The following is a 57,671-nucleotide window of genomic DNA, read 5'->3' on the forward strand; positions in this document are numbered from 1 at the left end:
CCCGAGAGGCCGAGAATCACGTGCTCGTTGCCCACCTGCTTGCGGATAGTCTCGACGGCTTCGTCGATGTAGTGGCCCATCTCCCAGTCGGCTTTCGCACCGCAGATGCCGAGCACGAAGCGCTCGAGCATCGCGCGTCCCTGCACCGTGTGCGTGACTTCCGGGTGCCATTGCAGGCCGTAGAAGTGGCGCGCCTCGTCGGCCATCGCCGCGATCGGGCACGACTCCGTCGAGGCCATCAGCTGGAAGCCCTGTGGCATTTCCGTGACCTTGTCGCCGTGGCTCATCCACACCTTGAGCATGCCGTGGCCTTCGCTCGTGCGGAAGTCTTCAATGCCATCGAGGAAGCTCGTGTGGTTGCGCGCGCGCACTTCGGCGTAGCCGAATTCACGCAGGTGGCCGCCGTCCACCTTGCCGCCGAGCTGCTCGGCCATCGTCTGCATACCGTAGCAAATGCCGAGAACCGGCACGCCCAGTTCGAACACAGCCTGCGGCGCACGCGGCGTGTCGGTGTCGGTGACCGAATTCGGGCCGCCAGAGAGGATGATGCCCTTCGGCGCAAATTCGCGCACGAATGCGTCGTCCACATCGTACGGGTGAATTTCCGAGTAGACGTGGGCTTCGCGCACGCGGCGCGCGATGAGCTGGGTGACTTGCGAGCCGAAGTCGAGGATCAGGATTTTGTCGTGCATGGCTGCGGACGAGACCTAAAAAAGAACGGATACGGAAAGCCGCGCGACTATCAAAACGCACGCAGCATGAATTCATCAGGACCGGAGCGCCGGCGCTATGGCGGCACCGGGCGGCGCAAGTTCGGGTGTACTTCGGGCGCACTGCGTCTGCTGTTTCGGAGGCCGGGTTTGTGCGCGGCCTCAGCCACGCAACGGCGGCCTCGGTGTGGCGGCGGCTTCGTCACGAGCCGCCTCGCGAGCCTCCTGAGCCTGCGCCGGACTGGCGGGCGGCGGCGTAACCGGCGGAACCGCCGCGGGCGTCACGGTCGGGACTTCCACAACCGGTTCGACCGGCGCTGCCGGCCGTTTTGCCTCTTGCGCACCACCCCACGCCGTTCGCGGAGCCTCGGGCTTCGCATACGTCACCGGTTCCTCGCGCCGCGCCAGGGCGGCCTTGCGAGCCTCGCGTGCTTCGCGCCGCTGCGCGGCGGCTTCGGCCGGGGTAGTTCTCTCGCGCTTGCGCACCAGACCCGCCAGCCGCGCCCCGCCCAACCCGAGGATGATCAGCCACACGCCCACCGCGCCGGCCACCAACTGGCCGAAGCCTGTGAGCTGAGGACTACGCACGCCAATCAGCCAGACCAGCATCAGCACGCCGGCAATCCAGTTGACATGCCCCACGGTGCGGCCCACTGGCACGGTCATCTCCCCGTGGAAGGCCGCGCGCAGCGCGAGCCACGCGAAACCCAGCAGCACTACGCCGAAAGCCTGCCCGACGAGCGCCGGCTGCGTTTGCACCAGTTGCAGCGCGTCGTAGACCAGGGTCCAGGGCGTGAGAACGAACAGCACGCCGAACCCCAGCAACGTCAACGCATCGACAATCAGCAGCACGCGCAGCAGCGGCTTCATCGGGGTTTAGTCCACGTGATAGTTGGGCGCTTCCTTCGTGATCTGCACGTCGTGCACGTGCGACTCGTGCAGGCCGGCGCCGGTAATCTGCACAAACTCTGCCTTCGCATGCAGGTCTTCGATCGTACGGCAGCCGCAGTAGCCCATCGACGCGCGCACGCCGCCGATCAGCTGGAACAGGATGGCGTTGATGGGGCCCTTGTAGGCGACACGGCCTTCGATGCCTTCCGGCACGAGCTTGTCGATGTTCGCCGAGTTGTCCTGGAAGTAGCGGTCCGCGGCGCCGTCCTTCATCGCGCCGACCGAGCCCATGCCGCGATACGACTTGTACTGGCGGCCCTGATACAGGAACACGTCGCCCGGCGACTCTTCGGTGCCCGCGAACATGCTGCCCATCATCACGGCGTTCGCGCCGGCGGCCAGCGCCTTCGAAACGTCGCCCGAGTAGCGCACGCCGCCGTCGGCGATGCACGGCACGCCGGTGCCCTTGAGCGCTTCCGAGACGTTGGAGATCGCGCTGATCTGCGGCACGCCCACGCCGGCCACGATACGCGTCGTGCAGATCGAGCCCGGCCCGATCCCGACCTTGACGCCGTCCGCGCCGTACTCGACGAGCGCACGCGCCGCATCGGCCGTGGCGATGTTGCCGCCGATCACTTCGACGTGGGGGAAGTTCTTCTTGACCCAGCGAACGCGCTCGAGCACGCCCTTGCTGTGGCCGTGCGCCGTATCCACGACGATCACGTCCACGCCGGCCTGCACCAGCAGCTCGACGCGCTCCTCGTTATCCGGACCGACGCCGACTGCCGCGCCCGCGCGCAGCTTGCCGTGCTCGTCCTTGCAGGCGGCCGGGTGCTCGGTCTGCTTGGTGATGTCCTTGACGGTCATGAGGCCGCGCAGCTCGAACGCGTCGTTCACGACCAGCACGCGCTCGAGGCGGTGGCTGTGCATGAGCGCCTTGGCTTCGACGAGCGGCGTGCCTTCCTTGACGGTCACGAGACGCTCGCGCGGCGTCATGATCGAGCGCACCGGCTCATCCAGGCGCGTTTCGAAACGCAGGTCGCGGTTCGTGACGATGCCGACGAGCTGTGCGCCTTCCACGACCGGAAAGCCCGAAATGCCATGCTGCTGCGAGAGCGCGATGACGTCGGCGACCTTCATTTGCGGCGGAACCGTGATCGGATCGCGCACGACGCCCGACTCGAAGCGCTTCACCTTCGCGACCTCGCGCGCCTGCTCGGCCGGCGTGAGGTTCTTGTGAACGATGCCGACGCCGCCCTGCTGCGCCATGGCGATTGCCAGACGGCCTTCCGTGACGGTATCCATAGCGGCCGACACAAGCGGAATATTCAGGGAGATATTGCGGGTCAGCCGGGTCTTCAGGCTGGTGTCGCGCGGGAGAACGTCGGAAAAGGCGGGGACGAGGAGCACGTCATCGAACGTGAGTGCTTTCTGGATCAGACGCATGGCAAATCCTATAGGCGCAAAAGCAGATTATACGCGATAGCGCCCTGGAAATCATCAGCGCTAACAGTAGGTTAGCGCTGTTTTCGGGATTATTTCCACGCTCCGGCCCCGCCGGTGAGCGCTGTGCGGGCGCGCCCCGCCTCCGCCCCGAATATCGGACGCACGCTGCAGGATTGAACAAGACGGGCACGCACGCTCCCAGTTATGCTTCGGGCCGTCCTGTCAAAGCGGCCCGATTGCACGATTGGGCCACCCGAAGTTTCTGGAGGCAATACAAATGCAGCGTGGTGTGTTGTATGGCGTGCTCGCCGGCGCGTTATGGGGAACGGTGTTCGTCGTGCCCCGGCAACTGGCGGAGTTCTCGCCACTGCTCCTGAGCGCGGGCCGCTACGTGATGTACGGGCTCGTCTCGCTCGCCGCGCTCCTGCCCATGCTGCGCCGCGTCTGGCCGCGCCTGACGCGCGCCGACCTTGTCGCGCTCGTGAAACTCGCGCTGGTGGGCAACGTGCTGTATTACCTGTTTCTCGCTAGCGCCATCCATCTGGTGGGCATCGCGCCGGCCTCGCTGATCGTCGGCGTGCTGCCCGTCACGGTCACGCTGCTCGGCCGCCGCGATCATGGCGCCGTGCCGCTTTCACGCCTCGTCTTGCCGCTCGCCATGATTGCGGCAGGCATTGTCTGCATCAACGTGGACGTGTTCACCGCTAGCGAGGCAGGCGGCGCCAGCGTCCTCACGCGCATTGCCGGCATCGGCTGCGCCGTCGGCGCGCTCGTGTGCTGGACCTGGTTCGCGGTCGCGAACGCCCGTTATCTGCAGCGCAATGCGCACTTCGGCGGCAATGAATGGTCGGTGCTCTGGGGCGTCGTGACGGGCGCGCTCGGCGGGGTGCTGTGGCTCGGCATTCTCGTCGTGCCGTCGCACTGGATGCAGGACACCGTCGCTGCCGGCCGCTGGACCACGTTCTGGCAGCTGAATCTCGTGCTCGCAATCGGCGCCTCGTGGCTCGGCAACGGTCTGTGGAACGCCGCGGCCAAGCGCCTGCCGCTCACGCTCTCGGGGCAGATGATCGCCTTCGAGACGCTGTTCGCCCTGCTCTACGGCTTTATCTACGATCACCGGCTGCCGCGCGGGCTGGAAATCGCGGCGATCGTGCTGCTGGTGGCGGGCGTGAGCTGGTCGGTGCGCCAGCATTCGGGCGGCCCCGCAGACACCGCGCACGGCGACGGCATCGTGCCGGACGGCGATCTGCCACGCATCGGCAACGCAAGCCGGCTAGCGCAACGCGACGTCGAGACGACGCGAAGCAGCCGCACGACCGCCGCCTGAGCGCGCCGGGCCGCAAAAGACCGAATGGGCGAGACGGCGCAAGCTGTCCCGCCCATGACGTTCGGGCGGCAAATCCGTGGCAACCCGGCTCGGCGCTTAGCGCGAATCCTTGGGCAGCCATTTGCGCCCTTCGATCGAGCCTTCCTTGCGCGTCTTGTCGACGCGGCGCTGACGCGCCATCTTCGGGTCGACAATCAGCGGCCGATAGATCTCCACGCGGTCGTGGTCGGCGAGCACCGTGTCGAGCGGCTTGAGCTTGCCGTATACGCCCACCTTGAGCTTCGCCAGATCGATCTCGGGATGGCGTGCGAGGATGCCGCTCGCCTCAATGGCCTGCTGGACGGTCGCGCCCGTCGGCAGCTCGATGCTGATGAGCGTCTGCGCGTCCGGCAGCGCATAGCAGACGTCGATGGAAAGATTCGCGCTCATGGCTTGCCGTAGCGCTGGTCGGCGCGCTTCACGAAGGAGTCGACGAACGTATTCGCGATGTGATGGAACACTGGCCCGATGAGCTTCTCGAGAATGATGTTCGAAAACTCGTAATGCAGCGCAAACTCGATCTTGCAGGCGTCGGCGCGCAGCGGCGTGAACCGCCAGTAGCCCGTGAACTTGCGAAACGGGCCATCGGCGAATTCCATGTCGATGCGCTCGGGCCGCTTTTGCGAGTTGCGCGTGGCGAAGTGTTGCTTGATGCCCTTGAAGTTGATGTCGATCTTCGCCTCCATGCCGCTCTCGTCCTGACGGCGAATCTCGACGCCGCCGCACCAAGGCAGGAAGTTGGGGTAATCGGCGACGTCGGTGACGAGGTCGAACATTTGCTCCGCCGAATGGCGAATCAACACGGTTTTCTGGACATCCGCCATAAATTGCGCAATGCGTGGCTAGGGTGAAAGCGCCACGGGCTTTCGGGAGCCCGCTTTGCTAAAATCGTAATTTTAAACGAGTTGGGCCGAACCCATTTTCCTATGAGCATCATCGACAACAGAAAAGCGTTCTTCGATTACTTCATCGAAGAGCGCCACGAGGCCGGGCTCGTGCTGGAAGGATGGGAAGTCAAGGCCATGCGCGCCGGGCGAGCCAACATCAAAGAAAGCTATGTCGTCATCAAGGACGGCGAACTCTACCTGATCGGCACACACATCAGCCCGCTACCCGAGGCCTCGACGCACATCCAGCCTGACCCCACGCGCATCCGCAAGCTGCTGCTCCATCGCGAGGAAATCGACAAGCTGATCGGCAAGGTCGAGCAGCGCGGCTTCACGCTCGTGCCGCTGAACTTTCACTACAAGGGCGGCCGCGTGAAGTGCGAGATCGGCCTCGCCAAGGGCAAGAAACTGCACGACAAGCGCGAAACCGAGAAGAAGCGCGACTGGGAGCGCGAAAAGGCGCGCCTGATGCGCTCGCCCACCTGATTGTTCCGCGATCGTTCAAATGGACAACGGGCCGCTCACGCGGCCCGTTGTCGTTTCCGGCGGTCCCGGCGCTCATGCGCCCTTCGTCGCCCCCGCCCCGCTGATCTGCCCCTCGCGCAAGCCCGCGCGATTCACGATCGTCAGCGCCGAAGCGATCATCGTGCTCAGGTCGCCCATGTTGCCGGGCACGATCAGCGTATTGCCCTGCTTCGCAAGATTGGCGAAGGCACTCACGTACTGCTCGGCCACCTTGAGGTTGACGGCATCCATACCGCCCTGCGCCTGGATCGAGTTGCCGATCTTCTGGATGGCCTGCGCGTTCGCCTCGGCCACCGCGAGAATGGCGGCCGCCTGACCCTGCGCCTGGTTGATCGCCGCCTGACGCTCGCCTTCGGACTTCTGGATCGCCGCCTCGCGCGCCCCGGCTGCCAGGTTGATCTGTTCCTGCTTGCGGCCTTCCGAGGCCGCGATGAGCGCGCGCTTTTCCCGCTCGGCGGTGATCTGCGCCTGCATGGCGTGGAGGATTTCCTTCGGCGGCGTGAGATCCTTGATTTCGTAGCGCAGCACCTTCACGCCCCAGTTCGATGCGGCCTCGTCCAGCGCCGACACGACACTATGGTTGATGAAGTCGCGTTCCTCGAAGGTCTTGTCGAGTTCGAGCTTGCCGATCACCGAGCGCAGCGTGGTCTGCGAGAGCTGCGTAATCGCGAACACGAAATTGCTCGAGCCGTACGACGCCTTCATCGGATCGGTCACCTGGAAGTACAGCACGCCATCCACCTGTAGCTGCGTGTTGTCGCGCGTGATGCAGACCTGGCTCGGCACGTCGAGCGGAATCTCCTTGAGCACGTGCTTGTAGGCCACGCGATCCACGAACGGCAGCACGATCGTCAACCCCGGCGTGAGCGTGGCGTGGTAGCGCCCAAGCCGTTCGAGCACCCAGGCATGCTGTTGCGGCACGATCTTGATGGTCTGCGCGATCAGCACGACGACGATTACGAGCAGAATCAGGCCGACGACTGGGACTTGCATACGGGACCTCCGTTCGCTTCTGGGTGGTGTGTTGGTGGGGTTTTGAATCCGGACAGTCACGCGTGGCGCGCGCCGTCGCGAGCGGCGCCGGGCGCATTGGCTTCGCGGCGCCCGTGCTTCGCCGCAACGACAAGGCAACTGCCGCGCACCGCCTTGATTTCATAGAGAGGCGCATCCTCGGGCTCGCCAGGCGCGAGTTCGACGTCCCATTCGGCGCCGCGATACATCGTGCGCGCGCGGCCGTCGCGCCAGGCGGCGACGGCAAGTGTCGCGCCAATGTCGAGGTTCACGCCCGGGTCGGTCGAGGCGTCGCGCGAGCGCCGACGGCGGCCAAAGCGCGAGCGCCGCAGCGTGACCACGGCCGCGAGCCCGACCGCCGCCGCGACGATCAGCTGCACGTCGAGCGGCGCGCCAAGCTCGTAGCTGAGCGCGCCGGCGAGAAAACCGAGCGCGATCATCAACAAGTAGAAGGTGCCGGTCATCAGTTCGGCGACGATGAGCACGCCAGCGGCAATCCACCAGAACAAACCATGCGGACCCACGATGACCTCCCAAAGTAAAACACCCCGGATAGACCGGGGTGTTATAGCACGAAGCTGACACTTTTTTCCGCAGCGTGCAACGACGCACGGGAACCAGCATCAAGCTTCGCATGCGCCGAGGATTGGCACCCTCGGCACCGCGCTTACTTCGGCTGCGATTTCGCCAGCTGCTGCCAGGTTTCGACAACCGAATCCGGGTTCAGCGAGATCGAAGCGATCCCTTCGTCCGCGAGCCACTGGGCGAAGTCCGGATGGTCGGACGGGCCCTGACCGCAGATGCCGACGTACTTGTTCAGGCGGCGGCAGGTTTCGATCGCGCGCTTGAGCATAAACTTCACGGCCGGATCGCGTTCGTCGAAGTCGACGGCCAGCAGTTCCATGCCCGAGTCCCGGTCGAGGCCGAGCGTGAGCTGCGTGAGGTCGTTCGAGCCGATCGAGAAGCCGTCGAAGTACTGCAGGAACTCTTCGGCGAGAATCGCGTTCGAGGGCACTTCGCACATCATGATCAGTTTGAGGTCGTTCACGCCGCGCTTGAGGCCAAACTTCTCGAGCAGGCCCACCACGCGCTCGGCCTGCTTGAGCGTGCGCACGAACGGCACCATGATCTCGACGTTCGCGAGACCCATCTCTTCACGCACGCGCTTGAGCGCGAGGCACTCCATTTCGAACGCCTGCGCGAAGTCCTCGGCGATGTAACGCGACGCGCCGCGGAAGCCCAGCATCGGGTTTTCTTCGTCCGGCTCGTAGCGCGAACCGCCGATCAGCTTCTTGTACTCGTTCGACTTGAAGTCGGACAGACGCACGATCACGGGCTTCGGATAGAACGCCGCCGCGATCGTGGCGATGCCTTCCGTGAGCTTGTCGACGTAAAACGCGCGCGGCGATGCGTGGCCGCGTGCAACGCTTTCCACGGCCTTCTTCAGGTCGGCGTCGACATTCGGGTACTCGAGAATCGCCTTCGGGTGCACGCCGATGTTGTTGTTGATGATGAACTCGAGACGCGCGAGGCCAACACCCGCGTTCGGCAGTTGCGAGAAGTCGAACGCGAGCTGCGGATTGCCGACGTTCATCATGATCTTGACCGGAATGGCCGGCAGATCGCCACGCTGCACTTCGCTGACTTCGGTTTCGAGCAGGCCGTCGTAGATGCGGCCCTCGTCGCCTTCCGCGCACGAAACCGTCACGAGCGCGCCGTCCTTCAGCATGTCGGTCGCGTCGCCGCAGCCCACCACGGCCGGCACGCCCAGCTCACGCGCGATGATCGCCGCGTGGCAGGTCCGGCCACCACGGTTCGTGACGATGGCCGAAGCGCGCTTCATCACCGGCTCCCAGTTCGGGTCGGTCATGTCGGCGACCAGCACGTCGCCCGGCTGCACGCGTTCCATTTCGGACGGATCGTGAATCACCTTCACGCGGCCCGCGCCGATCTTCTGGCCGATTGCGCGGCCCGTTGCGAGCACCTGCGACTGGCCCTTGAGCTTGAAGCGCTGCTCGACCTTGCCCGCAGCCTGGCTCTTCACCGTCTCCGGGCGCGCCTGGAGAATGAAGATCTTGCCGTCGAGGCCGTCCTTGCCCCACTCGATGTCCATCGGACGCTGGTAGTGCTTCTCGATGATGACGGCGTACCTGGCCAGCTCGATCACGTCTTCGTCGGTGATCGAGAAGCGGTTGCGCTGTTCGTGCGAGACGTCGACCGTCTTCACGCGGCCAGGTTCCCCCGGCTGCGTGAATTCCATCTTGATGAGCTTCGAGCCGATCGAGCGGCGGATGATCGGGGCCTTGCCCTGGGCGAGCGTGGTCTTGAAAACGTAGAACTCGTCCGGATTCACCGCGCCCTGCACGACCGTTTCACCGAGGCCGTAGCTCGACGTGATGAAGACGGCGTCCTTGAAGCCCGATTCCGTGTCCAGCGTGAACATCACGCCTGCCGCGCCGCGGTCCGAACGGACCATGCGCTGCACGCCAGCCGACAGCGCGACTTCGGCGTGGGTGAAGCCCTTGTGGACGCGATAGGAAATGGCGCGGTCGTTGTAGAGCGACGCGAACACGTGCTTGAGGCGATCGAGCACGTCTTCGATGCCGACCACGTTGAGGTAGCTTTCCTGCTGGCCGGCAAACGATGCGTCGGGCAGGTCTTCCGCCGTTGCCGACGAACGCACGGCGAACGACAGCTCAGACGGCGAACCGTTCTGCAGCGTCTCGAAACCGGCACGGATGTCCGCTTCGAGCTTCGGCTGCAGCGGCGCGTCGACGATCCATTGACGGATCTCCTTGCCGGCTTCGGCCAGCGCCTTCACGTCGTCGACGTCGAGCGTCTCCAGACGAGCGGCGATCCGTTCGGTCAGGTTGTTATGTTTCAGGAAGTCGCGGAAGGCGAGCGCGGTCGTAGCGAAGCCCGTGGGCACACGCACGCCAGCTTCAGCCAATTGGCTGATCATTTCGCCGAGCGAGGCGTTCTTGCCGCCCACGATCTCGACATCGGTCATCCGCAACTGCTCGAAAGGCACTACATAAGCCTGATCCTTGGCAACGGTGTTAGTCATACAAGCCCCTAAGTGTGAAAAAAATTCACGATTGCGCAAGTGGGCTCGAACGCGGTCTGCCCATTGGAAGCGGATTCGCGTCTTGCGCAACCTGTTGGAGAAGCAATCGCTCACGGAGCGCGAAAGAATTCCCATTCAACGGAAAAGCACGAAGATGCGCGCGATTACATGGAGTTAGGCAGAATCGCTGCAAATTGACACCAGAATGCGCCGCGATAGGCGGCGGTTTGGCGCGGTTGCACTGCAATTGCTTATCCAACAGGTTGCCGCTATTCTACCGTGCCGACTCTGGAAATTGTGCCAGTCGGCGAGAATTGCCCCTCGGTCCCGCCGGACGGGGCTTTCCGGGCGCCAGCCTGTCCCGAGCGGCCCTGCAGCTCACGTACCCAGCCTCAACCGATGCCGCCTACCGTATTCATCGTCTCCGACGGTACCGGGATCACTGCCGAAACTTTCGCGCATTCGATCCTGTCGCAGTTCGACCAGAAATTCCGCCTCGTGCGCGTGCCCTTCGTCGATTCGTCCGAAAAGGCCTACTCGACTGCCGAGAAGATCAACGAAGCCGCCGTGCAGGAAGGCCGCCGTCCGATCGTGTTCACGACGCTCGTGGACAGCAACTCGAACGAGATCGTCAAACGCGCGAATGCGCTCGTGATGGACATGTTCCAGACCTTCGTGGAGCCGCTCGAACAGGAACTGGATCTCAAGTCGAGCCACGCCATGGGCCGCGGCCACCAGAACGCCGACACCGACGAATACAAGAACCGCATCGAGGCGATCAACTTCTCGCTCGCGCACGACGACGGCCAGTCCGACCGCAATCTCGCCGACGCCGACGTGATCCTCGTGGGCGTGTCGCGCAGCGGCAAGACGCCTACGAGCCTCTATCTCGCGATGCAGTACGGTGTGAAGGCCGCGAACTACCCGCTCATCCCGGACGATTTCGAGCGCGCCAAGCTGCCGAACGCGTTGCTTTCGCATCGCACGAAGATATTCGGCCTCTCGATCGATCCGCAGCGTCTCACCGAGATCCGCAACGAGCGGCGTCCGGGCAGCAAATACGCCGCCCTGGAAAACTGCCGCTACGAAGTGAACGAAGCCGAGGCGATGATGCGCCGCGAAGGCATCAAGTGGCTCTCGTCGACGCACAAGTCGATCGAGGAAATCGCCACCACGATCCTGCAGGAAATCCGCATCGACAAACCGTCGTATTGAAACGGCCTGCCTGAAACGAAAAAGCCCGCGTCACGATGCGGGCTTTTGATTGCCGGCTGCTGCGAGCATCAACTTGCGTGCCGCTGCTGCCGGCATTGCTCGAACACGCACACCGCCGCCGCCGCCGCCACGTTGAGCGACTCCATGCCGCCCGGCTGCGGAATCGTCACGCGCAGCGCCGCCGCGTCGCGCCAGACCTGCGAGACGCCCGCTCCTTCGTTGCCGAACACCCACGCGACCTGGCCCGTGAGATCGGCCTCGTCGATCGCCTGCGCGCCATGCGAGTCGGTGATGACGACCGGCACGCCGAGCATCCCGACGAGCGCTTGCGCCTCCACGTTCTCGAACACCTGCAAGAGGAAATGCGCGCCCATTGCCGAGCGCAGCACCTTCGACGACCACACATAGGCCGTGCCCGGCGTGCAGAACACCTTGTCGATGCCGGCCGCCGCCGCGCTGCGCAGGATCGAGCCGACATTGCCGGCGTCCTGCAAGCCGTCGAGCACGAGGCAGGTCGAGGCGACGCGCCCGGGCAGCCGCGCTTCGGGCATATCGACGAGCAGCAGCAGCCCCACGCCGTGCACGACGTTCGAGAGCTGCCCGAAGAGCGCATCGGGCAGCGAGATCACGCGGCGCTCGTCCACGCGAGCGACGATCGCCTGCGCTTCTTCATGTGCGAGCGCGCCTTCGGTCACGACGCAGTACTCGGGCTGCGCGCCGCCATCGAGCCACGCGCCCGCGAGATGGAAGCCTTCGAGCAAGGCCTGATGGCTGCGCCGCTGTTGATGCGTCGAGCCGGCGAGCGCCTTCAGGCGCTTGTAGAGGGGATTGTCGCGCGAGGTAATGGCTTTCACGGGCGGCCCTGGCGTGTCAAATGAGAATCGGGAGAGAGAAAAAAACGCCGGCGCCGGCACGACGCAAAACGGCGCCGGCTCGATCGAGGCGCCGTCAGCGGCGGCTCATGGGAGCGGCGCGAAGGCGTCGTCGTCTTCGAGGCCGGCGGCGTCGCTGATTACCGTCGCAACACCGGGCAGGACAATGCCGTGCAGCGCATAGGCGTCGCGCACGGGCGCAAACGAGCGCCGGTGATGCTCGCACGGACCATGCACGCGCAACGCTTCGAGGTGCTGCGGCGTACCGTAGCCCGCATGGGCGTCGAAGCCGTAATGCGGATGGCATTGATGCAGATCGACCAGCATGCGGTCACGCGTGACCTTGGCGATGATCGACGCCGCCGATATGCTCGGCACGAGCGCATCGCCCCCGATCACCGCCTCGCTGCGCACCGGCATCACCGGGCAGCGATTGCCGTCGATCTTCGCGAGGGTCGGCACGATGCTCAAGCCTTCGACCGCACGCCGCATCGCCAGCATCGTCGCGTGCAGGATGTTGAACGTGTCGATTTCCTCGACGCTCGCCGACGCGACGCACCACGCGAGCGAGCGTTCGACGATGCGCTCGTAGAGCGCCTCGCGCACCTGCGCCGTCAGCACCTTCGAATCGTTGAGCCCGCGAATCGGCCGGGCCGGATCGAGAATTACGGCCGCCGCTACCACCGGTCCGGCGAGCGGCCCGCGGCCGGCCTCGTCCACGCCGCAGATCACGTCGTCCGGCGATTCGAACAGCAGTCCGGCCTGCCGCGCCGCCTTGCGACGCGCGGCGAGCTTGAGCGCCGCCTGCGACGGGGGCTTTTTCACCGCAGGCGCTGCCGTGCGCCTCGTCGCGCGCTTGATCGTGCCCTCGCTCATGCCCGCCCCTTTCGGCCTTCGACGATGCGCGCGACCACTTCGGCCGCGCGCTCCGCGGTGTTCTGGCGCAGGGTCAGATGCATCTGCGTGAACACCTCGGTCAGCGTGCGCCGGTTTGCCTCGTCCTGCAACTGCGTGAGCGTCGCGTCGGCAAGCGCCTGCGGCGTCGCGAAATGCTGCAGGATTTCCGGCACGACGAAGCGGCCCGCGAGAATGTTCGGCAGGCCCACGTAAGGCAGATAGCCCTGGCGGCGCATGATCTGCCCCGTGAGCCAGGGCACCTTGTAGGAAATGACCATCGGCTTTTTGAGCAGCGCTGCTTCGAGCGTGACCGTCCCGCTCTTCACGAGGATCGCGTCGGCGGCCGTCATGGCGAGTTGCGACTGGCCGTCGATGATCGTGAGCGCGAGACCCTGATGCGCGCTTGCGAGTTCCTGCAGCTGCGCGTGGATGGCCGGCGTCGCCGCCGGCATCACGAAACGCAGCGCCGGCTCGCGCCGCTGCATGATCTGCATCGCGTCGAAGAAAGTCGGGCCGATCAGGTTGATTTCCGAGCGGCGGCTGCCCGGCAGCACCGCGATCACCGGGCCGCTTTCCGGCATGCCCAGCGTGCGGCGCGCGCCCGGCATGTCCGGTTCGAGCGGAATCTCGTCGGCGAGCGGATGACCCACGTACGACGCCGCCACCCCGGCCTTCTCGAGGAGCGCCGTTTCGAACGGAAACACGCACAGCATGTGATCCACGGCCTTCTGGATCTTCTTGATACGACCGCCGCGCCACGCCCAGATCGACGGGCAGACGAAGTGAATGGTCGGAATGCCCGCGTCGCGCAACGCGTGCTCGAGGCCGAAGTTGAAGTCTGGCGCATCCACGCCGATGAAGGCGTCAGGCGGCTCAGCCAGCAGCTGATGCTTGAGCTCGCTGCGGATGCGCAGAATCTCGGGAATATGCCGCAGCGCCTCGACGTAGCCGCGCACCGAGAGCTTTTCCATCGGCCAGTGCGCGTCGAAGCCGGCGGCCGTCATGCGCGGACCGCCGATTCCGTAGTACTGCGTAGTGTCGGGCAAGCGGGCCTCGAGACCCGCAAGCAACGACGACGCGAGCAGGTCGCCGGACGGCTCGCCGGCAACCATTGCGAGGCGCAGCGGACGCGTTTGCAGCGCCATCGATCAGCGGATGATGCCGCGTTGCGACTGCTCGACAAAGTCGAGCAGCGCCTTCACGTACACGTCGCCGTCGCCGCCCGCCTGCGCGAGGTCGGCGAGCTGCAACTTCGCCTCTTCGAGCGAAAGCCCGTTCTTGTAGAGCGTGCGATACGCCGAGCGCAGCGCGGAAATCGCGTCAGGCGAAAAGCCGCGACGGCGCAGGCCTTCGACGTTGATGCCGTGCGGCACCGCCTTGTTGCCGGCGGCGATCACGAACGGCGGCACGTCCTGCACGAGCGCCGAGGCGCCGCCGACCATCGAATGCGCGCCAATGCGTACGAACTGGTGCACGCCGGTCATGCCGCCGACAATCGCGTGGTCGTCGACGAACACGTGGCCAGCGAGCTGCGCGTTGCTCGACATGATGACATTGCTGCCCAGACGGCAGTCGTGGCCCACGTGCACGTAGGCCATGATCCAGCAGTCGTCGCCGATGACCGTGACGCCGGTGTCCTGCACCGTGCCCGTATGCAGCGTCGTGAACTCGCGAATGGTGTTGCGGCTGCCGATCACGAGCTTCGTGGGCTCGCCCTTGTACTTCATGTCCTGTGGACGGCCGCCGATCGACGCGTAGTGGCCGATCGTGTTGTCTTCGCCAATCGTCGTGTGGCCTTCCAGTACGCTATGCGAACCGACCTTCGTGCGCGCACCGATGACGACGTTCGCGCCGATGACCGCGAACGGCCCGATTTCGACCGATTCGTCGATCTGCGCACCCGACTCGACGACCGCAGTGGGATGGATCCTGCTCATTCGTCCTCGCTCTCCGATTCTGTTTCCGCGCGCCGGCGCCTCGACGTCAAGGCGCGCTGCGGCATGCGGACGGCGCTTCTTATTGCGCCGCGTCCATTTTCTTGACGGTGCACATGAGTTCCGCTTCGCAGGCCACGGAGCCGTCCACTTCGGCCACCGCCTTGAACTTCCAGATGCCGCGCATGTAGCGCTCAAACGTCACGTTGAGGATGAGCTGGTCGCCCGGCTCGACCACGCGCTTGAAGCGCGCACCGTCGATGCCCACGAAGTAGTACAGCGTATTCTCGAAGTCCTGCTCTTCCTCCGAGAACGTGAGCAGCGCGGCGGTTTGCGCCAGCGCTTCGAGAATCATCACGCCGGGCATGACCGGACGCTGCGGAAAGTGACCCGTGAAAAAGGGTTCGTTGACCGTCACGTTCTTCAACGCCTTGATGCTCTTGTGCGGCTCCAGCTCGATGACCCGGTCCACCATCAGGAACGGATAGCGGTGCGGCAGCAGCGTGAGAATCTTGTGGATGTCGAAGTTGAGTTTTTCGATGTTCATGGTGGTTCTGCTCACGCAGGAATTGCGTGTGACTTTCGATTTCGATATTCGAGGCGCCGGACCAAACACGCTCGCGCTGACGCGAAGTATGCGCCACGCCCGGGCTCCCGTGCATGCGTATTGCCCCGGGCGGGCAGCCCCGGGCGGGTAGCCCCGGGCCGGCAGCCCCGGGGCAGAAAGCTCCCGACGCGGCGCTTGCTCGTCCGCGACGCAAAACGGCGCGCCGCTCCCGCGACACGCCGCCCGCCACCTCGATACTGCCTTCTTATTCGCCCTGCGGCTTCTGGGCAACCGCCGCCTCTAGCGCCTTGATACGGTCGCGCAGCTTGTCGATGTTACGCAACAGCGCGGCGCTCTTGTTCCAGTCGGCGTGATCGACCGCCGGGAAAGCGCTCGTGTAGATGCCTGCCTTCGGCAACGACTTCGAGACACCCGACTTCGCCGTGACGATCACGTAGTCGCCCAGTGTGACGTGCCCCGCAATGCCCACTGCGCCGCCGATCATGCAATGGCGCCCGATCGTCGTGCTGCCCGCAATGCCGGCGCAGCCCGCGATGACCGTGTACGCCCCGATCTTGCAGTTGTGGCCGATCTGCACGAGGTTATCGATCTTCACGCATTCTTCGATGATCGTATCGGCCATCGCACCGCGGTCGATTGTGGTGTTCGCGCCGATCTCGACGTCAGGCCCGGTAACCACGCCGCCCACCTGCGGAATCTTGACCCAGCTACCGGTGCGCGCATCGCCCTCGCCCGTGAAATCAGGGGCAAAGCCAAAGCCGTCGGAGCCGATCACGGCGCCCGCGTGCACGATATTGCGCACACCGAGCTTGCAGCCGTGATAGACGCTCACGCCCGGATACAGGTGCGCGCCCTCACCCACCTGGGTGCCGCGGCCAATGAAGACATTCGCGTCGAGCCGTACGTTTTCCCCGATCACCGCGCCCGCTTCGACCGTGACGTTCGGGCCGATCACCGCGCTCGCGGCAACCTGCGCCTTCGCGTCGACGTGGGCGCTGGCGTGGATGCCCGGCTGCGCCTTCGGCGCGGCGAGGTCGATATACGCCTGCGCGACACGCGCGAAGTAAGCATACGGATTCGGTGTGACGATGAAGTTGCGCCCCTCGCGCGATGCGAGCTTCTCGAGGTCGCCGGGGCTGATCAGCACCGCGCCCGCGCGGGTCGTCTCGACCTGCGCGAGATACTTCGGATTGGCGAGGAACGCGAGCTGTTGCGGACCAGCCTGGTCGAGCGGCGCCAGCGAACCGACGCGTTGCGTCGCATCGCCCACCACCTCGCCGCCGAACCGCCCGACGATCTCCTCAAGCGTAAATGCCATGCGCGTGCTGCTCCTGCCTTAGTTGCTTTTCAATGCGTTGCTTTTAGTTGCTGCTACTACTGCTGCCGCCGGCGCTGTTCGCTGCGAGCGCCTTCAGCACCTGGTCGGTGATGTCGATGCGCGGGCTCACGTACACCGCTTCCTGCACGATCAGGTCGTAATGCTGCTGCTCGGCGATCTGCTTGATCACCTTGTTTGCCCGGTCAAGCACCGCCGCCAGTTCCTCATTGCGGCGCTGGTTCAGGTCTTCGCGGAATTCGCGCTGCTTGCGCTGAAAGTCGCTGTCGAGCGCGGAAAGGTCGCGCTGCTTCTGCGCGCGATCGGTCGGCGACATCGACGGGCCGTTCTTGTCGAGCGAATCGGACATCGACTTCAGGCGCTGCGCCATGTCCTGCAGATCCTTGTCGCGCTTGGCGAACTCGGCTTCGAGCTTGGTCTGCGCGGCCTTCGCGGGAGCGGATTCACGCAGGATGCGATCGGAGTTCACCGCCGCGATCCTCGCTTCCTGCGCCTGCGCCGCACCCATGCCAAAACCGAAGAGCGCCAGCGATACGGTAATCGCCCCGATCGTCCGTCTGGAAAACATACCCGTTAGCAAAGTCATCCTCTCGTTTCCTGGATTCCGGCGCCGTGCGCTGCGCGCGCAACCAACGCCGGGCAAAACATACGTCAGAATGCCGTCCCGATCTGGAACTGGAACTTCTGGTACTGGTCGCCCGTGTGCTTGGTAATCGGGAAGCCCATGCTCAGCTTGAGCGGCCCGATCGGCGAAATCCACGCGAGACCGAAGCCATAGCTGTAACGCAGGCCGTTCGCGCCAATGCTGTTGCCTTCCGTGCCCCAGACGTTACCACCATCGACGAACGTGAAGACGCGCAGCGTGCGGTCATAGCCCGTGCCCGGCAGCGGGAAGGTCAGCTCGATGTTGCCGACCAGCATCTTCGAACCGCCGATCGGGTCGTTCGTCGTCTTGTCGCGCGGACCCAGCGAGCTCGGCTCGTAGCCGCGCACAGATCCGATACCGCCGGCGTAGTAGTTCTTGAAGATCGGATACGGCTTGCCGCCGAGGCCGTTACCGTAGCCGCCCTGGAAGTTCATGCCCAGCACGAAGCCGCGCGAGAACGAGTAGTAGTACTGCGCCTGAATATCGGCCTTGTAGTACTGCGTACCGCCGACCGGCGTGCCGTACTCGGCATTCGCCTGCGTGAAGTAGCCCTTGCTCGGCACGAGCGCGCTGTCACGCGCGTCGCGCGACCAGCCCACCGTGAGCGGCACGTTGTTCGACACGCGGCCGAACTCGTTCACGTAGTCGATATAGCTCTGCGGCGTGTTCGAGTCGATGTCGAGCGTGTCCTGCTCGAAGCCCGCGCCGAAGTACACCGTGTCGACTTCCGAGAACGGAATGCCGAACTTCAGGTCGCCGCCCATCGTGATGATGCGGAAGCTCGAATCGGTCGAGTAGTACAGCGGCTGGTACGTGCGGTAGTAGACGTCGGTAATGCGCTTGATGCCGTCCACCGTGAAATACGGATCCACCTGCGTGAGGGCCAGCGTGCGGTACGTTTTCGCGGTGTTCACGTTCAGCGAGAGCGAGGTACCCGAACCAAACACGTTGTCCTGCGACACACCCGCCGACAGCACCACCTTGTCCGTGGACGAGAAGCCCGCACCCAGCGTGATCGCGCCGGTCGGCTTTTCGGCGACCTTCACGTTCACGTCCACCTGGTCGGCAGTGCCTTCCACGGGCACCGTGGTCACGTCGACGTCGGTGAAATAGCCCAGACGGTTGATTCGGTCCTTCGAGAGCGCGAGGCGGTTCGAATCGAACCACGAGCTTTCGAGCTGGCGCATTTCGCGGCGCACGACTTCGTCGCGGGTGCGCGTGTTGCCCACCACGTTGATGCGGCGCACGTACACGCGGCGGCTCGGATCGACCTGCAGCGTGAGGTTCACCGTGTGATTCGCCTGATCGATCTGCGGCAGCGCGTTGACGGTCGCGAACGCGTAACCGTACTCGCCGAGCTTGTCGACGATGGCTTTGGTCGTGGCCTGCAGCTTCTCGGCCGAGAAGGTATCGCCCGGCTTGATCTTGATGAGCTTCTTGAGCTCGGCCTCGCGGTCGAGCAGGTTGCCCGACAGCTGGATGCCCGACACCTTGTACGGCTCACCTTCGTGAATACCGATGGTGAGGTACATGTCCTTCTTGTCGGGCGAGATCGAGACCTGCGTCGAGTCGATGTTGAACTCGAGGTAGCCGTGGTTCAGGTAGTACGAGCGTACGTTCTCGAGGTCGCCCGTGAGCTTTTCCTTCGAGTAGAGGTCGTTCTTCGTGTACCACGAGAACCAGTTCGGCGTGGACAGCTGCATCTCCGAGAGAAGCGTGCCGCTGCTGTACGTCTTGTTGCCGATGAAGTTGATCTGGCGGATCTTCGCGCTCGGCCCTTCGACCACCGAGAACAGCAGGCCGACGCGATTGCGGTCGATCGGTGTGACCGTGGTCGTGACCTCGGCGGCGTAGAAGCCGCGCGTGAGGTACTGGCGCTTGAGCTCCTGCTCGGCCTTGTCGACGAGCGCCTTGTCGTAGTAGCGGCCTTGCGAGAGGCCGACCGCGCGCAGCGCCTTCGTGAGGTTGTCCTTGTCGAATTCCTTGATGCCCGCGAAGTCGATCGTGCCGATGGCCGGGCGCTCCTGCACCTGCACCACCACGACGCCGCCTTCGGTGGCGATCTTCACGTCGTTGAAGAAGCCCGTCGCATACAGTGCGCGGATGGCCTCGGACGCCTTGTCGTCGGTGAACGTGTCGCCCTGCTTGATCGGCAGGTAGGCGAACACCGTGCCCGGCTCGACGCGCTGCAGCCCTTCGATGCGGATGTCCTGAACCACGAAAGGCGTCGTTGCTGCGTGGGCAACGAGTCCATGTGCGGCGATCGCCGCGGCCGCAACCGTTTTTGGAACCAAGCGATGAGGTCTAAACAACGTGCTTCCCCAATTATGTATAGCTGCATCAGGTCAGGCGGCCCGCCCACGGACGCCGCCAGACATCTTTAGAAATGGATTAACCGAGCCAGATCATTGAACAACGCGATCGCCGACAGTGCGACGATGCAGGCAAGTCCCGCGCGCTGCAGCACGAGCTGCCAGCGGTCCGAGACGGCTTTGCCCGTTACGGCTTCAACCGCATAATATAACAGATGCCCCCCGTCCAATACCGGAATTGGGAGCAGATTCAATACGCCGAGGCTGATGCTCACGAGGGCGAGGAACGACAGGAACGCCGAAGGACCGAGTCTCGCGCTCTTGCCGGCATAGTCGGCGATCGTCACCGGGCCCGACAGATTCTTCAGCGAGGCTTCGCCGGTGATCATGCGGCCGAACATCCGCAGCGAATACACGGCGATGTCCCACGTGCGATACGCACCGAGCCGCACGCTCTCGAGCGGCCCGTAGCGCACGTCCACGGAAGGCGCCTGCGCGGAGAGCGCCGCACCGATTCGACCCACTTCCTCGCCCGTCTGCGCGTCGCGCTGCAACGCGGGCGTCACGGTGAGCGTGAGCGTCTGCTGCGTGTGCTGGGCGGCGTCGCCGCGCGCGACCGTCAGCCGCACGGGCTTGCCCGCACGCGCCTTCACGTAGGCGATGAAAGTGCTTGCGCTGTCCACGGGCCGGCCGTCGACGGCGCGCAGTTGATCACCCGCTTGCAGCCCGGCATGTTGCGCCGCACTGCCCGCCTCTACGGCCGCCACCTTGAGCGTGTTGCCGCCCGCCTCGAGGCCGAGCTTCGTCATGAAGTCGTCGTCGAGATCCTTGCTGGTCAGTTGCGAGAGATCGAGCGGGAAATCGTAGGTGCCCTCGCCGTCACGCGCGGCAAGGACGACATGGCCCTGGTCGAACGCGGTTGCGAGCAGTTTCCAGCGCAGATCCGCCCACGAACGCACGGGCTCGGTGCGGCTGCCGTTTGCATCGCTCACCGAAAGAATCGTTTCGCCGCCCTGGAAGCCGGCCCGCGCCGCCGCCGACTGCGTGGGCGGCGCCGCGACGATGGCCTTCTGCTCGGTCACTCCGCTCGCGTAGACCACCGAAAAGAGCGCGACGGCCAGCACGAAATTGGCGATCGGCCCAGCCGCGACGATCGCAATGCGCTTGCCGACCGGCTGGCGGTTGAACGCGTGAGGTAAGTCGTTCGCGGGAATCGGGTCGGGCGACTCGCGCTCGTCGAGCATCTTCACGTAGCCGCCGAGCGGCAGCGCCGCGATGGTCCACTCGGTGCCGCTCCTTTTGCTGACCCACTGGACGAGCGGCCGGCCAAAGCCGATCGAGAAACGCAGGACCTTCACGCCGCACAGACGCGCAACGCTGTAGTGCCCGTATTCGTGCACGACGACCAGCACGCCGATCGCCACGACGAATGCGACCAGTTCGGTAAGCAGGTTCATGAGCGCCTCCTTGGCTGGAAGCAGCGCACCGGTGCGGGAGCGGCCCCGAGGTCAGGCTCGCGTGCCTGAGGGGCCGCCAGGGCCCTTCCGCAAGCCCCTCGCTGACCTGTCAGGCCGGCACCGGCAGGCTGTCGATGATGGTGTGAGCCGCGCGGCGGGCGGCCGCGTCGGCTTCGAGCACGACTTCGAGACTCGACGCGTTGCGGTTCTCGAGCGCGTTCAGTACGGCATCCACCGTTTGGGCGATGGCCATGAAGCCGATGCGCCGGTTCAAGAATGCTTCCACTGCAACTTCGTTCGCCGCGTTCAGCGCCGCGCTCGCCACGCCCCCGGCCGCCAATGCCTGCATCGCGAGTGCGAGACACGGAAAGCGCGCGTAGTCGGGCTTTTCGAACGTCAGCGTCGCAATTTGCGCGAGATCGAGCTGCGCGACGCCGGAATCGACACGGTCCGGGTACGCCAGCGCGTGCGCGATCGGCGTGCGCATGTCGGGGTTGCCTAGTTGCGCGAGCACCGATCCGTCGGCATACGACACCATCGAGTGGATCACGCTCTGCGGGTGAATCAGCACGTCGATGCGCTCGCCCGGCAGGTCGAACAGGTAGTGCGCCTCGATCACTTCGAGGCCCTTGTTCATCATCGTGGCCGAATCGACGGAGATCTTGCGGCCCATCGACCAGTTCGGGTGCTTGCAGGCCTCGTCGGGCGTCACGTTCACGAGCGTCGAGGGCTCGCGGGTACGGAACGGGCCGCCCGAGGCGGTCAGGATGATCTTCGTGACGCCGTCGCGCTCGGCGTTCTCGCGCGGAAAGCACTGGAACACGGCGTTGTGCTCGCTGTCGAGCGGCAGCAGCACGGCGCCGCTGTCGCATACGGCATCGATGAAGATGTCGCCCGACATCACGAGCGCTTCCTTGTTGGCGAGCAGGATCTGCTTGCCGGCCTTCGCCGCCGCGAGCGTGGGTGCGAGACCCGCCGCGCCGACGATGGCCGCGACCACCGTGTCGCAGCCGTCGCTCTTCGAGACTTCGACGAGCGCCTGCGGCCCGTAGGTCACGACGGTTTTCGAGCCGGCCGCGCGCAGCTTGCGCTCGACCTGGGCGGCGGTGTCGGCGTCGCCGACCACGGCCACTTCGGGGGCAAAGCGCAGGCATTGCTCGACGAGCTTCTCGCCGTTGCGATGCGCGGTGAGCGCATAGACCGAGAAGCGTTGCGGATGACGCGCGACGACGTCGAGCGTGCTGTCTCCGATCGAGCCCGTGGAACCGAGCAGTGTGAGTCGTTTTTGCATATTCAAATCTCTAACCGGGCGTCCTGGCGAGGCGCCTTTAGCCGAGCAGCAGCATGGCGAGCGGCAGCACGGGCAGCAGTGCGTCGATGCGGTCGAGGACTCCGCCGTGGCCCGGCAGGAGGCCGCTCGAATCCTTCACGCCGGCCTGGCGCTTCAGCATCGACTCGAACAGATCGCCGATCACGCTGAACGCGACCAGCACGGTAAGTACGAAAAGCGCACGGCCGAGCCCGATCTGGGCGGCGAGCGCGGAATACAGCGTGGGTTCGAACGCGTGCAGCGCGATCGCCGCGCCCGACACCACCATCACGGCGGCCCAGCCGCCCACGGCACCTTCCCAGGTCTTGCCGGGGCTGATCGCAGGCGCAAGCTTATGCTTTCCGAATGCCTTACCCGCAAAGTATGCGCCGATATCGGCCAGCCAGACCACGAGCAAAAGGGACAAAACAAACGCCACGCCGGCCGTGCGCGCGGCCACGAGGGCATGCCAGCAAGCGGCGAACACGACGAGCCCGGCGGCCAGCAGGAAGGCGCGCCAGGCGCCGGCGGCGAGCACCGGCTTGCGCAGCAGCACGTAAGGGCCGGCGATGATCCAGAAGACGCCCGCCGCCTGAAAGAGCGGCCGGGGCTCGGGCAGGCGCGTGCTGATCGCCACGGCGGCCGCGGCGATCACGGCGTAGACGATCGAGCCGGCCGCGCCCGCCTTCAGGAGGCGCGCCCACTCCCACGCGGCGAACACGACCACGACGCCGATCAGCGCGCCGAACGCCGTCACCGGCGCGAACAGCGTGATCGGCAGCAGGACTGCCAGCAGGACGAGCGCCGTAATGACGCGGGTCTTCAGCATGAAAGCGAATCGGCGTTCTGGGCGACGACCTGCGCGCTCGTGCGGCCGAAGCGGCGCTCGCGCTCGGCATACGACGCAATGGCGCGGTTGAGCGCTTCGGCGTCGAAATCCGGCCAGAACGTGTCGGTGAAATAGAACTCGGCGTAGGCGAGTTGCCAGAGCAGGAAGTTGCTCACCCGCTGCTCGCCGCCCGTGCGGATGAAGAGGTCCGGTTCCGGTGCGTAGGCCATCGCCAGATGCTGGGACAGCGTGTCTTCGGTGACGGGAACCGGCTGCGCCGTGGCCGCGGCCTCCTCGACCAGCTTGCGCGTGGCCTGGAGGATGTCCCAGCGGCCGCCGTAGTTCGCGGCGATCGTGAGCGTGAGACGGGTGTTGCGCGCGGTCTTGGTTTCCGCGCGGCGAATCAGGTCCTGGATGCGCTCGTTGAACATCGACAGGTCGCCGACCACGCGCAGGCGAATGCCGTTCGCGTGCAGGCGCGCCACTTCGCGCTCGAGCGCGGTGACGAAAAGGCGCATGAGGAACGACACTTCGTCGGTCGGGCGGCGCCAGTTCTCGGAACTGAAGGCGAAGAGCGTGACGTATTCGACGCCGCGCGCCACGCACGCTTCGACGACCGAACGCACGGCGTCGACGCCGCGCGTGTGGCCCGCGACGCGCGGCAGGCGCCGCTGGGTTGCCCAACGGCCATTGCCGTCCATGATGATCGCGATGTGGCGCGGCACGGCCGCCACGTCGGGCACGCGAACGGTTGAGCTGGTATAGGTCATGGCCGTCGGACTGTAACTGCGATGAAAAGGGAAACCGCCGGAAATCTGGCGAATCGGGAAGCCCTGAGGCCTCAGACCGTCATGATCTCGGCTTCCTTCGTCTGCACGAGCTTGTCGATCTCGGTCACGAAGCGGTCCGTCAACTTCTGGACGTCGTCACTGCCACGGCGCTCGTCGTCTTCGGAAATTTCCTTGTCCTTCACGAGCTTCTTGAGCTGCTCGTTGGCGTCGCGACGCAGGTTGCGCACGGCCACCTTCGCCGTTTCACCTTCGTTCTTGACGACCTTCGTGAGCTCCTTGCGGCGCTCTTCGGTGAGCGCGGGCATCGGCACGCGGATCAGGTCGCCATGCGTAGCCGGGTTCAGGCCGAGATCCGACTCGCGGATCGCCTTTTCGATGACCGGCACCATCTTCTTTTCCCACGCCTGCACGCCGATCGTGCGCGCGTCGACGAGCGTGAGGTTCGCGACCTGCGAGATGGGCACGGGCGAGCCGTAGTAGTCGACCTGGATGTGGTCGAGCAAGCCGGTATGGGCGCGGCCCGTGCGGATTTTCGCCAGATCGCTCTTGAACGCTTCGATCGAGCGCTGCATTTTCTGCTCGGCGCCCTTCTTGATGTCAGCCACAGCCATTTTGATACCTCCGAACCTTCATAACGGAACGGGCCCGCCGGCGCGCTGATGGGCGGCGCGGCCCGTGTTCGAACCTCTCGTGAAACGAGAGTTTACACGTGGACGAGCGTACCTTCGTCTTCGCCCAGAACGATGCGCTTGAGGGCACCCGGCTTGACGATGGAAAAAACCCGGATCGGCAGCTTCTGGTCGCGGCACAGCGCGAACGCGGTGGCGTCCATCACCTGCAGGTTGCGGCCAATTGCCTCATCGAAGCTGATCGTCGAGTAGCGCGTGGCGGCCGGGTCCTTCTTCGGGTCGGCCGAGTAGACGCCGTCGACCTTGGTGGCCTTCAGCACGACTTCGGCGCCGACTTCCGAGCCGCGCAGCGCAGCAGCGGTGTCGGTGGTGAAGAACGGGTTGCCCGTGCCCGCGGCGAAGATCACGACCTTGCCTTCCTCGAGCTGACGAATCGCGCGCGGGCGGATGTACGGCTCGACGACCTGGTCCATGCGCAGCGCCGACTGCACGCGCGCCTCGATGCCCGCGTGACGCATGGCGTCCTGCAGCGCGAGCGCGTTCATCATCGTGGCCAGCATGCCCATGTAGTCGGCCGTCGCGCGGTCCATGCCGGCCGCGCCGCCCGCGACACCGCGGAAAATGTTGCCGCCGCCGATCACGACTGCGAGCTGGGTGCCCAGACGCACCACCTCGGCCACGTCCGCCACCATACGTTCGATCGTGGCGCGATTGATGCCAAAGGCATCATCGCCCATCAGGGCTTCGCCGGAAAGTTTGAGCAGGACGCGTTTATAGGCGGGTGTGGGCATGGAGGTATCCAGGATCGCGCGCAAAGGGCAATAACTTGAAACTGTAGGGGTGAAATACGGCTTCGGGCAAGCGCCGCCAGAAATAGCGAAGATTTCCGACGCCGCGCACGGCGGGGGACTGCCATGCGCGTCGCCGCTACGCTGCCCGCCGCGGCGGATTGCTCCGCCACGGCTTACAACTCAGCAGACTGCGGTGCTGCAACAACTGCGGTTGCCGCCCGCCGCGTCAGGCGCGGCGAGGCGGGCCGAGCCGTTTTTTATTGCTGCTTTGCAGCAGCGACTTGCGCGGCCACTTCGGCAGCGAAGTCGTCCTGGCGCTTCTCGATGCCTTCGCCCACCACGAAGAGGGCGAACTTCTGCACCGTCGTGCCGGCAGCCTTGAGCATCTGCTCGATCGTCTGCTTGTCGTTCTTCACGAACGGCTGGTTCAGCAGCGAGACTTCCTTCAGGTACTTCTGGACCGAACCTTCAACCATCTTCGCGACGATCTCAGCCGGCTTGCCCGATTCGGCGGCCTTCTGCTCGGCGATGCTGCGCTCCTTGGCGATCAGGTCGGCCGGCACGTCGTCCGACGACAGCGAGACCGGCTTCATCGCGGCGATGTGCATCGCGACGTCCTTGCCCACTTGCTCGTCCGCGCCCGTGTATTCGACCAGCACGCCGATGCGCGTGCCATGCAGGTACGCAGCGAGCTTGTTGGCGGTTTCGAAACGCGCGAAACGGCGGATCGAGAGGTTTTCGCCAATCTTGCCGACGAGTGCCGAACGCACTGCGTCAACCGTCGAGCCGTCGAGCGCCAGCGCCGACAGCGCGGCGACGTCAGCCGGGTTCTGCTTGACGACCAGCTCCGCGACCTTCTTCGAGAAACCGATGAAGTCGTCGTTCTTCGAAACGAAGTCGGTTTCGCAGTTCAGTTCGACGATCGCGCCGGCGCCGCCTTCGATGAACGAAGCGATCACGCCTTCAGCCGTGACACGCGAAGCGGCCTTGCTGGCCTTGTTGCCGAGCTTCACGCGCAGCAGTTCTTCGGCACGCGCCAGGTCGCCGTCGGCTTCCGTCAGCGCCTTCTTGCATTCCATCATCGGCGCATCGGTCTTCGCGCGCAGTTCTGCCACCATGCTTGCGGTAATTGCCGCCATCATTCGCTCCTTGAGTCTGTCTGGTACACGCCGCCCGCCTTTCGACGCGGCCGGCAGAAATTCGTTTCCGTCTGAGCCTGCGGTGAAACGCTTTTTTACAGCTGCTTCTACAGGGCTACGGTGCCGCTCATGTGACGCGGCGACGAAAGTCGCGGCTTAAAAAAAAGGGGCCTATGGAAAGCCCCCTTTTCTTGCCGGACACGGGGCAGCTTACGCCTCCGAATTGACCTCGACGAACTCGTCGTCGCCGTCGTTGCCGCGCACGGCTGCAACCACGTCGTTGACCGCGTTCGCACGGCCTTCGAGGATCGCGTCAGCCACGCCTTGCGTGTAGAGCGCAACGGCCTTGCTCGCGTCGTCGTTGCCCGGGATCACGTAATCGATGCCTTCCGGCGAGTGGTTCGTATCGACCACGGCGATCACGGGGATGCCCAGCTTGTTCGCTTCCGTCACGGCAATCTTGTGGTAGCCGACGTCGACCACGAAGATCGCGTCCGGAATGCCGCCCATGTCCTTCACGCCGCCGATCGACTTTTGCAGCTTGGCGATTTCGCGTTCGAACAGGAGCGCTTCCTTCTTGCTCATCTTCTCGAGCTCGCCCGCTTCCACGGCGGCTTCCATGTCCTTCAGGCGCTTGATCGAAACCTTCAGCGTCTTGAAGTTGGTCAGCATGCCGCCGAGCCAGCGCGCGTTCACGAACGGCATGCCAGCGCGCTGCGCTTCCTGGGCGATCGTGTCGCGCGATTGACGCTTCGTGCCGACGAACAGGATCGTGCCGCGGTTCGCTGCCAGCTGACGCACGTACTTCAGCGCGTCGTTGTACATCGGCAGCGTCTTTTCGAGGTTGATGATGTGAATCTTGTTGCGATGACCGAAGATGAAGGGGGCCATCTTCGGGTTCCAGAAGCGCGTTTGGTGACCGAAGTGGACACCGGCTTCCAGCATCTGGCGCATGGTAACTGCCATGTTTCAATTCTCCGCTAGGGTTTGGGTCTGAAGCCGGCTGCCGTATCGGTGCGCCCTCCCATTTCCGGAGATGGACGCGCCCGACACCCTGGGTGCGCCGGCTTGCGAGTGTGCTGCCTGAAGAAGATGCTTCCGAATGTTCTTCGCGCGCCCGCCAAAATCTGTTTTTGGCAAAGCGCTCCGCGGCAACGGCGGATCCAGTCGCCTGACCGACCTGGCCTGACCGACCTGACCACATCGACCTGGTCATATAGTTCGGCCTGCATAAATCCCGAAGATGAATTCGAAAGATATGGGAAGCGACTTAGCCAGCGAGTATAGCACGCAACCTGCCCCTTACTCAAGCCAGCTATTACCCGCGGAATACGGCGCATAAGACCGCGCATAAGCGCATGCCGGATTGCGAGCGCCTTCTCAAAAGTCAGCGACCGCAAGCATTAGGTGCGATAATTCAATATTCGACTGCATTTCCGGGCGCATACCATGGCCATTTCGATCAAGAACGAACAAGACATCGCGCAAATGCGCGTCGCCTGCCGGCTGGCGAGCGAGGTGCTCGATTACATCACGCCGTTCGTCACCGCGGGCGTGACGACGGGCGAACTCGACCGCCTGTGCCACGAATACATGACCAACGTGCAGGGCACGGTGCCCGCGCCGCTGAACTATCAGCCGCCGGGCTATCCGCCCTACCCGAAGGCGATCTGCACTTCCGTGAACGACGTGATCTGTCACGGTATTCCCGGCGACAAGGCGCTGAAGAACGGCGACGCGCTCAATATCGACATCACCGTCATCAAGGAAGGCTATTTCGGCGACACGAGCCGCATGTTCATCGTCGGCGAAGGCTCGATCCTCGCCAGGCGCCTCGTGCAGACCACTTATGAATGCATGTGGCTCGGCATCGACCAGGTGCGTCCCGGCGGCCATCTGGGCGATATCGGCCATGCCATTCAGCGCTACGCCGAAAGCCAGGGCTACAGCGTGGTGCGCGAATACTGCGGCCACGGCATCGGCACGGTGTTCCACGAGGACCCGCAGGTCCTGCACTACGGCCGCCCCGGCACCGGCATCGAACTCGTGCCCGGCATGATCTTCACCGTCGAGCCGATGATCAACGCCGGCCGCCGCGACATTCGCACCATGCCGGACCAGTGGACCGTCAAGACGAAGGACCGCAGTCTCTCGGCGCAGTGGGAGCACACGGTACTCGTGACCGAAACGGGCTACGAAGTGCTGACGGTCTCGGCGGGTACGCCCGCCAGGCCGGCCATCGTCGCGCAAATGGCGGGCACGGCGGCCTGACTGCCGGAAAAAGGCCGGGATGCGCTTCGTGGCGCGTTCCGGCGCAAAATAGACGCGATCGCAGAAGGCGGCCTGCGCCTCGGGCCCGTCCGTCAACGCGAGCGAGGCACGACATGCTGCCGGCGCCCGGCGCCCGGCGCGCGCAGCACGCAACACGCTGAGGCAGCCCGCAAGGCAGCCGACGCGCTAACTGACGAATCAACGCGGCCACCGGCCACCGCGAGGCCTGCCGCGCGCACGACCGGCCCCCTGCCCAACCACGCCAGACACGACCCGAGCCCATGAGCGTTCCCGCTGTCGCCGTTCCCGATACGTCGTCGCTGAAGTCCGACTACAAGGCCGCCAAGGCCCAGTTGCTCGAGCGTTTCAAGACCGCGACCAATGTCGACTCGCTGATGCGCGCCCTCGCCCGCACCACCGACGACACCTTGCGCCGCGCCTGGAACCTGTGCGAGCTGCCGGCCACGCTGGCGCTCGCGGCGGTGGGCGGCTTCGGGCGCGACGAGCTTGCGCCCTGGTCCGACGTCGATATCCTCGTGCTGCTGCCGGACGACGAGCCGCTCGCACCGCTCGAAGCACGCATCGAGCGGTTCATCGGCCTTGCGTGGGACCTCGGACTCGATATCGGCAGCAGCGTGCGCAGCGTCTCGCAATGCCTCGAAGAAGCCGCCAACGACGTCACCGTGCGCACGTCGCTCCTCGAGGCGCGCCGCATTACGGGCAGTGCGACGCTCTTCGGCGACTTCGCGCAGCGCTATCGCGACGCCATGGACCCGCGTGCGTTCTTCCAGGCGAAGGTGCTCGAAATGCGTCAGCGCCATGCGCGCTTCCAGGACACGCCCTATGCGCTCGAACCCAACGTCAAGGAAAGCCCCGGCGGCCTGCGCGACCTGCAGCTGATTCTCTGGATCACCGAAGCCGCCGCCTTCGGCAGCAGCTGGAAGGAGCTGGACCAGCGCGGTCTCATCACCGGGCGCGAAGCGCGCGAACTGCGCCGCAACGAGGCATTTCTCAAGGCGCTGCGCGCGCGCCTGCATGTGATCGCGGGCCGCCGCCAGGACATCCTCGTGTTCGACCTGCAGACGGCCGTGGCCGAAAGTTTCGGCTACAAGGCCAGCAGCGCGCGGCGTGCGAGCGAGCAGCTCATGCGCCGCTACTACTGGGCCGCGAAGGCGGTCACGCAGCTGTCCACCATCCTGATCCAGAATATCGAGGCGCAGCTCTTCCCGAGCACGAGCGGCATCACGCGCACGCTCTCCGGGCACTTCGTCGAGAAGCAGGGGATGCTGGAAATCGTCAGCGACGACGTGTTCGAACGCGAGCCGCACGCGATTCTCGAAGCGTTCCTGCTCTACGAGCAGGTGCCCGGCGTGAAGGGGCTGTCGGCGCGCACGCTGCGCGCGCTCTACAACGCGCGCGAGACCATGGATCAGCGCTGGCGCCGCGACCCGGAAAACCGCCGGCTCTTCATGGAGATCCTCAAGCAGCCGGCCGGCATCACGCACGCCATGCGGCTCATGAACCAGACGAGCGTACTCGGGCGCTATCTGTTGAACTTCCGCCGCATCGTCGGCCAGATGCAGCACGACCTGTATCACGTCTACACGGTCGATCAGCATATTCTGATGGTGCTGCGCAATATGCGCCGCTTCGCCGTGGCCGAGCATGCGCACGAGTATCCGTTCTGCAGCCAGCTCATCGCGAACTTCGAACGCCCGTGGGTGCTTTACGTCGCGGCGCTGTTCCACGACATCGCCAAGGGCCGCGGCGGGGACCATTCGCAGCTCGGCATGGCCGACGCGCGGCGCTTTTGCCGCGAGCACGACATCACGGGCGACGACGCGGATCTGGTCGTCTGGCTCGTCGAGCAGCACCTGACGATGAGCCAGGTCGCCCAGAAACAGGACATCACCGACCCCGAGGTCGTGAAGCGCTTCGCCGAGCTCGTCGGCACGGAGCGGCGTCTTTCGGCGCTCTACCTGCTGACGGTCGCCGATATCCGCGGCACAAGCCCGAAGGTCTGGAACAACTGGAAAGGCAAGCTGCTCGAAGACCTCTACCGCTCGACGCTCGCCGTGCTCGGCGGCGCCAAGCCCGACGCGCACTCGGAGCTCAAGACGCGCCAGGAGCTTGCGCTCGCGCTGCTGCGCCTCGAGACGGTGCCGGAGCACGCGCACCGCGCGCTCTGGGACAAGCTCGATGTCGGCTACTTCCTGCGCCACGACGCCGCCGACATCGCGTGGCAAACGCGCGTGCTCTATCGGCACGTCGAGGCGTCGGAGCCCGTCGTGCGGGCCCGCCCATCGCCGATCGGCGAGGCGCTGCAGGTGCTCGTCTACGCGCAGGACCGCCCCGACCTCTTCGCGACCATGTGCGCGTACTTCGATCGCAGCGGCCTGTCCGTGCTCGACGCGCGCGTGAGCACCACTCGCCACGGCTACGCGCTCGATAACTTCATCGTCGCCCAAACCGAGGGCGACGTGCATTACCGCGATATCGCGAACCTCGTCGAGCAGGAACTCGCGGCGCGCCTGAAGGCGACGGGCAATGCGCTGCCCGAGCCGTCGAAGGGCCGTCTCTCACGCCTGTCGCGGACCTTCCCGGTAACGCCGCGCGTCGACCTGCGGGCCGACGAGCGCGGCCAATACTACATCCTGTCCGTGTCGGCGAACGACCGGCCGGGCCTTCTCTATTCCATCGCGCGCGTGCTCGCGGAGCATCATGTCGGCGTCCATGCGGCGCGGATCAATACGCTCGGCGAACGCGTGGAAGACGTGTTTCTGCTCGACGGTTCGGGGCTCTCCGACAACCGCCGGCAGATTCACGTCGAAACCGAATTGCTGCGCGCGATCGCAGTGTGAATGACCCAAGCGAAATACCCAGATCCATGCGAGCCAAACTGACAGCCAAACATCCGCGCCCGACCACTCCGGAACGCGCCCCCGTCCGCCGCGGCAGCACGACCGCGCGCAAGCCGGCGCGGCCGGCAGAGGCGAGGCCAGTGGACGCTCGGCCGGCATCGGCTGCAAAGAAGACCTCGACGGGCAAGCCTGCGCGCGCCTCAGCCGAGCGCGCGACGCCTCGCGCTGGCGAGACGCGCCCGGGCGAGCGCCCGGCACGGCCAGCCGTGGCGCGTGAGCGCGACGGTTCGAGCCGTCCAGCGCGGCCTGGCCGCGAAGGCGGCTTCGGCGATGAGCGCCGGCCCGCCCGTCGCTCAGGCGATGAGACGCGTGGATTTGCGCGCGGTCGCGATGAAGGTGGCGAACGCCCATTCGCACGGCGCTCCGAAGGCGATGACCGCCGCCCTCCGCGCAGCCGCGAAGAAGGTGGCGGCCGGCCTTATGCGCGACGCTCCGAAGGCGATGACCGCCGCCCTCCCCGCAGCCGCGAAGAAGGTGGCGCCCGGCCTTACGCGCGACGCACCGAAGGCGACGACCGCCGACCGCCGCGCGGCCGCGAAGAAGGTAATGCGCGTCCCTTTGCGCGGCGCTCCGAAGGCGACGACCCCCGAACGCCGCGCAGCCGGGAAGAAGGTGGCGAGCGTCGCTTCGAGCGACGCTTCGAAGGCGATGACCGCCGCCCTCCTCGCAGCCGTGAAGAAGGCGGCGCCCGGCCTTACGCGCGACGTGCCGAAGGCGACGATCGCCGACCGCCGCGCGCCCGTGAAGAAGGCGGCGCCCGGCCTTACGCGCGACGCGCCGAAGGCGACGATCGCCGCCCGCCGCGCGCCCGTGAAGAAGGCGGCGCCCGGCCTTACGCGCGACGCGCCGAAGGCGATGATCGCCGCCCGCCGCGTACCCGTGAAGAAGGTGGCGAGCGTCGCTTCGAACGGCGCACCGAAAGCGACGATCGCCGTTTGCCGCGAAGCCGCGGCGAAGCTGGCGAGGGTCGCTTCGCGCGCCGCACGGACAGTGACGAGCGCCGCCCCGCACGCGCCCGCGACGAGAGAACGGAGCGCAGTTTCGCGCGCCCGGTGAAATCCGTCTCGCGCGACGACCGTGAAAGCGCCGCGCCGCGCGTACGCCGCAGCGTCGAAGAAAACGGAGGCGCCCGCAAGTCGGCCCGCCCCGTCAAGTCGGCCGAAAAGCCCCCGCGGCACACCGACGCCGCCGAATCTGCACCGCGCCGCACGCCGCGGGTGGAAGTCGACGGCGACAACACCCTGCGCCTGTCCAAGCGCATGTCCGAACTGGGCCTGTGCTCGCGCCGCGAAGCCGACGAATGGATCGAAAAAGGCTGGGTGTATGTGGACGGCGAAGTCGTCGACACGCTCGGCGCCAAGGTCACGCCGAATCAGCGTATCGAAGTCGATCCGGCGGCACTCGCCGCGCAGGCGCGCCAGGTGACGATCCTGCTGCACAAGCCCGTGGGCTACGTGTCGGGCCAGGCCGAGGACGGCTACGAGCCCGCCGCCACGCTCATCACCGGCGAGAATCATTGGGACGGCGACCACTCGGGCATCCGCTTCTCGGCGAAGCATCTGCGCACGCTGGCGCCGGCTGGCCGGCTCGACATCGACTCGACTGGCCTGCTCGTACTGACCCAGGACGGTCGCGTGGCCAAGCAGTTGATCGGCGAAAGCTCGGACATCGACAAGGAATACCTCGTGCGCGTCACCTACAACGACATCGAGACCGAAATCGACCAGCACTTCCCGCCCGAGTTGCTCGCGCGGCTGCGCCACGGGCTGTCGCTCGACGACGTGCCGCTCAAGCCCGCCCAGGTGAGCTGGCAAAACGGCGAGCAGTTGCGATTCGTGCTGCGCGAAGGCAAGAAGCGCCAGATCCGCCGCATGTGCGAACTGGTCGGCCTCAAGGTGGTGGGCCTCAAGCGTGTGCGCATGGGCCGCGTGCTGCTCGGCGCGCTGCCGCAGGGCCAATGGCGTTATCTGGCCGCCGACGAAGCGTTCTAAAGCCACATCCGGCCACATCGGCGCCTGGCGCCGCGCCGAATGAAAACGGGGGCCATCTGGCTCCCGTTTTTCTTGATGCTTCGATCTTCAGTCGTCGCTGTTCGGGTCGAGTTCCGGAAACAGAACGTCGGTAAAGCCGAACTTCGAGAAGTCGGTAATGCGCATGGGGTACAGCTTGCCGATGAGGTGATCGCATTCGTGCTGGACGACGCGCGCGTGGAAGCCCTCGGCCACCCGCTCGATGGGCGTGCCGTACTGATCGAAGCCGTTGTAGCGGATCATCGAGTAGCGGCTCACCGCGCCGCGCATGCCCGGCACCGAAAGACACCCCTCCCAGCCCTCTTCCATGTCGTGCGAGAGCGGATGGATGACCGGGTTGATGAGCACCGTTTGCGGCACGGCCGGCGCTTCGGGATAACGCTCGTTCTGTTCGAAACCGAAGATCACCACCTGCAGATCGACGCCGATCTGCGGGGCAGCCAGCCCCGCGCCGTTCGCCGCGTGCATGGTGTCGAACATATCGGCGATGAGTTCGTGCAGTTCGGGCGTATCGAAATGATCGACGGGCCTGGCAATGCTGAGCAGGCGCGGATCGCCCATCCTGAGAATTTCGCGAATCATGTCGTTTGCCCCTCCAGGAGCTTGCGCATTCCTTCTTCGTCGAGCACCGGCACGCCGAGTTCCTCGGCTTTTGCGAGCTTGCTGCCCGCGTCGGCGCCCGCCACCACGTAATCGGTCTTCTTCGACACCGAGCCGGCGACCTTCGCACCGGCCGCCTCCAGCCTCTCCTTCGCCTCGTCGCGCGAGAGCGTGGGCAGCGTGCCGGTGAGCACCACCGTCTTGCCGGCCAGCACGCCCACCGGCGCCTTCGGCGCGGGCGGACCTTCCGCCCATGTTACTTTGCCAGGCGCGCGCAGTTGCTCGATCACCGTGCGGTTATGCGCTTCCATAAAAAACTCGTGGATCGCGAGCGCGACGATAGGGCCCACATCATTGACTTCGAGCAATTCCTCGACCGACGCGTTCATGATTGGATCGAGCGAGCCGAAGTGCCTGGCAAGATCCTTGGCCGTCGATTCGCCCACGTGCCGGATACCGAGCGCGTAGATGAAGCGCGCAAGCGTCGTGGATTTGGCCTTCTCGAGCGAGTCGAGCAGGTTCTGCGCCGACTTGTCCGCCATGCGATCGAGCTGCGCGAGCGTGCCGAAGCCGAGATTGAAGAGATCGGCGGGCGTGCGCACGAGGTTCTGGTCGACCAGCTGGTCGATGATCTTCTCGCCCAGGCCGTCGATATCGAGCGCACGGCGCTGGGCGAAGTGCCAAAGCGCCTGCTTGCGCTGGGCCGGACAGAACAGACCGCCCGTGCAGCGTGCGATTGCCTCGTCGGGCAGCCGTTCGATGCGCGATCCGCAGACCGGGCACTCGGTCGGCATCACGAACTCGTGGGCGTTGGCCGGACGGCGGTCCATGAGCGCACTGACCACCTCGGGAATCACGTCGCCGGCGCGCCGCACGATCACCGTGTCGCCGATGCGGATGTCCTTGCGCCGCACTTCGTCTTCGTTGTGCAGCGTGGCGTTGGTCACCGTCGCGCCGCCGACGAACACCGGCTCGAGCCGCGCCACCGGCGTAATCGCGCCCGTGCGGCCCACCTGGACGTCGATGGCCAGCAGCTTCGTGAGCGCTTCCTGGGCCGGGAACTTGTGCGCGAGCGCAAAGCGCGGCGCACGCGAGACGAAGCCGAGCGCGTCCTGCTCGTCGCGGCGGTTCACCTTGTAGACCACGCCGTCGATGTCGTATGGCAGGCCATCGCGTTTCTCGCCCACGGCGCGGAAAAAGTCCAGCAGACCTTGCGCACCCTTCACGACCGCTCGCTCGGCATTGACCGGCAGGCCCATCTCCGCGTACCAGTCGAGCAGTTCGCTATGGGTGGCCGGCATCGGTTCGCCCTCGAGCACGCCGATGCCGTAAGCGAAAAACGAGAGCGGCCGCTGCGCCGTGATTCTCGGATCCAGCTGGCGCAGGCTGCCCGCCGCCGCGTTGCGCGGGTTAGCGAATTCCTTGTGGCCGGCCTCACGCTGACGCTGGTTCATGCGCTCGAAGTCGCGGCGGAACATCAGCACCTCGCCGCGCACGTCGAGCACCTTCGGCACGTGCTTACCCTTCAGCCGCAATGGCAGCGAGCGGATCGTGCGCACGTTCTCCGTGACGTTTTCGCCCGTCGCGCCGTCGCCGCGCGTGGACGCCTGGACGAACACCCCGTCGACATAGCGCAGCGAGATGGCCAGGCCGTCGAACTTCAGTTCAACGGCGTATTCGACCGCGCCGACTCCGGCACCCTCGATCTTGCCGAGCGCATCGGCCACGCGCTTGTCGAACGCCACGATGTCCTCGTCGGCGAAGCCGTTGTTGAGTGACAGCATCGGCACGTCGTGGACCACGGGCTCGAAGCCCCCGGCGACTTCGCCACCCACACGCTGAGTGGGCGAATCGGGAGTGATGAGCTCGGGATGCGCGGCCTCGATCTGCTGAAGTTCGCCGAACAGCTTGTCGTATTCCGCGTCGGGCAGCTCCGGCTGGTCGAGCACGTAGTAGGCGTGATTCGCACGCTCGAGTTCGGCGCGCAACCACACCGCGCGCTGCGCAGCGGTAGCTTCTTCGGGAGGACGGGCGGGAGTACGGACCATGCCTTGGGCAACTCGCTGTTGGGTTGATTTCGGACGTCAGATTATCTCAGGAAGCGGCGCGTGTCGCATCGGCTGAACGGCCAACTTCGGACCATCTTCGTGCGCCGCCGAACGGGCCTCGGCGAGGTCCTGGCCGAACGGCCAACGCTGCGACGGCCGCATTGACGCCCAAATCCAGTCATGCGGACCTGAGCGCACTGCAACACGCGTGCCGGCGTCCTCCATGCCGCATCGCCAGCACGCAAAAAAGGCGCGGCGCCTTTGCGGCGTCGCGCCTCGTCTGTTGGCCGCGTGCAGGCCTTGGGCGTTACTGGCTGAACAGTCGCCGCGTGGCCGGCGAGCCGGCCGGAATGCCGGCCTGCTCCAGCTTCGCATACAGCGTCATGAGTTGCTTGTCGATCGACTGCAACACCGATTCCGGCAGCGGCCGGCGCTGGTCGTCGACCACGCGCCCGCCAATGCGCTCGGCGAGCGACTTCGCGTAGTCGCACATCAGGCGGAACGGCAGGATGTCTTCGTCGGCCACGGGCACGTCGAGGATCAGCGTAATCAGTTCGCCGCCCTTGTACGTGAGATCGTCGCGCAGGAAGTTGGTGTCGCCGAACTGCAGCATGAAAACCGGGCTCTGCTTCGCGTCGAGCTTCACGAAACGCGTACCGTCACGCGAAAGCAGCAAGCCGTCCTGCGCAGCCACCGCCTGCACGTAGTTTGCCGACCACGGCGCGCCGTCCGACATCACGTTCACGGAAAGCTGTGCGTCGCATTGCGCCGCGAAGCCGTCCAGTTCGCGCGCCATGGCGACCGTCTCCATCATGTCCGGGAACTCGGGCGCGGCGTCGAGCGCGTCGGCAAACTGCTGCACGCCGGTCACGAATTCCGAGAACTCGAGCTCGTTGAGCGGGCCGTTGCGATTCGCGAGCTGCGCCGCCGCGCGCAGTTCCTCGTAGCGCACGCCGCTTTGGAGCAGCTCCCAACCGTCGCCGCCTTCGGGTTTGCCTTCGATGTGAACCGGCTTGCTGCCCGCGCGGCGCAGCCGCTGCGCAAACGGAATCACCCGCTCGCCCGCCACCGCTGCGCCCAGCCGGATCGGCACGATACAGTCGATGCGGCGGTCAACCACGGCGGGCGGGGCCGACGAGATCGTCGTGGCGGCCGGCATGACCGGCTCGATGCGCTCGGCTTCGTCGGCGTCGTCCTTCACGGATTGCGGGGCAGCCGCACTCGCAGCCGGCGCCTTGTCGGCATCCTCGTGCACACCGGATTCAGCTTCGGGAAAGCCGTTGGGTGTCGTCGTTTCGGCCTGGATGTCGGCCGGCGTGTCGAGCGGCGCCGCGGTCCCGAAACCCGGCTCCACGCGCCCGGCTTCCGCGCTGCCCGCGAGCGACGGCTCGCGGCGCGACGATGCATGCGCCGGTGCGATGAACGGGCCCGGCTCCTGGAACTCGTCGCGCTGCGTCGCTTCGACTGCCTCTTCGGGCATTGGGCGCGGCATGCGCCGGCGCACCCTCGCACCCTGCCACGCGTTGTACACCACCACGCCCCCGACTACCACGGCGCCCGCGCCGATCAACCCGAGAGTCAACTCGTCCATGCATGCTCCATCAGCAATTCTTTTTCGACGGCGCGCTCATTGCGCGCGCCGCTTCTCCGGCAAGCGCATTGCGCGCCGCGGCCGCCTCACCGACGGCGCCGCCGGCCACGCAACGCGTGCCGTCCGTTAGACCGAATTCTGGGCAAAACCCGCCGCAGTTTCCATGTCGACCGCGACGATGCGCGAAACGCCTTGCTCCTGCATCGTCACGCCAATGAGCTGCTGTGCCATCTCCATGGCGATCTTGTTGTGCGAAATGAACAGGAACTGTGTTTTGTCCGACATCGCGCGAACAAGGTTCGCGAAACGCTCGGTGTTCGCGTCGTCGAGCGGCGCGTCCACTTCGTCGAGCAGACAGAACGGCGCCGGGTTGAGCTGGAACATCGCGAACACGAGGGCCGTGGCCGTGAGCGCTTTCTCGCCGCCCGACAGCAGGTGGATCGTCGAATTCTTCTTGCCGGGCGGCTGCGCCATCACCTGCACGCCCGCGTCGAGAATCTCGTCGCCGGTCATGATGAGCTTCGCCTGGCCGCCGCCGAACAGGCGCGGGAACAGCTCGCCGAAATGACGGTTCACTTCGTCGAACGTGCCCTGCAGCAGCGTGCGCGTTTCCTGGTCGATCTTGCGGATGGCGTCTTCGAGCGTTTCGATCGCGCTCGTGAGGTCCGCCGACTGCGCGTCGAGGAAGGTCTTGCGCTCCTTCGCCGCGGCCAGTTCGTCGAGCGCGGCCATGTTCACGGGTCCGAGCGCCGCGATCGCGTTGTTGATGCGCGTGACTTCGCCTTGCAGGTACGACGGCTTCATATCCGCCGTGAGCTTTTCCTGCAGCGCGGCCTCGTCGACGCCCGCGGCCTGCAGTTGCTCGACGAACTGCTCGCCATTCAGCCGCGCGGCCTGTTCCTTCAGCTGAAGCTCGGTGATGCGCTCGCGCAGCGGCTGCAGCGCGCGCTCCGCGGCGAGGCGTGTTTCGTCGGCGGCGCGCAGCTTCGCCGTCAGGTCGTCGAGTTCGGCGCGCGCGGCGCGCAGCGTGTCTTCCTTCTGGGCGCGGATTTCCAGCGCATCCTGCAGGCCCGTGTGTGCGGTCTGCTCGTTGATCGTTTCCAGTTCGGCGCGCGCGTCTTCCAGCGACGCGGCCACGCGTTCGCCCTGATCGTGCGCGACCTGAATGTTGCGCCTGAATTCTTCGATGCGGTTCGCCATGTTGCGCGCGGCAAAGCGCGCGTCGGCCGCCGCGCGCTCGAGGTCGCGCGCCTCATTGCGCGCCGCGCCGAGTTCCTCGTCGAGCGCCTCGAAGGCGAGCTGGTTGTCCTCGAAGCGGGCCTGCAGCTCGGCGAGCTCCCCATCATGGCGCTCGAAGTTCGCTTCCGACTCCGCGCGCAACGCGCGCTGCTCTTCGATCTGCGTGCGGATCTCGTCGAGCTCTTCGCGGATCTGCGTACTGCGCGCGGTGTAGCGCTCATGCGCCTGGGTCAGCTTCAGCACGTCCATCTGCAGCGCGTGCACGCGCTGGGTCGCGCGCTCGGCCTGCTGACGCATATCCGTGAGCACCTGGGCGGCTTGCGTGTGCGCCGCTTCCGCGCGCACGACTGCCGTGCGTGCCTCGTCGGCGAGCAATGCTTGAGCGCGCACCTGGCGCTCGAGATTCCCGATTTCCTGCTGACGTGCGAGCATGCCGGCCTGCTCGGTGTCGGCGGCGTACAGCTGCACGCCCACGCGCGTTACCACGTGACCCGCCTTCACGACGAACGCACCGCTGCCCGGCAGTTGCGCGCGCTGGGCGAGCGCCTCGGCGAGGTCGTTGGCGACGTAGGTCGAGCCGAGCCATTCGGTGAGCACCGCGCGCAAGCCCGCATCGTCGATACGCACGAGCGAGAGCAGCGGCGTGAGGCCTGCCACTGCAGCGCTCGCCTGACCCGCGGCCGGCGGCGAGTAGAACGCAAGCTTCGCAGGCGGAGCGTCGCTCGCGAATGCCTTCACCCAGTCGAGGTTCGACACCTCGAGCGCGGCGAGCCGCTCGCGCAGCACCGATTCGAGCGCCGTTTCCCAACCCGCTTCGACATGCAGCTTCTTCCAGAGGCGCGGCAACGCACCCAGTTCGTGACGTTCGAGCCAAGGCTGGATCTTGCCTTCCGTCTGCACGTTTTCCTGCAACTGCTTGAGTGCGGCGAGACGGGCTTCGAACTGGTGGATCTGCGCATTTTCCGCCTGCACGCGCTCGTGCGCGGCGCGGCGCTGCGCGTCGAGGCGCGGCACCGTTTCCTGCGCGTCGGCGAGGCGCGCCTGCGCTTCGTGCAGGACTTCCTCCTGCTCGGCCAGCTGCATGCGCAACTCTTCGAGTTGAGCTTCGTCCGGTGCGTCGAGGCCGCCTTCCTCCGACTTCAGACGCTCGTGGCGCTGCTGAAGCTGCTGCAGCATCTGATCGGCGTTGCGCTGATGCGCGGCTTCGAGCTTGATGGCCTGCTCGGTGCGCGCGATGCCCGCGCGCTCGTCGTTCAATTGCCCCTGGGCATCGCGCCAGCGGTTTTCGAGCGTGGGCAGCGCTTCCTGCTTCGCCGCCGCCTCTTCCTCGGCCAGCGCCGCCTTTTCCTCGGCGACCGCCAGTTGCTCTTCGGCGTCTTCGATATCGTCCTGCGCCTTCTGCGCCTGGACTTGCCATTGCTCGCGCTGCGCCGTGAGCGCCGCGATCTGCGCCTGCACGCGGTTGCGCGACTCGACGATGAACTTGATCTCGGCTTCGAGGCGGCTCACCTCGGCGTTCGCTTCGTAAAGCGCGCCCTGCGCGCCCTGCATGGCGTCGCTTGCTGAGTAGTGGGCCACGCGCAGCGTTTCGAGCTGCGCTTCCACTTCGCGCAGCTGCGCGGTATGGCGCTCCAGGTCGATCTGTGCCTGCTCGATCGCGCGCTGCTGGCGTTGCTGCTCGCCCGCTGCCTCGTTCTTGCGCAGAAGCCACAGAAGGCGCTGCTTTTCCTCGCCCTCGGATTGCAGTTCGCGGAATTTCGTGGCGACGACCGCCTGGCCTTCGAGCTTTTCGAGGTTGCTGGACAGCTCGCGCACGATGTCTTCGACACGCGTAAGGTTCTCGCGCGTGTCATGCAGGCGGTTCTCGGTCTCGCGGCGGCGTTCCTTGTATTTCGAAACGCCCGCGGCTTCTTCGAGGAACACGCGCAGCTCTTCGGGCTTTGCCTCGATGATCCGCGCGATCATGCCCTGCCCGATGATCGCGTAGGCGCGCGGGCCGAGGCCCGTCCCCAGGAAAATGTCCTGGATATCGCGCCGGCGCGCCGGCAGGTTGTTGATGTAGTAGCTCGACGTGCCGTCGCGCGTGAGCACGCGCTTCACGGCGATCTCGGCATACTGGCCCCACTGGCCGGCGGCGCGGCCGTCCGCGTTGTCGAACACCAGTTCGACGCTCGCGCGGCTGCCCGGCTTGCGCGCGGTGGAACCGTTGAAGATGACGTCCTGCATCGACTCGCCGCGCAGCTCGGACGCCCGGGACTCACCCAGCACCCAGCGCACCGCGTCGATGATGTTGGATTTCCCACAGCCGTTTGGCCCGACCACCCCGACGAGTTGGCCCGGAACCTGGAAATGCGTGGGATCGACGAATGATTTGAAGCCAGCGAGTTTAATCGAGGTCAGACGCACGGCGATATCGCTGTTTGAATAGTGGTGAACGGGACCGCCCGCGCCATATGTCTCTCTCCGCCGCGCGCCACGTATCGATCGCGCGACGGCGGAGTGCGCACTGGCAGCCGCCACGGCTCGCCGTACGAACGCGCATGCGCGCGTGCGGCCGGCGGGAATCAGCGGCAATCATACCATCGCGCGCGCGCCATTCCGCGCGCGGGAAGGCCCTGGGCCCGTGCCGCCGCCTGCGCTGCCGCCGCCGTTGCTATCGCCGCCGCCGGGGCCGCTGCTGTCGGCGTCGTCCGCATCGTCGGTGCGGCTGGTGTCGGCGTGGGTCATGACGCTCGCGTCGGCGCTCGCGTGTGTGCCGCCCTTGCGCGCGTCCTGCGCCCGGTGCACCCAGCTCGACAGCAGGGAAGCAAGCACGATGCACGCGCCGCCCGCCCATTCGCGCGGGCCCGGCGTCTCGCCGGCGAAGAGCCACGACGTGAGCGCCGTCACGACGATCTCGAACAGCATGATGATCGAAGCGCGGTTCGCCGGCACCCGGGCAAGTCCGTACTGAACGAGCATGTTGTTGGTGCCGAGCACGATGCCGAGCGCGAGCACGAGCAGCACGACGCGCGCGAGGTGCTCGCCGGCCGGCGCAGCCGTCATCGGCTCGAAACAGGAGGTCAGCGCGCCGAATAGCGCCGCGCCCGCGAAGATCACGGCGGTGCGCATCTCCGGCTTCATGTGCGGCAGCACGCGGCTCGTCTTCACGACGAGGACGTTGCTCATCGCGAAACCCATGCCGCCGATCAGCCCCGCCCATTCGGCCGCGCTGGCGGGCAGCGGCACGCCGAGCCGCGGCGACCAGAGCATCAGCACCGCGCCCAGCAGCGAAAGCGCCGCAAGCGCGCCGCCCGCCCAGTTCAGGCGCTCGTGCAGGATGAAGTGCGCGAAGATCGCCGTCCACGCCGGGGTCAGATAAAAGAGCAGCAGTACGCGCATCACTTCGCCGTGGATCGCGCCCCACACGAACCCGACGTTGGTCACGCCCGCGGCGAGTCCGAGCATCGGCAGCACCCAGTGCCAGCGCACGCTCGCGAGCGAGCGCCAGCGCAGCACCAGCACGAAGAGGCAGCCGGCCGCGCTCGTTGCGGCGCTGGAGGCCGTGCCGGTGAGCCCGGCGGCCGCCAGCATGCGCAGCGGATACCAGACAAAACCCCAGACGGACGCGCCAATCATGATGGCGAGCGTCGGCCAGGCGGCGCGCAAGCTCGTGCCCTGGCTCATGGCTCGCGCCTGCCTTGGCGCTGCAACGCGTTCGCGGCACACGGGTCGTGGCCCGAAACGCCGTTCGAAGATTTCATGCTTTTCCTTTATTTCGTCGCCCGGCAAGCACCGGCGGCGAGCGCGCGGGATCCGGCCGGCGCCCGCAGCGGCGGCGGCGCCACGCTATAATCGACCGCTTGCAGCCGCAACGCCGCGCCGCGCGTCCGTGGTTTTCGCCCAGCGCGGTGCAACCGGCTCGCCGGCCCGCAGCGGCCACGCCAATCCTGCGCGCCGCGCCATCCGTCTTTTGCCCACGCCTGTCCAGCCTCAAGTGAATCCGCTACTCGACACCCTTCAGTCCTATCCCTTCGAAAAGCTGCGCGTGCTCTTCAAGGACGTCGCGCCGAACGCCGGCCTGCGCCACATCAGCTTCGGGATCGGCGAGCCGAAACACCCCACGCCCGCGCTGATCCGCGACGCCATCGTCGCTTCGCTCGACGGCCTCTCGTCGTACCCGGCCACGGCGGGCACCCCGGCGCTGCGCGAGTCGATTGCGAACTGGGTGAAGGCGCGCTACGGGCTGCCGGCGATCGATGCGAATACGGAAATCCTGCCCGTCTCCGGCTCGCGCGAGGCGCTGTTCGCGCTCGCGCAGGCCGTGATCGACCCGACAGCGGGCGCGAAGGACCCGGCAAAGCGGGCGATCGTACTCTGCCCGAACCCTTTCTACCAGATCTACGAAGGTGCCGCGCTGCTCGGCGGCGGCGAGCCGTACTTCGTGAACAGCGATCCGGCACGCAACTTCGCCTGCGACTATTCGCAGGTTCCCGCAGAAGTCTGGGCGCGCACGCAGCTGCTGTACGTGTGCTCGCCGGGCAATCCCACCGGCGCCGTGCTCACGCTCGACGACTGGCGCGAGCTGTTCGCGCTCTCCGAGCGCTACGGCTTCGTGATCGCCTCGGACGAGTGCTACTCGGAAATCTATTTCGACGAAGCGAATCCGCCGCTCGGCGGTCTCGAAGCGGCGCACAAGCTGGGCCGCGGCTTCGAGCGCCTCGTCATGCTGTCGAGCCTTTCGAAGCGCTCGAACGCGCCGGGCATGCGCTCGGGCTTCGTCGCCGGGGACGCCGCCATCCTCAAGCCGTTCCTGCTGTACCGCACCTATCACGGCGCTGCCTTGTCGCCGGTCTGGCAGTCCGCCAGCATCGCGGCCTGGGGCGACGAGGCGCACGTGCGCGAAAACCGCGCGAAATACGTGAAGAAGTTCTCGACCGTCACACCCATGCTCGCCGACGTGCTCGACGTGAAATTGCCCGACGCCGCGTTCTATCTCTGGGCCAACGTCGCTCGCACCGGCCTCACGGACACCGCGTTCGCCCAGCGCCTCTACGCCGACTATAATGTGACGGTTCTGCCCGGGTCGTACCTCGCACGCGAGGCGCACGGCACGAATCCGGGTAAAGACTTCGTGCGCATGGCGCTCGTCGCCGACGTCGAGGAGTGCATCGAGGGCGCGCAGCGCATCGTCGAGTTCTGCCGCTCGCTCAAACCGTAAAGCCTTCGCATGCGCGCCGGGGTCCCGCCCCTCGCGGCGCGCAACACCGCTTTCCACCATCAATCTCACGAAATCACCACCATGTCGCAACAACTTCAGCAGATCATCGACACCGCCTGGGAAAACCGCGCCGACTTTTCGCCCAAATCGGCCCCGAACGACGTGCGCGAAGCCGTCACCCACGTCATCGCCGAGCTGGATCGTGGCGCGCTGCGCTGCGCCGAGAAGAAGGACGGCGACTGGGTCGTCAACCAATGGGTGAAGAAGGCCGTGCTGCTGTCGTTCCGTCTGGAAGACAACGTCCCGATGCCCGCGGGCGGCTACAGCCAGTTCTACGACAAGGTGCCCTCGAAGTTCGCCGGTTACACGGCCGAAGACTTCGCCGCGGGGGGCTTTCGCGTCGTGCCGCCGGCCATCGCGCGCCGCGGCTCGTTCATCGCTAAGAACGTCGTGCTGATGCCGTCGTACACCAACATCGGCGCGTATGTCGATGAAGGCACGATGGTCGATACGTGGGCCACGGTCGGTTCGTGCGCGCAGATCGGCAAGAACGTGCACCTCTCGGGCGGCGTCGGCATCGGCGGCGTGCTGGAGCCGCTGCAGGCCAACCCGGTCATCATCGAAGACAACTGCTTCATCGGCGCGCGCTCGGAAGTCGTGGAAGGCGTGATCGTCGAAGAGAACTCGGTCATCTCGATGGGCGTGTACCTCGGCCAGTCGACCAGGATTTACGACCGCGAAACCGGCGAGGTCTCGTACGGCCGCATTCCGGCGGGCTCGGTCGTGGTCGCGGGCAATCTGCCCTCGAAGGACGGCTCGCACAGCCTGTATTGCGCCGTGATCGTCAAGAAGGTCGACGCTAAAACGCGCGCCAAGGTCGGCTTGAACGAGCTGCTGCGAGGCGACTGATGGCGAAGACCGCCAAGACCGTCGTCTACGGCATTCCGAACTGCGACACCGTGAAGAAGGCCCGAGTGTGGCTCGAAGAGCACGGCGTCGAGTTCGAGTTTCACGACTTCAAGAAGGCGGGCGTCTCGAATGCGCTCGTCCAGGACTGGCTCAAGGACGTCTCGCTCGATCAGCTCATCAACAAGCGCGGCACGACGTGGCGCGGCCTGTCGGACGTGCACAAGGCCGAAGCCGACACGACCGCCGGCGCGATCGCGCTGATGATCCACAAGCCGTCGATCATCAAGCGGCCCGTGGTCGTGGTGAATGGCCGCGTGAAGACGCTCGGCTTTTCCGCCGACCAGTATGCGGAGCTGTTCGCCTGAGCGCCGCATGAGACCGGTGCGCCCGGGCTGCTGCATGGCAAGGCGGGCGCACCGGTCATGACACGTTGTTGCCGGCACCTGCTCCATTAGCGGCGCCGGCATTTTTATTGAAAGTGGTCCTTTTATGTCCGCCACCCTCGCCCTTACCGAAGCCCTGATCGCGCGCGCGTCCGTCACGCCCGACGACCAGCACTGCCAGCGCATCATGACCGAGCGCCTCGCCGCGCTCGGCTTCGCGTGCGAAACGATCGAATCCAACGGCGTGACCAACCTGTGGGCCGTCAAGCGCGGCACCGCGGGCGCGCAAGGCCCGCTGCTCGCCTTCGCGGGCCATACCGACGTCGTGCCCACCGGCCCCATCGAGCAATGGAGTTCGCCGCCGTTCCAGCCCTCGCACCGCGACGGCATGCTCTATGGCCGCGGCGCCGCCGACATGAAGACCTCGCTCGCGGCGTTCGTGGTGGCGAGCGAAGAGTTCGTGGCGGCGCATCCGCAGCATCGCGGCGCCATCGCGTTCCTCATTACGAGCGACGAAGAAGGCCCGGCCACCGACGGCACCGTGAAGGTCGTCGAGGCGCTGCAGGCACGCGGCGAGAAAATGGATTACTGCATCGTGGGCGAGCCGACTTCGACGCATACGCTCGGCGACTGCGTGAAGAACGGCCGCCGCGGCTCGATGTCGGGCAAGCTCGTCGTGAAGGGCGTGCAGGGGCATATCGCCTACCCGCATCTCGCGAAAAACCCGGTGCATCTGCTGGCCCCCGCGCTCGCCGAACTCGTTGCCGAAAAGTGGGACGACGGCAACGATTACTTCCCGCCCACCACGTGGCAGGTGTCGAACCTGCACAGCGGCACGGGCGCGAGCAACGTGATTCCGGGCCACGCCGATGTGATGTTCAACTTCCGCTTCTCGACCGCGAGCACGGTGGAAGGTCTGCAAAAACGCGTCCACGCGATCCTCGACAAGCACGGCCTCGAATACGAGCTGCACTGGAGCGTGAGCGGCCTGCCCTTCCTCACGCCGAGGGGCGCGCTCTCGAACGCGCTCGAAAATGCGATCCACGACGAAACCGGCGTCACGACCGAACTTTCGACGACGGGTGGCACGTCCGATGGCCGCTTCATCGCGCGCATGTGTGAGCAGGTGGTGGAGTTCGGGCCACCGAACGCGAGCATCCACAAGATCGATGAGCATATCGAAGTAAAATTCATCGATCCGCTCAAGAACGTGTACCGCCGCGTGCTCGAACAGCTGATCGCCTGACCGGCCAACCGAATACGCTCTGGAGTCCAGAACATGACCCATCCGCTAGCCGCCACCTTTGCCACCGTTCGCGACCTGCTGCGCTACGGTGTCTCGCGCTTCTCGGCCGCGCAACTCGCGTTCGGCCACGGCTCGAGCAACGCCTACGACGAAGCCGCGTACCTGATTCTGCACACGCTGCATTTGCCGCTCGACCTGCTCGACCCGTTTCTCGACGCGCGCCTCACGAGTGAAGAAGTCGACAAGGTGCTCGGCGTGATCGAGCGCCGCGCGACCGACCGCGTGCCCGCGGCGTACATCACCCAGGAAGCGTGGATGCACGGCCTGCGTTTTTACGTGGATGAGCGCGTCATCGTGCCGCGCTCGTTCATTGGCGAGCTGCTCGCAGACGGTCTGCAGCCCTACGTGGAAGATCCCGAACAGGTCACCGCGGTGCTGGAGTTGTGCACCGGTTCGGCGAGCCTCGCGATTCTCGCGGCGCACGCGTTCCCGAACGCCGACATCGACGCCGTCGATCTGTCCGCGCCGGCCCTCGAAGTGGCGCGGCGCAACGTGCACGAACACGGCCTCGACGAGCGCATCGCCCTCTTCGAGGGCGACCTGTACGCGCCGCTGCCCGAGCGCCGCTACGACGTGATCATCACGAACCCGCCCTACGTCAACGCCGGCTCGATGCAGGCGCTGCCGCCCGAGTACCGCCACGAGCCGGAGATGGCGCTCGCGGGCGGCGCAGACGGCATGGACATCGTGCGCCGCATCATCAAGGACGCACGCAACTGGCTCACCGACGACGGCGTGCTGGTGGTCGAGATCGGCAACGAGCGCGAAAACGTGGAAGCGGCGTTCGGCGGCCTCGATCTCGTCTGGCTCTCGACGAGCGCCGGCGACGATCAGGTCTTCCTGATTCAGGCCTGCGATCTGCCGGTCTGATCGTCCTGCCCGCCTTGTCCGGACGAGGCGCGGCGCCCGTGCCCCGTGCCCCGTGTCTCGCTGTGCGCAGGACCGGAACGACAGCCGTCGCCACAGCGGGTTCGGTAAGATTGAGCCCTCCGGCCGTGCGCTTCCCGGCGCGGGCCGGCCCTGCGCCCGGCTGAAGGAGCGTCCCACGCGTCTATGCGATTCGACTGGTCACACCTCGGCACGCTGCTCGCGATCATCCATCTGCTTGGGCTGATCGCCGCGTGCCATGCCATCCTCAACACGCGCACCTCTCAGGGCGCGATTGCCTGGGCCGTCTCGCTCGCGACGATGCCCTACCTCACGCTCGTCCCGTATCTCTTTCTCGGCCGCAGCAAGTTCGCAGGCTATGCCGACGCGAGGCGCCTGCGCAACGAAACCTTGCGCTCGCGCGCCCACGCGCCCGACTGGGACACGCTCGTTTGCGCGGGCGAATGGCCGGCCGACGAACTGGGTGCGCGCGTGATCCGCACGTTCGCGCGCCTGGGCGGCATGCCGCTCGTGCCCGGCAACGCCGTGCGCACGCTCGTGAATGGCGACGCGACCTTCTCCGCCATCTTCGATGCGATCGAGCAAGCCCGGCACTACGTGATCGTGCAGTTCTTCATCGTGCGCGCCGACGCGCTCGGCGACATGCTCAAGGACGTGCTGCTCGACTGCGCAAAACGCGGCGTGCGCGCGTACCTTCTGTACGACAGCATCGGCTCGTTCGACCTGCCCGCCAGCTACGTGCACGAACTGCAGGACGGCGGCGTGGAAGTGCACCCGTTCTCCACGAAGCGCCACTTCGTCAACCGCTTCCAGCTCAACTTCCGCAACCACCGCAAGATCGTCGTGGTGGACGGCCAGCACGCATTCGTGGGCGGCCACAACGTGGGCATCGAATACCTGGGCGCGAATGCGCGCCTCTCGCCCTGGCGCGATACGCATATCGAACTGCGCGGACCCGCGGTTGCCAACGTGCAGTTCGCCTTCACCGAAGACTGGTACTGGGCCACCCAGCAGCTTCCCGGCTGCGAGCCGCCCACCGTCGTGCCGCGCGACGGCGACGACATGCACTGCCTGGTGTTGCCCACAGGTCCGGCCGACCGCCAGGAGACCTGCTCGCTCTTCTTCGTCGAGGCGATCAACGCCGCGAAAAAGCGCTTGTGGATCACCACGCCCTATCTCGTGCCCGACGAAGCCGTGTTCTCGGCGCTGCGCCTCGCCGCGCTGCGCGGCGTGGATGTACGTATCATGATCCCGAGCCGGCGCGACCATTACGTGGTGTTCGAGGCGTCCATGCTGTATGCCTTCGATGCCGTGCGCGCGGGCATCCGCATCTTTCGCTACAAGCCGGGCTTTTTGCACCAGAAGGTCGTGCTGATCGACGACGTGGCCGCGGCCATCGGCAGCGCGAATCTGGATAACCGGTCGTTTCGCCTGAACTTCGAGATCATGGTGCTCACTGTACACCGCGGCTTTGCGGCCGAAGTCGAAGCGATGCTGCTGCGCGACTTCGACGAGACGTTCGAGATCGATCGCAGCGAGTACCGCGATGCGCCCGCGTGGCGCAAGATCACGATGCATCTCGCGCGGCTCTTCGCGCCGATTCTCTAGCGCGCCTGTGCCGCCAGGCCAAGCTCAGAGCTGCTTTTCGATGTCCGCTGCGATCGCCTCGGGCCTGGTCATGGGCGCGTAGCGCTTCACCACGCTGCCGTTGCGGTCGACCAGAAATTTGGTGAAGTTCCACTTGATGCCTTCGAGCCCGAGGAGCCCCGGCGCTTCGCCCGTGAGCCAGCGATACAGCGGGTGCGCATTCGCCCCGTTCACGTCGATCTTCTCGAACATCGGGAAGGTGACGCCGTAGTTCTTCTCGCAGAAGCTGCCGATCTGCGCAGCGTCGCCGGGTTCCTGCTTGCCGAACTGGTTGCACGGAAAGCCGAGCACCGCGAGCCCGCGCGCGGCGTACTGGTCGTAGAGCTTTTGCAGGCCCGCGTACTGCGGCGTGAATCCGCATTCGCTCGCGGTGTTGACGATCAGGAGCACCTTGCCCGTATAGCGCTCGAGGCTCACCGGCTCGCCGCCGCCGAGCGGTTGCGCCGAAAACGAATAGATCGATGTCATCTGGCTCTCCCGTGGAAAAGCGCCAGTCTACGTGAGAAAGCGTGCAATTAGCACTCGACCAAATGGCTAGCCGTGCGGCCAATGCCGGCCGGTGCGCGCCCGGTCTGCGCGCCCCGGTCTGCGCGCCCCAGTCTAAAATAGCGCTTTCTTTCGTTTTCTTCCCGCCGGCGCCGTCGTGATCCGCTTCAACCAATTCAGTCTTGCCCGCGGCACCAAGCCGCTTTTCGAACAAACCTCGTTCACGCTGAACCCCGGTGAAAAGGTCGGTCTCATCGGCGCGAACGGCGCGGGCAAATCGACCCTGTTCGCCGTACTGCGCGGCGAACTGCACGCGGACGCCGGCGACTTCTCGCTGCCGCCGTCCTGGCGCATCGCGCACGTCGCACAGGAAACCCCGGCGGTCGAGCGCACGGCGCTCGACTACACGCTCGACGGCGACGCCGCGCTGCGCGAAATCGAGGCCCGCATCGCCGCGGCTTCGGCCGCGCACGACGGTGCGACCGAAGCCGAAGCGCACGGCGCCTTCGCCGACGCCGATGGCTACACCGCCCCCGCACGCGCCGAAGCGCTGCTGCTCGGCCTCGGCTTCACGCTCGAGCAAACGCGCCAGCCCGTAGCGAGCTTCTCGGGCGGCTGGCGCATGCGCCTGAACCTCGCGCAAGCGCTCATGTGCCGCTCCGATCTGCTGCTGCTCGACGAGCCCACGAACCATCTGGATCTGGACGCGATCGTCTGGCTCGAAGACTGGCTGCACCGCTATCCCGGCACGCTCGTCGTGATCTCGCACGACCGCGAATTCCTCGACTCGATCTGCAATGTCACGCTGCATCTGGAAAACCAGCAGATCAAGCGTTACGGCGGCAATTACTCGCAGTTCGAGATCCTGCGCGCGCAACAACTGGCGCTCCAGCAAAGCGCGTACGAAAAGCAGCAGCGCACCGTCGCGCACCTGCAAAGCTTCATCGACCGCTTCAAGGCCAAGGCCACCAAGGCGCGCCAGGCGCAAAGCCGCGTGAAGGCGCTGGAAAAGATGGAGTTGATCGCGCCCGCGCACGCGAGTTCGCCCTTCACCTTCGAGTTCCGCACACCCGACTCCGCGCCCAACCCCATGCTCGTGATGGAAGACGTGCGCTGCGGCTATCGGGCCGAGGACGGCAGCGAAACGCCCATCGTCGAACGCGTCACGCTCTCGATCCAGAACGGCCAGCGCATCGGCCTGCTCGGTGCGAACGGCCAGGGCAAGTCCACGCTCATCAAGACGCTCGCGGGCACGCTCGCGGCACTCTCCGGCGAGCTGCGCACGGGCAAGGGCCTGCAAATCGGCTATTTCGCGCAGCATCAACTCGAAACACTGCGCCCGGACGACTCGCCGCTCCAGCATCTCGCGCGCCTCGCGCCCGACACGCGCGAGCAGGAGCTGCGCGACTTCCTCGGCGGCTTCAACTTCCCCGGCGAGATGGCCACGGCGCCCATCGCGCCGTTCTCGGGCGGCGAGAAGGCACGCCTCGCGCTCGCGCTCATCATCTGGCAAAAGCCCAACCTCCTGCTGCTCGACGAGCCGACCAACCACCTCGACCTCGAAACGCGCCATGCGCTGACCATGGCGCTCGCGCAGTTCGAAGGCACGCTGATCCTCGTCTCACACGACCGGCATTTGCTGCGCGCCACGACCGATCAGTTCATGCTGGTGGCGAAGCATCGTCTGCAGCCGTTCGACGGCGACCTCGACGACTACCGCGACTGGCTGCTTCAACACGCGGCCGAGCAACGCGCAGCCCTCAAGGAGGCCGCTTCCGGCACGGCGAATGCGGCAAACGGCGCAAATGCCGCTGATGGCGTCAATCGCAGGGAACAACGCCGCCAGGAAGCGGAGCAGCGCCAGAAAGTTGCGCACCTGAAGAAGCCGTTACAGGCGAAAATCGGCAAGATCGAAAAGGAAATGGATGCGCTCAACAGCGAAAAGAGCACGCTCGATGCTTTCGTCGCGGATCCGGCGAGCTACGAACCGGAACGGAAGAGCCGCCTGACCGAAGCGATTCGCCGCCAGGCCGAAGTCGCCTCGCGCCTCGAAACGCTCGAAGCCGAATGGCTCGATGCGCACGAGGAACTCGAGCAGATCGGCTAGCGCTGCGCGGGATCACCATCGCGCCATCAGGCGCTTTTGCCAGGTATTTTCGCCAGGGAGTCACGAGTGTCGTCACCCGCCGCATTGCAGGGCCTTCGCGTACTGGATCTGACCCGCCTGCTGCCCGGGCCCGTGGCCACGTTGCGGCTAGCGGAAATGGGCGCCGATGTCCTGAAAATCGAGCCGCCCGGCGCGGGCGACGCGGCGCGCGTGATGATGCAAAGCGCCGTGGACGAAGTGGCCGCGCGCCCCGGTGCGTTCTATCGCCTCGTCAATCGCGGCAAGCGCGAGACGCGAGTCGACTTGAAGACCGAGAGCGGCCGCTCGGTGCTGCTCGCGCTCGCGCGCGACGCCGACGTGCTCGTCGAAAGTTTCCGGCCCGGTGTGATGGACCGCCTCGGCGTAGGCTGCGAGGCCTTGCGCAAGGTCAATCCGAAACTCGTCTACTGCGCGATCACGGGCTACGGCACGACCGGCCCGTTCGCCGGCCATCCGGGCCACGACATCAACTATGTCGCCTATTCGGGCGTGCTCGACCAATTGGCCGCGCGCGACGGCGTGCCGGTGCTGCCCAATTTCCAGATCGCCGACCTGCTAGGCGGCGCGCTCAGCGCGGTCACGCAGATTCTCGCGGCGCTTTGGCATGTGGCGCGCGGCGGCGAGGGCCGTTTCGTCGATGTTTCGATGACGCACGCGAGCTACGCGCACAACGTGGTCGCCCAGGTCGCGCTGGCCAACGACGACGCCGCGGCACTGCAGCCAGGCGGCGGCCTCCTCAACGGCGGCGTGCCCTGCTACAACCTCTATCGCACGCAGGACGGGCGGTGGCTCGCCGTCGGGGCGCTCGAGCTGAAGTTCTGGCAGACGCTGTGCCACGCCATTGGCCGCGACGACTGGGCCGAGCGCCACTGGAGTCTCGGTCAGGCGATCGGCGGCGCGGATGCCGCCGCGCTCACGCGCGAACTGGCGGCCATCATCGAGTCGGAATCGCTGCAGACCTGGATCGACCGCCTGGAGGCGATCGACACCTGCGTTTCGCCCGTCCTCACGCCAGGCGAGGCTTCGCGTCATCCCCTCTTCAATGCCGAGGTGCTGCAAGCCATGATGGACGAAATGACCGCACGGCAGACGCAGCCGGCAGCGCCCGGCATGCAGCCGGCGCCTTTTCAGCCAGGCGGTCAGGCGCCGGGCGCGCATTCCGTTCAACCCGCCCAGCCCGGCCAGGGCGCCGACACGTCGGGTGCGCCCGGCGGCAAAAAGCCTTTCACCTACGGCCCTTGGGGCTAGGGCCTGCGGCGTATGCCGCATCGCCCGTGAGCCCAATGAAAAATGGGCGCCTCGCAGCGCCCATGATTTCGTTTAGCGTCGCGGCAGTGTTTGCCGCGGCGACCGTTCGTCGTCGTACATCACGTACTTGCGGCCTTCCACGTGATGAGCGATGGTGCTGCGCACCTCCGCCGCCGTCACGTCTTCCGCCACGACGCGGCGCGAAATACGCCCGTCGCCATCGATCCACTCGACGATGCGGCACGTGCTGCCCCAAGGTTGCATGAGCGGCTCGGACACCCGGCAGCCGCGCACGACGATCGAACGACCGCCGAAGGACGTATCAGTCTGTTTCAAGTCGCTATCCCTTCCGCTCGACACGGGTTGAACATCGCGCCAAGGATAGGGAAATCACCGTCTGAAATGGTTACAGCCGGAACCAGGGTTGTTACTAATCATTACGCGCCAGTACAGGCCATCCGCACCTGCGCGGCGTGCTCAATCCAGTTCGCGCACGCGGTCGATCGCTTCTTCGAGACGCTCGACGGCCATCACCTGCAAACCATCGATCGGCTGTTTCGGCGCATTGGCGCGGGGAATCAGGGCGCATGAAAAACCCAGCTTCGCCGCTTCCTTCAGACGATCCTGGCCGCGCGGCGAGGGTCGGATCTCGCCCGCGAGACCGACTTCGCCAAAAACGATCAGACCCTTGGGCAACGCCTTGTTACGCATCGAAGAGTGGATGGCGAGCAGCACGGCGAGATCCGCGGCCGGCTCCGTGATTTTCACGCCGCCCACGGCGTTGAGGAATACATCCTGATCGAAACATGCAATGCCGGCGTGGCGATGCAGCACCGCCAGCAGCATGGCAAGCCGGTTTTGCTCGAGCCCGACGGCAAGACGCCGCGGATTCGGCACATGCGCCGTGTCGACGAGCGCCTGCACCTCGACGAGCAGCGGCCGCGACCCTTCCTGCGTCACGAGCACGCAGGAGCCGGGCACGCTCTGCTCGTGCTGCGAGAGAAAGAGCGCCGAGGGATTCGCCACGCCGCGCAGGCCCTTCTCGGTCATCGCGAACACGCCCAGCTCATTGACCGCGCCGAAGCGGTTCTTGAACGCGCGCACGAGCCGGAACGACGAATGCGTGTCGCCTTCGAAATACAGCACGGTATCGACGATGTGCTCGAGCACCCGTGGCCCCGCGAGGTTGCCCTCCTTCGTCACGTGGCCGACCATGATGATCGCCGTGCCCGACTGCTTCGCGATGCGCGTAAGCTGCGCCGCGCACTCGCGCACCTGCGCGACGGAGCCCGGCGCGGAAGTCAGCGCTTCGGAATAGATCGTCTGGATCGAGTCGATGACCGCGACGTCGGGCTTCTCGGCCTCGATCGTCGCCTGGATCTTTTCGAGCTGGATTTCGGCGAGCAGTTGCAGTTCGCTCGCCATGGAGCCGGCGTCGAGCAGCGATAATCGTTGCGCGCGCAACGCAATCTGCGCGGCCGATTCCTCACCGCTTACATATAGCGCGCGCCGCTGCGACGCGATCTGCGCGAGCGACTGCAGCAACAGCGTCGATTTGCCGATACCCGGGTCACCGCCGATCAGCACCACGCCGCCCGCCACGAGGCCACCGCCCAGCACGCGATCGAACTCGCCTACGCCGGTCGTGAAGCGCGGTACGTCGGAGGCCTCGATATCGGCGAGACGCCGCACCGGCGCGCGCTTCGCGAGCGACTGGAAGCGGTGTGAGCCCGCCGGTTCGGCAACGCCTTCCACCAGCGTGTTCCACGCGCCGCACGCGGGACACTGGCCTTGCCACTTGGGTGCCTGCCCGCCGCATTCGGTACACGTATACAGTGTCTTGACCTTCGCCATGCTCTTTGCCATGGCGTCATTCGGCCCGCACAGGAACACGCGGCGCGACGGCGCACATCAGCTCGTAGCCGATCGTGCCGCAGGCTTTCGCAACGTCGTCGATCGGCAGGTTGTTGCCCCACAGCTCCACGCGCGCGCCCACGCCCGCGCTGTGCACGGGTGTGAGATCGACGGTGAGCATGTCCATGGAGACGCGGCCCACCACGTGCGTGAGCACGCCATCGACGATCACTGGGGTGCCTTCGGGCGCGACGCGCGGATAGCCGTCGGCGTAACCGCACGCCACCACGCCGATGCGCATGGGCTTGCGCGCCGTGAAGATCGAGCCGTAGCCAACGGTCTGCCCTTCGGCGACGTGCTGCGTGGCGATGAGTTCGGACGCGAGCGTCATGGCCGGCTGCAGTCCTGTGCCTTCTAGCACCGAGGAGAAGCCCGAAGGCGAAGCGCCATAAAGAATGATGCCGGGGCGCACCCAGTCGAAATGCGTCGAAGGATGCCAGAGCGTGGCGGCCGAATTGGCGAGGCTGCGCGCGCCCGCAATGCCCTGTGCGCCGCGCTCGAACGTTTCCATCTGCTCGCTCACGCCGCGCGGTGTATCGGCGTTTGCAAAGTGCGTCATCAGCGTGATCTGGCCGATGCCGGCACAGGCACGCGCACGCTCCCATGCGGCGCGGTACTTCTCGGGCGTATAGCCGAGCCGGTTCATGCCGCTGTTCATCTTGAGCTGGACGTTCACCGGCTTCGACAGACGCGCCATTTCGAGCATGCGCATCTGCTCGTCGCTGTGCACGACGGTCGTGAGGCTGTAGCGGTCGATCACGTCGATGTCGGTGGGCCGGAAAAAACCCTCGAGCAGCAGGATCGGCCCCGCCCAGCCGAGTTCGCGCAGCTTCACGGCCTCCTCGAGGTCGAGCAGGCCGAAACCGTCGGTTGCGCGCAGGCCGGGAAACGCGCGCGCGAGCCCGTGCCCGTAGGCGTTGGCCTTCACCACAGCCCAGATTTTCGACTTTGGCGCGTACTTGCGGACGACGGCGAGGTTATTGGCGAGAGCGGCGGTGTGGATCGTTGCTGAGAGGGGGCGAGGCATGGGAGATTTTTTCGCAAAGACGCTTTCGAATCAGGATCTTACAGGGTGTTTTCAACGGCCCGCAGGCCCGCCCGACGGGCGCTCAAGGATTGTGCTAGTCCGAATGCACCTATTTTCGTGATATAAAGCCCTGCGCACAACCCATTTCGAACGTAATAAGCCCGGATGCCTCCCACCCGTCCGGGGCGGACGGACCGCAGCGAGGAAAGCATCGCATCAGATGAAAAAAGGCTTTTACACCATCATGGCCGCGCAGTTTTTTTCGTCGTTGGCCGACAATGCGCTCCTCATCGCTGCAATTGCACTGCTGAAAGACCTCCACGCTCCGAACTGGATGACGCCGCTGCTCAAGCTGTTCTTCGTCCTCTCCTACGTCGTTCTTGCCGCCTTTGTCGGCGCCTTCGCAGACTCCCGCCCCAAGGGCCGCGTGATGTTCATCACGAACACGATCAAGGTCGTGGGCTGCGCCATGATGCTGGCAGGCACCCACCCCTTGTTTGCCTATGGCGTAGTGGGCTTCGGCGCTGCGGCTTATTCGCCCGCCAAGTACGGCATCCTGACCGAGCTGCTGCCGCCTGAGCGCCTCGTCGCCGCCAACGGCTGGATCGAGGGCACGACTGTCGGCTCGATCATCCTCGGCACCGTACTCGGCGGCGCGTTGATCAGCCCCCACATCGCCTCCCATGTGCTTCGCCATACGCCCGCCGCGATCAGCACGCCCGCCGAAGCTGCGATGGTCGTCATCATGGTGATTTACGTGATCGCCGCCCTCTTCAATCTGCGCATTCCCGACACCGGCGCGCGCTACCCGCGCCAGCAGCACGGTGTCATCCGCCTCATCACCGATTTCGCCGACTGCTTCAACACGCTCTGGCACGACAAGCTCGGCCAGATCTCGCTCGCGGTCACGACGCTCTTCTGGGGCGCAGGCGCGACGCTCCAATTCATCGTGCTCAAGTGGGCCGAAGTCTCGCTCGGCATGTCGCTCTCCGAGGGCGCGGTGCTCCAGGCCGTGGTGGCCGTGGGTGTCGCAGCCGGCGCCATGATCGCGGCCGCGCGCGTGCCGCTGAAGAAGTCGCTCTCGGTGCTGCCGGTCGGCATCGTCATGGGTCTTGCCGTCATGCTCATGGCGTTCTACACGCGCCATCTCTTTCCGCCGCATTGGGGCGTGCATATCGGCCACATGCGC

Annotated in this window: 48 protein-coding genes (2 of these 48 running past the window's edge); 15 read left to right on the forward strand and 33 right to left on the reverse strand. The window is 65.8% G+C overall.

What is annotated here, in order from left to right; translation table 11 throughout:
• The 3 genes from guaA to guaB all read right to left on the reverse strand — a co-directional run.
• Nucleotides 1-692, reverse strand: the 5' portion of a protein-coding gene (gene guaA / locus BHE01S_RS16520; protein WP_042265781.1) for a glutamine-hydrolyzing GMP synthase. 892 nt of this gene lie to the left of the window's left edge; the window shows 692 of its 1,584 coding nt (coding positions 1-692); the start codon lies at nt 690-692; its stop codon lies beyond the left edge, outside the window.
• A 180-nt stretch (nt 693-872) separates the two neighbouring features.
• Nucleotides 873-1,580 carry a hypothetical protein gene (locus BHE01S_RS16525; RefSeq protein ID WP_042265783.1) on the reverse strand — a complete coding sequence of 236 codons (708 nt, stop codon included), beginning with the start codon at nt 1,578-1,580 and terminating at the stop codon, nt 873-875.
• A 6-nt stretch (nt 1,581-1,586) separates the two neighbouring features.
• On the reverse strand, nt 1,587-3,047 hold the full coding sequence (gene guaB, locus BHE01S_RS16530) for an IMP dehydrogenase (protein WP_042265784.1): 1,461 nt from the start codon (nt 3,045-3,047) through the stop codon (nt 1,587-1,589).
• Nucleotides 3,048-3,324: 277 nt separating this feature from the next.
• Between guaB and BHE01S_RS16535 the strand changes: the two genes are divergently transcribed.
• Entirely contained in the window at nt 3,325-4,374 is a 1,050-nt protein-coding gene (locus BHE01S_RS16535; protein WP_084068920.1) for a DMT family transporter, read from the forward strand.
• A gap of 96 nt (nt 4,375-4,470) precedes the next feature.
• On the opposite strand, the gene BHE01S_RS16540 is transcribed toward BHE01S_RS16535, so the two are convergent.
• Nucleotides 4,471-4,803: an RnfH family protein gene (locus BHE01S_RS16540; RefSeq protein WP_042265785.1), complete on the reverse strand. Its 333-nt coding sequence runs from the start codon at nt 4,801-4,803 to the stop codon at nt 4,471-4,473.
• Nucleotides 4,800-5,237 (reverse strand): type II toxin-antitoxin system RatA family toxin, encoded by a 438-nt coding sequence (locus BHE01S_RS16545; RefSeq protein WP_042265786.1) that lies wholly within the window; start codon nt 5,235-5,237, stop codon nt 4,800-4,802. Before BHE01S_RS16545 ends, BHE01S_RS16540 begins: the two co-directional genes overlap by 4 nt.
• 102 nt (nt 5,238-5,339) lie before the next feature.
• Here BHE01S_RS16545 and smpB point away from each other — a divergent pair, with 102 nt between their 5' ends.
• Nucleotides 5,340-5,786: an SsrA-binding protein SmpB gene (smpB, locus tag BHE01S_RS16550; protein WP_042265787.1), complete on the forward strand. Its 447-nt coding sequence runs from the start codon at nt 5,340-5,342 to the stop codon at nt 5,784-5,786.
• A 72-nt stretch (nt 5,787-5,858) separates the two neighbouring features.
• Here the strand turns inward: smpB and BHE01S_RS16555 are convergent, their stop codons facing one another.
• From BHE01S_RS16555 to ppsA, 3 genes are all read right to left on the reverse strand, one after another.
• Nucleotides 5,859-6,818, reverse strand: a complete 960-nt coding sequence (locus BHE01S_RS16555; RefSeq protein ID WP_042265788.1) for an SPFH domain-containing protein — start codon at nt 6,816-6,818, stop codon at nt 5,859-5,861.
• Between the two features lie 56 nt (nt 6,819-6,874).
• Nucleotides 6,875-7,360, reverse strand: a complete 486-nt coding sequence (locus BHE01S_RS16560; RefSeq protein WP_084068922.1) for an NfeD family protein — start codon at nt 7,358-7,360, stop codon at nt 6,875-6,877.
• Between the two features lie 143 nt (nt 7,361-7,503).
• The gene (ppsA, locus tag BHE01S_RS16565; RefSeq protein WP_042265789.1) at nt 7,504-9,903 is read right to left on the reverse strand and encodes a phosphoenolpyruvate synthase; all 2,400 of its coding nucleotides are present in this window, start codon (nt 9,901-9,903) and stop codon (nt 7,504-7,506) included.
• Nucleotides 9,904-10,302: 399 nt separating this feature from the next.
• On the opposite strand from ppsA, the gene ppsR reads away from it, so the two are divergent.
• On the forward strand, nt 10,303-11,118 hold the full coding sequence (ppsR, locus tag BHE01S_RS16570) for a posphoenolpyruvate synthetase regulatory kinase/phosphorylase PpsR (RefSeq protein ID WP_042265790.1): 816 nt from the start codon (nt 10,303-10,305) through the stop codon (nt 11,116-11,118).
• 68 nt (nt 11,119-11,186) lie between these two features.
• On the opposite strand, the gene BHE01S_RS16575 is transcribed toward ppsR, so the two are convergent.
• From BHE01S_RS16575 to rpsB, 16 genes are all read right to left on the reverse strand, one after another.
• Complete coding sequence (locus BHE01S_RS16575; RefSeq protein WP_042265791.1) at nt 11,187-11,972, reverse strand: TrmH family RNA methyltransferase; 786 nt, start codon at nt 11,970-11,972, stop codon at nt 11,187-11,189.
• Between the two features lie 105 nt (nt 11,973-12,077).
• Nucleotides 12,078-12,866, reverse strand: a complete 789-nt coding sequence (gene rnhB, locus BHE01S_RS16580; RefSeq protein ID WP_084068923.1) for a ribonuclease HII — start codon at nt 12,864-12,866, stop codon at nt 12,078-12,080.
• The gene (gene lpxB / locus BHE01S_RS16585) at nt 12,863-14,032 is read right to left on the reverse strand and encodes a lipid-A-disaccharide synthase (protein ID WP_042265792.1); all 1,170 of its coding nucleotides are present in this window, start codon (nt 14,030-14,032) and stop codon (nt 12,863-12,865) included. The genes rnhB and lpxB overlap by 4 nt, the downstream gene beginning before the upstream one ends.
• A gap of 3 nt (nt 14,033-14,035) precedes the next feature.
• Nucleotides 14,036-14,824 (reverse strand): acyl-ACP--UDP-N-acetylglucosamine O-acyltransferase, encoded by a 789-nt coding sequence (gene lpxA / locus BHE01S_RS16590; RefSeq protein ID WP_042265793.1) that lies wholly within the window; start codon nt 14,822-14,824, stop codon nt 14,036-14,038.
• A 79-nt stretch (nt 14,825-14,903) separates the two neighbouring features.
• On the reverse strand, nt 14,904-15,368 hold the full coding sequence (gene fabZ, locus BHE01S_RS16595) for a 3-hydroxyacyl-ACP dehydratase FabZ (protein WP_042265794.1): 465 nt from the start codon (nt 15,366-15,368) through the stop codon (nt 14,904-14,906).
• A gap of 265 nt (nt 15,369-15,633) precedes the next feature.
• Complete coding sequence (gene lpxD, locus BHE01S_RS16600) at nt 15,634-16,707, reverse strand: UDP-3-O-(3-hydroxymyristoyl)glucosamine N-acyltransferase (RefSeq protein WP_042265795.1); 1,074 nt, start codon at nt 16,705-16,707, stop codon at nt 15,634-15,636.
• 43 nt (nt 16,708-16,750) lie between these two features.
• Entirely contained in the window at nt 16,751-17,305 is a 555-nt protein-coding gene (locus BHE01S_RS16605; protein WP_157025445.1) for an OmpH family outer membrane protein, read from the reverse strand.
• A gap of 71 nt (nt 17,306-17,376) precedes the next feature.
• Nucleotides 17,377-19,683 carry an outer membrane protein assembly factor BamA gene (bamA, locus tag BHE01S_RS16610; protein WP_042265797.1) on the reverse strand — a complete coding sequence of 769 codons (2,307 nt, stop codon included), beginning with the start codon at nt 19,681-19,683 and terminating at the stop codon, nt 17,377-17,379.
• Between the two features lie 68 nt (nt 19,684-19,751).
• A complete protein-coding gene (gene rseP / locus BHE01S_RS16615) occupies nt 19,752-21,140 on the reverse strand; it encodes an RIP metalloprotease RseP (protein ID WP_042265798.1) in 1,389 nt (462 codons plus the stop codon).
• A gap of 109 nt (nt 21,141-21,249) precedes the next feature.
• On the reverse strand, nt 21,250-22,431 hold the full coding sequence (locus tag BHE01S_RS16620) for a 1-deoxy-D-xylulose-5-phosphate reductoisomerase (RefSeq protein ID WP_042265799.1): 1,182 nt from the start codon (nt 22,429-22,431) through the stop codon (nt 21,250-21,252).
• A gap of 37 nt (nt 22,432-22,468) precedes the next feature.
• Entirely contained in the window at nt 22,469-23,278 is an 810-nt protein-coding gene (locus BHE01S_RS16625) for a phosphatidate cytidylyltransferase (RefSeq protein WP_042265800.1), read from the reverse strand.
• Complete coding sequence (locus BHE01S_RS16630; RefSeq protein WP_042265801.1) at nt 23,272-24,048, reverse strand: isoprenyl transferase; 777 nt, start codon at nt 24,046-24,048, stop codon at nt 23,272-23,274. Before BHE01S_RS16630 ends, BHE01S_RS16625 begins: the two co-directional genes overlap by 7 nt.
• A 71-nt stretch (nt 24,049-24,119) precedes the next feature.
• A complete protein-coding gene (gene frr / locus BHE01S_RS16635; RefSeq protein ID WP_042265803.1) occupies nt 24,120-24,680 on the reverse strand; it encodes a ribosome recycling factor in 561 nt (186 codons plus the stop codon).
• A 92-nt stretch (nt 24,681-24,772) separates the two neighbouring features.
• Nucleotides 24,773-25,489 carry a UMP kinase gene (gene pyrH / locus BHE01S_RS16640; RefSeq protein ID WP_042265870.1) on the reverse strand — a complete coding sequence of 239 codons (717 nt, stop codon included), beginning with the start codon at nt 25,487-25,489 and terminating at the stop codon, nt 24,773-24,775.
• Between the two features lie 257 nt (nt 25,490-25,746).
• Entirely contained in the window at nt 25,747-26,628 is an 882-nt protein-coding gene (gene tsf, locus BHE01S_RS16645; RefSeq protein ID WP_042265805.1) for a translation elongation factor Ts, read from the reverse strand.
• Between the two features lie 210 nt (nt 26,629-26,838).
• Nucleotides 26,839-27,594 (reverse strand): 30S ribosomal protein S2, encoded by a 756-nt coding sequence (gene rpsB, locus BHE01S_RS16650; protein WP_042265807.1) that lies wholly within the window; start codon nt 27,592-27,594, stop codon nt 26,839-26,841.
• Nucleotides 27,595-28,077: 483 nt separating this feature from the next.
• On the opposite strand from rpsB, the gene map reads away from it, so the two are divergent.
• The 3 genes from map to BHE01S_RS39870 all read left to right on the forward strand — a co-directional run bounded on the left by map (nt 28,078) and on the right by BHE01S_RS39870 (nt 33,811).
• A complete protein-coding gene (gene map / locus BHE01S_RS16655; RefSeq protein ID WP_042265808.1) occupies nt 28,078-28,899 on the forward strand; it encodes a type I methionyl aminopeptidase in 822 nt (273 codons plus the stop codon).
• 281 nt (nt 28,900-29,180) lie between these two features.
• Nucleotides 29,181-31,760 (forward strand): [protein-PII] uridylyltransferase, encoded by a 2,580-nt coding sequence (locus tag BHE01S_RS16660; protein ID WP_042265809.1) that lies wholly within the window; start codon nt 29,181-29,183, stop codon nt 31,758-31,760.
• Nucleotides 31,761-32,026: 266 nt separating this feature from the next.
• Nucleotides 32,027-33,811, forward strand: a complete 1,785-nt coding sequence (locus BHE01S_RS39870) for a pseudouridine synthase (protein WP_407669527.1) — start codon at nt 32,027-32,029, stop codon at nt 33,809-33,811.
• Nucleotides 33,812-33,898: 87 nt separating this feature from the next.
• Here BHE01S_RS39870 and def read toward each other — a convergent pair whose 3' ends face one another.
• The 5 genes from def to BHE01S_RS16700 all read right to left on the reverse strand — a co-directional run bounded on the left by def (nt 33,899) and on the right by BHE01S_RS16700 (nt 42,994).
• Nucleotides 33,899-34,432, reverse strand: a complete 534-nt coding sequence (gene def / locus BHE01S_RS16675) for a peptide deformylase (protein ID WP_042265810.1) — start codon at nt 34,430-34,432, stop codon at nt 33,899-33,901.
• A complete protein-coding gene (gene ligA, locus BHE01S_RS16680) occupies nt 34,429-36,498 on the reverse strand; it encodes an NAD-dependent DNA ligase LigA (protein ID WP_042265812.1) in 2,070 nt (689 codons plus the stop codon). The genes def and ligA overlap by 4 nt, the downstream gene beginning before the upstream one ends.
• Before the next feature lie 307 nt (nt 36,499-36,805).
• On the reverse strand, nt 36,806-38,089 hold the full coding sequence (locus BHE01S_RS16690; protein ID WP_042265815.1) for a cell division protein ZipA C-terminal FtsZ-binding domain-containing protein: 1,284 nt from the start codon (nt 38,087-38,089) through the stop codon (nt 36,806-36,808).
• Between the two features lie 126 nt (nt 38,090-38,215).
• Nucleotides 38,216-41,734 carry a chromosome segregation protein SMC gene (smc, locus tag BHE01S_RS16695; RefSeq protein ID WP_042265816.1) on the reverse strand — a complete coding sequence of 1,173 codons (3,519 nt, stop codon included), beginning with the start codon at nt 41,732-41,734 and terminating at the stop codon, nt 38,216-38,218.
• Between the two features lie 168 nt (nt 41,735-41,902).
• Nucleotides 41,903-42,994 (reverse strand): DMT family transporter, encoded by a 1,092-nt coding sequence (locus tag BHE01S_RS16700; RefSeq protein ID WP_084068926.1) that lies wholly within the window; start codon nt 42,992-42,994, stop codon nt 41,903-41,905.
• A 310-nt stretch (nt 42,995-43,304) separates the two neighbouring features.
• On the opposite strand from BHE01S_RS16700, the gene dapC reads away from it, so the two are divergent.
• From dapC to cls, 6 genes are all read left to right on the forward strand, one after another.
• Nucleotides 43,305-44,528: a succinyldiaminopimelate transaminase gene (gene dapC / locus BHE01S_RS16705; protein WP_042265877.1), complete on the forward strand. Its 1,224-nt coding sequence runs from the start codon at nt 43,305-43,307 to the stop codon at nt 44,526-44,528.
• Between the two features lie 81 nt (nt 44,529-44,609).
• Nucleotides 44,610-45,437: a 2,3,4,5-tetrahydropyridine-2,6-dicarboxylate N-succinyltransferase gene (dapD, locus tag BHE01S_RS16710; protein WP_042265878.1), complete on the forward strand. Its 828-nt coding sequence runs from the start codon at nt 44,610-44,612 to the stop codon at nt 45,435-45,437.
• Nucleotides 45,437-45,802, forward strand: a complete 366-nt coding sequence (locus tag BHE01S_RS16715; protein ID WP_042265817.1) for an ArsC family reductase — start codon at nt 45,437-45,439, stop codon at nt 45,800-45,802. The genes dapD and BHE01S_RS16715 overlap by 1 nt, the downstream gene beginning before the upstream one ends.
• A 124-nt stretch (nt 45,803-45,926) precedes the next feature.
• Entirely contained in the window at nt 45,927-47,066 is a 1,140-nt protein-coding gene (gene dapE, locus BHE01S_RS16720; RefSeq protein WP_042265818.1) for a succinyl-diaminopimelate desuccinylase, read from the forward strand.
• 33 nt (nt 47,067-47,099) lie between these two features.
• Nucleotides 47,100-47,996, forward strand: coding sequence for a 50S ribosomal protein L3 N(5)-glutamine methyltransferase (prmB, locus tag BHE01S_RS16725; RefSeq protein ID WP_042265820.1), 897 nt, complete (start codon nt 47,100-47,102; stop codon nt 47,994-47,996).
• Between the two features lie 183 nt (nt 47,997-48,179).
• A complete protein-coding gene (gene cls / locus BHE01S_RS16730; RefSeq protein WP_042265821.1) occupies nt 48,180-49,622 on the forward strand; it encodes a cardiolipin synthase in 1,443 nt (480 codons plus the stop codon).
• Nucleotides 49,623-49,646: 24 nt separating this feature from the next.
• Here the strand turns inward: cls and BHE01S_RS16735 are convergent, their stop codons facing one another.
• Entirely contained in the window at nt 49,647-50,129 is a 483-nt protein-coding gene (locus BHE01S_RS16735; protein WP_042265822.1) for a glutathione peroxidase, read from the reverse strand.
• Between the two features lie 175 nt (nt 50,130-50,304).
• On the opposite strand from BHE01S_RS16735, the gene BHE01S_RS16740 reads away from it, so the two are divergent.
• Both BHE01S_RS16740 and BHE01S_RS16745 read left to right on the forward strand, forming a co-directional pair.
• Nucleotides 50,305-52,254: an ATP-binding cassette domain-containing protein gene (locus tag BHE01S_RS16740; RefSeq protein WP_042265825.1), complete on the forward strand. Its 1,950-nt coding sequence runs from the start codon at nt 50,305-50,307 to the stop codon at nt 52,252-52,254.
• Nucleotides 52,255-52,320: 66 nt separating this feature from the next.
• The gene (locus BHE01S_RS16745; protein WP_084068928.1) at nt 52,321-53,541 is read left to right on the forward strand and encodes a CaiB/BaiF CoA transferase family protein; all 1,221 of its coding nucleotides are present in this window, start codon (nt 52,321-52,323) and stop codon (nt 53,539-53,541) included.
• A gap of 72 nt (nt 53,542-53,613) precedes the next feature.
• On the opposite strand, the gene BHE01S_RS16750 is transcribed toward BHE01S_RS16745, so the two are convergent.
• The 3 genes from BHE01S_RS16750 to alr form a co-directional block, all read right to left on the reverse strand.
• Nucleotides 53,614-53,877, reverse strand: a complete 264-nt coding sequence (locus BHE01S_RS16750; RefSeq protein WP_042265827.1) for a DUF2866 domain-containing protein — start codon at nt 53,875-53,877, stop codon at nt 53,614-53,616.
• A 141-nt stretch (nt 53,878-54,018) separates the two neighbouring features.
• Complete coding sequence (gene radA, locus BHE01S_RS16755; protein WP_042265881.1) at nt 54,019-55,395, reverse strand: DNA repair protein RadA; 1,377 nt, start codon at nt 55,393-55,395, stop codon at nt 54,019-54,021.
• 16 nt (nt 55,396-55,411) lie between these two features.
• A complete protein-coding gene (alr, locus tag BHE01S_RS16760; protein ID WP_042265829.1) occupies nt 55,412-56,482 on the reverse strand; it encodes an alanine racemase in 1,071 nt (356 codons plus the stop codon).
• A gap of 220 nt (nt 56,483-56,702) precedes the next feature.
• Here alr and lplT point away from each other — a divergent pair, with 220 nt between their 5' ends.
• Nucleotides 56,703-57,671: the 5' portion of a lysophospholipid transporter LplT gene (gene lplT / locus BHE01S_RS16765; protein WP_042265831.1), read on the forward strand. The gene runs 342 nt beyond the window's last position; only the first 969 of its 1,311 coding nucleotides appear in the window; it begins with the start codon at nt 56,703-56,705; its stop codon lies off the right edge, out of view.

Source organism: Paraburkholderia heleia NBRC 101817, assembly GCF_000739775.1.
Lineage (GTDB): Bacteria > Pseudomonadota > Gammaproteobacteria > Burkholderiales > Burkholderiaceae > Paraburkholderia > Paraburkholderia heleia.

What these genes read in the sequence shown, in the direction of transcription:
- BHE01S_RS16525 (WP_042265783.1), bottom strand. Translation starts at nt 1,580, where the DNA reads ATGAAGCCGCTGCTGCGCGTGCTGCTGATTGTCGATGCGTTGACGTTG.
- guaB (WP_042265784.1), bottom strand. Translation starts at nt 3,047, where the DNA reads ATGCGTCTGATCCAGAAAGCACTCACGTTCGATGACGTGCTCCTCGTC.
- BHE01S_RS16535 (WP_084068920.1), top strand. Translation starts at nt 3,325, where the DNA reads ATGCAGCGTGGTGTGTTGTATGGCGTGCTCGCCGGCGCGTTATGGGGA.
- BHE01S_RS16540 (WP_042265785.1), bottom strand. Translation starts at nt 4,803, where the DNA reads ATGAGCGCGAATCTTTCCATCGACGTCTGCTATGCGCTGCCGGACGCG.
- BHE01S_RS16545 (WP_042265786.1), bottom strand. Translation starts at nt 5,237, where the DNA reads ATGGCGGATGTCCAGAAAACCGTGTTGATTCGCCATTCGGCGGAGCAA.
- smpB (WP_042265787.1), top strand. Translation starts at nt 5,340, where the DNA reads ATGAGCATCATCGACAACAGAAAAGCGTTCTTCGATTACTTCATCGAA.
- BHE01S_RS16555 (WP_042265788.1), bottom strand. Translation starts at nt 6,818, where the DNA reads ATGCAAGTCCCAGTCGTCGGCCTGATTCTGCTCGTAATCGTCGTCGTG.
- ppsA (WP_042265789.1), bottom strand. Translation starts at nt 9,903, where the DNA reads ATGACTAACACCGTTGCCAAGGATCAGGCTTATGTAGTGCCTTTCGAG.
- ppsR (WP_042265790.1), top strand. Translation starts at nt 10,303, where the DNA reads ATGCCGCCTACCGTATTCATCGTCTCCGACGGTACCGGGATCACTGCC.
- rnhB (WP_084068923.1), bottom strand. Translation starts at nt 12,866, where the DNA reads ATGAGCGAGGGCACGATCAAGCGCGCGACGAGGCGCACGGCAGCGCCT.
- lpxB (WP_042265792.1), bottom strand. Translation starts at nt 14,032, where the DNA reads ATGGCGCTGCAAACGCGTCCGCTGCGCCTCGCAATGGTTGCCGGCGAG.
- lpxA (WP_042265793.1), bottom strand. Translation starts at nt 14,824, where the DNA reads ATGAGCAGGATCCATCCCACTGCGGTCGTCGAGTCGGGTGCGCAGATC.
- fabZ (WP_042265794.1), bottom strand. Translation starts at nt 15,368, where the DNA reads ATGAACATCGAAAAACTCAACTTCGACATCCACAAGATTCTCACGCTG.
- lpxD (WP_042265795.1), bottom strand. Translation starts at nt 16,707, where the DNA reads ATGGCATTTACGCTTGAGGAGATCGTCGGGCGGTTCGGCGGCGAGGTG.
- rseP (WP_042265798.1), bottom strand. Translation starts at nt 21,140, where the DNA reads ATGAACCTGCTTACCGAACTGGTCGCATTCGTCGTGGCGATCGGCGTG.
- BHE01S_RS16620 (WP_042265799.1), bottom strand. Translation starts at nt 22,431, where the DNA reads ATGCAAAAACGACTCACACTGCTCGGTTCCACGGGCTCGATCGGAGAC.
- BHE01S_RS16625 (WP_042265800.1), bottom strand. Translation starts at nt 23,278, where the DNA reads ATGCTGAAGACCCGCGTCATTACGGCGCTCGTCCTGCTGGCAGTCCTG.
- BHE01S_RS16630 (WP_042265801.1), bottom strand. Translation starts at nt 24,048, where the DNA reads ATGACCTATACCAGCTCAACCGTTCGCGTGCCCGACGTGGCGGCCGTG.
- frr (WP_042265803.1), bottom strand. Translation starts at nt 24,680, where the DNA reads ATGGCTGTGGCTGACATCAAGAAGGGCGCCGAGCAGAAAATGCAGCGC.
- pyrH (WP_042265870.1), bottom strand. Translation starts at nt 25,489, where the DNA reads ATGCCCACACCCGCCTATAAACGCGTCCTGCTCAAACTTTCCGGCGAA.
- tsf (WP_042265805.1), bottom strand. Translation starts at nt 26,628, where the DNA reads ATGGCGGCAATTACCGCAAGCATGGTGGCAGAACTGCGCGCGAAGACC.
- rpsB (WP_042265807.1), bottom strand. Translation starts at nt 27,594, where the DNA reads ATGGCAGTTACCATGCGCCAGATGCTGGAAGCCGGTGTCCACTTCGGT.
- map (WP_042265808.1), top strand. Translation starts at nt 28,078, where the DNA reads ATGGCCATTTCGATCAAGAACGAACAAGACATCGCGCAAATGCGCGTC.
- BHE01S_RS16660 (WP_042265809.1), top strand. Translation starts at nt 29,181, where the DNA reads ATGAGCGTTCCCGCTGTCGCCGTTCCCGATACGTCGTCGCTGAAGTCC.
- def (WP_042265810.1), bottom strand. Translation starts at nt 34,432, where the DNA reads ATGATTCGCGAAATTCTCAGGATGGGCGATCCGCGCCTGCTCAGCATT.
- ligA (WP_042265812.1), bottom strand. Translation starts at nt 36,498, where the DNA reads ATGGTCCGTACTCCCGCCCGTCCTCCCGAAGAAGCTACCGCTGCGCAG.
- BHE01S_RS16690 (WP_042265815.1), bottom strand. Translation starts at nt 38,089, where the DNA reads ATGGACGAGTTGACTCTCGGGTTGATCGGCGCGGGCGCCGTGGTAGTC.
- BHE01S_RS16700 (WP_084068926.1), bottom strand. Translation starts at nt 42,994, where the DNA reads ATGAGCCAGGGCACGAGCTTGCGCGCCGCCTGGCCGACGCTCGCCATC.
- dapD (WP_042265878.1), top strand. Translation starts at nt 44,610, where the DNA reads ATGTCGCAACAACTTCAGCAGATCATCGACACCGCCTGGGAAAACCGC.
- BHE01S_RS16715 (WP_042265817.1), top strand. Translation starts at nt 45,437, where the DNA reads ATGGCGAAGACCGCCAAGACCGTCGTCTACGGCATTCCGAACTGCGAC.
- dapE (WP_042265818.1), top strand. Translation starts at nt 45,927, where the DNA reads ATGTCCGCCACCCTCGCCCTTACCGAAGCCCTGATCGCGCGCGCGTCC.
- prmB (WP_042265820.1), top strand. Translation starts at nt 47,100, where the DNA reads ATGACCCATCCGCTAGCCGCCACCTTTGCCACCGTTCGCGACCTGCTG.
- cls (WP_042265821.1), top strand. Translation starts at nt 48,180, where the DNA reads ATGCGATTCGACTGGTCACACCTCGGCACGCTGCTCGCGATCATCCAT.
- BHE01S_RS16735 (WP_042265822.1), bottom strand. Translation starts at nt 50,129, where the DNA reads ATGACATCGATCTATTCGTTTTCGGCGCAACCGCTCGGCGGCGGCGAG.
- radA (WP_042265881.1), bottom strand. Translation starts at nt 55,395, where the DNA reads ATGGCGAAGGTCAAGACACTGTATACGTGTACCGAATGCGGCGGGCAG.
- alr (WP_042265829.1), bottom strand. Translation starts at nt 56,482, where the DNA reads ATGCCTCGCCCCCTCTCAGCAACGATCCACACCGCCGCTCTCGCCAAT.